57 protein-coding genes, 1 tRNA gene and 2 pseudogenes (2 of these 60 cut by a window edge) are annotated in these 56873 nt (G+C 51.1%); 45 read left to right on the top strand and 15 right to left on the bottom strand.

The features are described 5' to 3' along the window. Positions 1 to 519 carry the 3' portion of a transcriptional regulator LldR gene (gene lldR, locus ACMV8I_RS15475; RefSeq protein WP_498866103.1) on the top strand. 258 nt of this gene lie to the left of the window's left edge, so only the last 519 of its 777 coding nucleotides appear in the window; the start codon falls outside the window, past its left edge; it ends in the stop codon at positions 517 to 519. Next, entirely contained in the window at positions 516 to 1661 is a 1146-nt protein-coding gene (gene lldD / locus ACMV8I_RS15470; RefSeq protein ID WP_498866102.1) for an FMN-dependent L-lactate dehydrogenase LldD, read from the top strand. Before lldR ends, lldD begins: the two co-directional genes overlap by 4 nt. A gap of 159 nt (positions 1662 to 1820) precedes the next feature. Here lldD and ACMV8I_RS15465 read toward each other — a convergent pair whose 3' ends face one another. The 3 genes from ACMV8I_RS15465 to ACMV8I_RS15455 are packed head-to-tail and all read right to left on the bottom strand — an operon-like array spanning position 1821 to position 3096. After that, positions 1821 to 2168 (bottom strand): DUF1493 family protein, encoded by a 348-nt coding sequence (locus ACMV8I_RS15465; protein WP_498866101.1) that lies wholly within the window; start codon positions 2166 to 2168, stop codon positions 1821 to 1823. Then, entirely contained in the window at positions 2153 to 2602 is a 450-nt protein-coding gene (locus ACMV8I_RS15460; protein ID WP_498866100.1) for an STM2901 family protein, read from the bottom strand. The genes ACMV8I_RS15465 and ACMV8I_RS15460 overlap by 16 nt, the downstream gene beginning before the upstream one ends. 11 nt (positions 2603 to 2613) lie before the next feature. Beyond that, positions 2614 to 3096 carry an Hcp family type VI secretion system effector gene (locus ACMV8I_RS15455; protein ID WP_498866099.1) on the bottom strand — a complete coding sequence of 161 codons (483 nt, stop codon included), beginning with the start codon at positions 3094 to 3096 and terminating at the stop codon, positions 2614 to 2616. A gap of 202 nt (positions 3097 to 3298) precedes the next feature. Here ACMV8I_RS15455 and ACMV8I_RS15450 point away from each other — a divergent pair. Then, positions 3299 to 3497 (top strand): annotated as a pseudogene (locus ACMV8I_RS15450) (IS5/IS1182 family transposase); the annotation flags it as partial. Between the two features lie 200 nt (positions 3498 to 3697). Here the strand turns inward: ACMV8I_RS15450 and ACMV8I_RS15445 are convergent. Genes ACMV8I_RS15445 through ACMV8I_RS15435 form a run of 3 tightly spaced genes read right to left on the bottom strand, consistent with a single transcriptional unit; the run spans position 3698 to position 6513 of the window. Continuing rightward, positions 3698 to 4726, bottom strand: coding sequence for an RES domain-containing protein (locus tag ACMV8I_RS15445; protein ID WP_498866098.1), 1029 nt, complete (start codon positions 4724 to 4726; stop codon positions 3698 to 3700). Positions 4727 to 4729: 3 nt separating this feature from the next. Beyond that, on the bottom strand, positions 4730 to 5644 hold the full coding sequence (locus ACMV8I_RS15440) for a sce7725 family protein (protein ID WP_498866097.1): 915 nt from the start codon (positions 5642 to 5644) through the stop codon (positions 4730 to 4732). Then, positions 5626 to 6513 (bottom strand): sce7726 family protein, encoded by an 888-nt coding sequence (locus tag ACMV8I_RS15435; protein ID WP_498866096.1) that lies wholly within the window; start codon positions 6511 to 6513, stop codon positions 5626 to 5628. The genes ACMV8I_RS15440 and ACMV8I_RS15435 overlap by 19 nt, the downstream gene beginning before the upstream one ends. Before the next feature lie 761 nt (positions 6514 to 7274). Between ACMV8I_RS15435 and ACMV8I_RS15430 the strand changes: the two genes are divergently transcribed. From ACMV8I_RS15430 to ACMV8I_RS15420, 3 genes are read left to right on the top strand one after another with little or no spacing between them, the layout of a single operon-like run. After that, positions 7275 to 7790 carry a DUF2778 domain-containing protein gene (locus ACMV8I_RS15430; protein WP_498866095.1) on the top strand — a complete coding sequence of 172 codons (516 nt, stop codon included), beginning with the start codon at positions 7275 to 7277 and terminating at the stop codon, positions 7788 to 7790. After that, positions 7771 to 8292 carry a hypothetical protein gene (locus ACMV8I_RS15425; protein ID WP_498866094.1) on the top strand — a complete coding sequence of 174 codons (522 nt, stop codon included), beginning with the start codon at positions 7771 to 7773 and terminating at the stop codon, positions 8290 to 8292. The genes ACMV8I_RS15430 and ACMV8I_RS15425 overlap by 20 nt, the downstream gene beginning before the upstream one ends. Position 8293: 1 nt before the next feature. Beyond that, complete coding sequence (locus ACMV8I_RS15420; protein ID WP_498866093.1) at positions 8294 to 8779, top strand: Hcp family type VI secretion system effector; 486 nt, start codon at positions 8294 to 8296, stop codon at positions 8777 to 8779. A 234-nt stretch (positions 8780 to 9013) separates the two neighbouring features. Here the strand turns inward: ACMV8I_RS15420 and ACMV8I_RS15415 are convergent. The 3 genes and pseudogenes from ACMV8I_RS15415 to ACMV8I_RS15405 form a co-directional block, all read right to left on the bottom strand. Continuing rightward, positions 9014 to 9214: pseudogene (locus ACMV8I_RS15415) on the bottom strand (IS5/IS1182 family transposase); the annotation flags it as partial. 89 nt (positions 9215 to 9303) lie between these two features. Further along, a tRNA-Arg gene (locus ACMV8I_RS15410) sits at positions 9304 to 9378 on the bottom strand. A gap of 90 nt (positions 9379 to 9468) precedes the next feature. Then, complete coding sequence (locus ACMV8I_RS15405; protein WP_498866092.1) at positions 9469 to 10389, bottom strand: formate/nitrite transporter family protein; 921 nt, start codon at positions 10387 to 10389, stop codon at positions 9469 to 9471. Positions 10390 to 10583: 194 nt separating this feature from the next. On the opposite strand from ACMV8I_RS15405, the gene ccmA reads away from it, so the two are divergent. The 10 genes from ccmA to mlaA all read left to right on the top strand — a co-directional run bounded on the left by ccmA (position 10584) and on the right by mlaA (position 18602). After that, a complete protein-coding gene (ccmA, locus tag ACMV8I_RS15400) occupies positions 10584 to 11213 on the top strand; it encodes a cytochrome c biogenesis heme-transporting ATPase CcmA (RefSeq protein WP_498866091.1) in 630 nt (209 codons plus the stop codon). Next, complete coding sequence (gene ccmB, locus ACMV8I_RS15395; protein WP_498866090.1) at positions 11203 to 11862, top strand: heme exporter protein CcmB; 660 nt, start codon at positions 11203 to 11205, stop codon at positions 11860 to 11862. Before ccmA ends, ccmB begins: the two co-directional genes overlap by 11 nt. 184 nt (positions 11863 to 12046) lie before the next feature. After that, positions 12047 to 12781 (top strand): heme ABC transporter permease, encoded by a 735-nt coding sequence (locus ACMV8I_RS15390; protein ID WP_498866089.1) that lies wholly within the window; start codon positions 12047 to 12049, stop codon positions 12779 to 12781. After that, positions 12781 to 13059, top strand: coding sequence for a heme exporter protein CcmD (ccmD, locus tag ACMV8I_RS15385; protein WP_498866088.1), 279 nt, complete (start codon positions 12781 to 12783; stop codon positions 13057 to 13059). Before ACMV8I_RS15390 ends, ccmD begins: the two co-directional genes overlap by 1 nt. Further along, positions 13056 to 13550 carry a cytochrome c maturation protein CcmE gene (ccmE, locus tag ACMV8I_RS15380; protein WP_498866087.1) on the top strand — a complete coding sequence of 165 codons (495 nt, stop codon included), beginning with the start codon at positions 13056 to 13058 and terminating at the stop codon, positions 13548 to 13550. The genes ccmD and ccmE overlap by 4 nt, the downstream gene beginning before the upstream one ends. Continuing rightward, positions 13547 to 15520, top strand: a complete 1974-nt coding sequence (locus tag ACMV8I_RS15375; RefSeq protein WP_498866086.1) for a heme lyase CcmF/NrfE family subunit — start codon at positions 13547 to 13549, stop codon at positions 15518 to 15520. Before ccmE ends, ACMV8I_RS15375 begins: the two co-directional genes overlap by 4 nt. Continuing rightward, complete coding sequence (locus tag ACMV8I_RS15370) at positions 15517 to 16068, top strand: DsbE family thiol:disulfide interchange protein (protein ID WP_498866085.1); 552 nt, start codon at positions 15517 to 15519, stop codon at positions 16066 to 16068. The genes ACMV8I_RS15375 and ACMV8I_RS15370 overlap by 4 nt, the downstream gene beginning before the upstream one ends. 2 nt (positions 16069 to 16070) lie before the next feature. Further along, positions 16071 to 16601 carry a cytochrome c-type biogenesis protein gene (locus ACMV8I_RS15365; protein WP_498866084.1) on the top strand — a complete coding sequence of 177 codons (531 nt, stop codon included), beginning with the start codon at positions 16071 to 16073 and terminating at the stop codon, positions 16599 to 16601. Then, entirely contained in the window at positions 16598 to 17809 is a 1212-nt protein-coding gene (ccmI, locus tag ACMV8I_RS15360; RefSeq protein ID WP_498866083.1) for a c-type cytochrome biogenesis protein CcmI, read from the top strand. The genes ACMV8I_RS15365 and ccmI overlap by 4 nt, the downstream gene beginning before the upstream one ends. A 31-nt stretch (positions 17810 to 17840) precedes the next feature. Next, entirely contained in the window at positions 17841 to 18602 is a 762-nt protein-coding gene (mlaA, locus tag ACMV8I_RS15355; protein WP_498866082.1) for a phospholipid-binding lipoprotein MlaA, read from the top strand. Positions 18603 to 18696: 94 nt separating this feature from the next. On the opposite strand, the gene fadL is transcribed toward mlaA, so the two are convergent. Then, positions 18697 to 19974, bottom strand: coding sequence for a long-chain fatty acid transporter FadL (gene fadL / locus ACMV8I_RS15350; RefSeq protein WP_498866081.1), 1278 nt, complete (start codon positions 19972 to 19974; stop codon positions 18697 to 18699). Positions 19975 to 20390: 416 nt separating this feature from the next. Here fadL and ACMV8I_RS15345 point away from each other — a divergent pair, with 416 nt between their 5' ends. The 4 genes from ACMV8I_RS15345 (at position 20391) to sixA (ending at position 25243) form a co-directional block, all read left to right on the top strand. Beyond that, complete coding sequence (locus ACMV8I_RS15345; protein ID WP_498866080.1) at positions 20391 to 20723, top strand: YfcZ/YiiS family protein; 333 nt, start codon at positions 20391 to 20393, stop codon at positions 20721 to 20723. 160 nt (positions 20724 to 20883) lie between these two features. Then, positions 20884 to 22197, top strand: a complete 1314-nt coding sequence (gene fadI, locus ACMV8I_RS15340) for an acetyl-CoA C-acyltransferase FadI (protein ID WP_498866079.1) — start codon at positions 20884 to 20886, stop codon at positions 22195 to 22197. Continuing rightward, complete coding sequence (fadJ, locus tag ACMV8I_RS15335) at positions 22194 to 24359, top strand: fatty acid oxidation complex subunit alpha FadJ (protein ID WP_498866078.1); 2166 nt, start codon at positions 22194 to 22196, stop codon at positions 24357 to 24359. The genes fadI and fadJ overlap by 4 nt, the downstream gene beginning before the upstream one ends. 401 nt (positions 24360 to 24760) lie before the next feature. Then, the gene (gene sixA, locus ACMV8I_RS15330) at positions 24761 to 25243 is read left to right on the top strand and encodes a phosphohistidine phosphatase SixA (RefSeq protein WP_498866077.1); all 483 of its coding nucleotides are present in this window, start codon (positions 24761 to 24763) and stop codon (positions 25241 to 25243) included. Positions 25244 to 25368: 125 nt separating this feature from the next. Here the strand turns inward: sixA and smrB are convergent, their stop codons facing one another. After that, on the bottom strand, positions 25369 to 25908 hold the full coding sequence (gene smrB, locus ACMV8I_RS15325; RefSeq protein ID WP_498866076.1) for an endonuclease SmrB: 540 nt from the start codon (positions 25906 to 25908) through the stop codon (positions 25369 to 25371). Positions 25909 to 26154: 246 nt separating this feature from the next. Between smrB and prmB the strand changes: the two genes are divergently transcribed. From prmB to ACMV8I_RS15295, 6 genes are all read left to right on the top strand, one after another. After that, a complete protein-coding gene (gene prmB / locus ACMV8I_RS15320) occupies positions 26155 to 27087 on the top strand; it encodes a 50S ribosomal protein L3 N(5)-glutamine methyltransferase (protein ID WP_498866075.1) in 933 nt (310 codons plus the stop codon). A gap of 163 nt (positions 27088 to 27250) precedes the next feature. Continuing rightward, entirely contained in the window at positions 27251 to 28336 is a 1086-nt protein-coding gene (gene aroC, locus ACMV8I_RS15315; protein WP_498866074.1) for a chorismate synthase, read from the top strand. 7 nt (positions 28337 to 28343) lie between these two features. Continuing rightward, positions 28344 to 29198 carry a penicillin-insensitive murein endopeptidase gene (mepA, locus tag ACMV8I_RS15310; RefSeq protein WP_498866073.1) on the top strand — a complete coding sequence of 285 codons (855 nt, stop codon included), beginning with the start codon at positions 28344 to 28346 and terminating at the stop codon, positions 29196 to 29198. A 36-nt stretch (positions 29199 to 29234) separates the two neighbouring features. Beyond that, on the top strand, positions 29235 to 30035 hold the full coding sequence (locus tag ACMV8I_RS15305) for a sulfite exporter TauE/SafE family protein (protein ID WP_498866072.1): 801 nt from the start codon (positions 29235 to 29237) through the stop codon (positions 30033 to 30035). Positions 30036 to 30185: 150 nt separating this feature from the next. Next, the gene (locus ACMV8I_RS15300) at positions 30186 to 30743 is read left to right on the top strand and encodes an elongation factor P hydroxylase (RefSeq protein WP_498866071.1); all 558 of its coding nucleotides are present in this window, start codon (positions 30186 to 30188) and stop codon (positions 30741 to 30743) included. Positions 30744 to 30775: 32 nt separating this feature from the next. Next, the gene (locus ACMV8I_RS15295; protein ID WP_498866070.1) at positions 30776 to 31060 is read left to right on the top strand and encodes a YfcL family protein; all 285 of its coding nucleotides are present in this window, start codon (positions 30776 to 30778) and stop codon (positions 31058 to 31060) included. 70 nt (positions 31061 to 31130) lie between these two features. Here the strand turns inward: ACMV8I_RS15295 and mnmC are convergent, their stop codons facing one another. Next, the gene (gene mnmC, locus ACMV8I_RS15290; RefSeq protein ID WP_498866069.1) at positions 31131 to 33167 is read right to left on the bottom strand and encodes a bifunctional tRNA (5-methylaminomethyl-2-thiouridine)(34)-methyltransferase MnmC2/FAD-dependent 5-carboxymethylaminomethyl-2-thiouridine(34) oxidoreductase MnmC1; all 2037 of its coding nucleotides are present in this window, start codon (positions 33165 to 33167) and stop codon (positions 31131 to 31133) included. Between the two features lie 174 nt (positions 33168 to 33341). Between mnmC and fabB the strand changes: the two genes are divergently transcribed. From fabB to ACMV8I_RS15270, 4 genes are all read left to right on the top strand, one after another. Then, the gene (gene fabB, locus ACMV8I_RS15285) at positions 33342 to 34562 is read left to right on the top strand and encodes a beta-ketoacyl-ACP synthase I (RefSeq protein WP_498866068.1); all 1221 of its coding nucleotides are present in this window, start codon (positions 33342 to 33344) and stop codon (positions 34560 to 34562) included. 130 nt (positions 34563 to 34692) lie between these two features. Beyond that, positions 34693 to 35166: a DUF2946 domain-containing protein gene (locus ACMV8I_RS15280; RefSeq protein ID WP_498866067.1), complete on the top strand. Its 474-nt coding sequence runs from the start codon at positions 34693 to 34695 to the stop codon at positions 35164 to 35166. A gap of 91 nt (positions 35167 to 35257) precedes the next feature. Continuing rightward, positions 35258 to 36730, top strand: a complete 1473-nt coding sequence (locus ACMV8I_RS15275) for a PepSY-associated TM helix domain-containing protein (protein ID WP_498866066.1) — start codon at positions 35258 to 35260, stop codon at positions 36728 to 36730. Between the two features lie 229 nt (positions 36731 to 36959). Further along, a complete protein-coding gene (locus ACMV8I_RS15270; RefSeq protein WP_498866065.1) occupies positions 36960 to 38075 on the top strand; it encodes an SLC13 family permease in 1116 nt (371 codons plus the stop codon). Between the two features lie 5 nt (positions 38076 to 38080). On the opposite strand, the gene flk is transcribed toward ACMV8I_RS15270, so the two are convergent. Further along, positions 38081 to 39130, bottom strand: coding sequence for a flagella biosynthesis regulator Flk (gene flk, locus ACMV8I_RS15265; RefSeq protein WP_498866064.1), 1050 nt, complete (start codon positions 39128 to 39130; stop codon positions 38081 to 38083). A gap of 225 nt (positions 39131 to 39355) precedes the next feature. After that, on the bottom strand, positions 39356 to 40249 hold the full coding sequence (locus tag ACMV8I_RS15260) for a DMT family transporter (protein ID WP_498866063.1): 894 nt from the start codon (positions 40247 to 40249) through the stop codon (positions 39356 to 39358). A 292-nt stretch (positions 40250 to 40541) separates the two neighbouring features. Here ACMV8I_RS15260 and pdxB point away from each other — a divergent pair, with 292 nt between their 5' ends. The 14 genes from pdxB (at position 40542) to hisP (ending at position 54329) form a co-directional block, all read left to right on the top strand. Then, positions 40542 to 41669, top strand: a complete 1128-nt coding sequence (gene pdxB, locus ACMV8I_RS15255) for a 4-phosphoerythronate dehydrogenase PdxB (RefSeq protein WP_498866062.1) — start codon at positions 40542 to 40544, stop codon at positions 41667 to 41669. 115 nt (positions 41670 to 41784) lie between these two features. Beyond that, positions 41785 to 42795: an aspartate-semialdehyde dehydrogenase gene (locus ACMV8I_RS15250; protein WP_498866061.1), complete on the top strand. Its 1011-nt coding sequence runs from the start codon at positions 41785 to 41787 to the stop codon at positions 42793 to 42795. Continuing rightward, positions 42795 to 43625: a tRNA pseudouridine(38-40) synthase TruA gene (truA, locus tag ACMV8I_RS15245; RefSeq protein WP_498866060.1), complete on the top strand. Its 831-nt coding sequence runs from the start codon at positions 42795 to 42797 to the stop codon at positions 43623 to 43625. Before ACMV8I_RS15250 ends, truA begins: the two co-directional genes overlap by 1 nt. Positions 43626 to 43686: 61 nt before the next feature. Continuing rightward, entirely contained in the window at positions 43687 to 44355 is a 669-nt protein-coding gene (locus tag ACMV8I_RS15240) for a DedA family protein (RefSeq protein ID WP_498866059.1), read from the top strand. Between the two features lie 275 nt (positions 44356 to 44630). After that, positions 44631 to 45548, top strand: a complete 918-nt coding sequence (gene accD, locus ACMV8I_RS15235) for an acetyl-CoA carboxylase, carboxyltransferase subunit beta (RefSeq protein WP_498866058.1) — start codon at positions 44631 to 44633, stop codon at positions 45546 to 45548. A 173-nt stretch (positions 45549 to 45721) separates the two neighbouring features. Next, the gene (folC, locus tag ACMV8I_RS15230) at positions 45722 to 46993 is read left to right on the top strand and encodes a bifunctional tetrahydrofolate synthase/dihydrofolate synthase (protein WP_498866057.1); all 1272 of its coding nucleotides are present in this window, start codon (positions 45722 to 45724) and stop codon (positions 46991 to 46993) included. Then, entirely contained in the window at positions 46986 to 47774 is a 789-nt protein-coding gene (dedD, locus tag ACMV8I_RS15225) for a cell division protein DedD (RefSeq protein WP_498866056.1), read from the top strand. Before folC ends, dedD begins: the two co-directional genes overlap by 8 nt. A 245-nt stretch (positions 47775 to 48019) precedes the next feature. Beyond that, positions 48020 to 48511: a colicin V production protein gene (gene cvpA, locus ACMV8I_RS15220; RefSeq protein WP_188474489.1), complete on the top strand. Its 492-nt coding sequence runs from the start codon at positions 48020 to 48022 to the stop codon at positions 48509 to 48511. 31 nt (positions 48512 to 48542) lie between these two features. After that, positions 48543 to 50060 carry an amidophosphoribosyltransferase gene (gene purF / locus ACMV8I_RS15215; RefSeq protein ID WP_498866055.1) on the top strand — a complete coding sequence of 506 codons (1518 nt, stop codon included), beginning with the start codon at positions 48543 to 48545 and terminating at the stop codon, positions 50058 to 50060. Positions 50061 to 50257: 197 nt separating this feature from the next. Beyond that, a complete protein-coding gene (locus tag ACMV8I_RS15210; protein ID WP_498866054.1) occupies positions 50258 to 50830 on the top strand; it encodes a UbiX family flavin prenyltransferase in 573 nt (190 codons plus the stop codon). Positions 50831 to 51168: 338 nt separating this feature from the next. Continuing rightward, a complete protein-coding gene (gene argT, locus ACMV8I_RS15205) occupies positions 51169 to 51951 on the top strand; it encodes a lysine/arginine/ornithine ABC transporter substrate-binding protein ArgT (RefSeq protein WP_498866053.1) in 783 nt (260 codons plus the stop codon). Positions 51952 to 52087: 136 nt separating this feature from the next. Beyond that, on the top strand, positions 52088 to 52774 hold the full coding sequence (locus ACMV8I_RS15200; RefSeq protein ID WP_498866052.1) for a histidine ABC transporter permease HisQ: 687 nt from the start codon (positions 52088 to 52090) through the stop codon (positions 52772 to 52774). Beyond that, on the top strand, positions 52771 to 53484 hold the full coding sequence (locus tag ACMV8I_RS15195) for an ABC transporter permease (protein ID WP_498866051.1): 714 nt from the start codon (positions 52771 to 52773) through the stop codon (positions 53482 to 53484). The genes ACMV8I_RS15200 and ACMV8I_RS15195 overlap by 4 nt, the downstream gene beginning before the upstream one ends. A gap of 71 nt (positions 53485 to 53555) precedes the next feature. Further along, positions 53556 to 54329 (top strand): histidine ABC transporter ATP-binding protein HisP, encoded by a 774-nt coding sequence (hisP, locus tag ACMV8I_RS15190; RefSeq protein WP_498866050.1) that lies wholly within the window; start codon positions 53556 to 53558, stop codon positions 54327 to 54329. 84 nt (positions 54330 to 54413) lie between these two features. Here the strand turns inward: hisP and pepT are convergent, their stop codons facing one another. After that, a complete protein-coding gene (gene pepT / locus ACMV8I_RS15185; protein ID WP_498866049.1) occupies positions 54414 to 55649 on the bottom strand; it encodes a peptidase T in 1236 nt (411 codons plus the stop codon). A 149-nt stretch (positions 55650 to 55798) separates the two neighbouring features. On the opposite strand from pepT, the gene ACMV8I_RS15180 reads away from it, so the two are divergent. Further along, a protein-coding gene (locus ACMV8I_RS15180; RefSeq protein ID WP_498866048.1) for an ABC transporter substrate-binding protein crosses the window boundary here: on the top strand, positions 55799 to 56873 show its 5' portion. Its footprint extends 521 nt past the window's final position; 1075 of the gene's 1596 nt are visible here — the first part of the coding sequence; it begins with the start codon at positions 55799 to 55801; the stop codon falls past the right edge of the window.

Here is a 56873-nt window from a genome sequence, read left to right as displayed (position 1 = left end):
GTCGCCGCAGATCCAGACTACCGCGATGACATTCTTGAAGCACGACATGCTATCGAGGCCAGCACCGCATGGTTCGCTGCATTGCGGGCTACCGCATCTGATAAAGAAAAGTTGCAAATCTGCTTCGACGCGACCCTGCAATATAAAGAGAGCGATTCGCCGAATCTGGCGGCGCAGGCGGACGTGCGCTTTCATCTCGCGATTGCGGAAGCCTCACACAATGTGGTGCTGCTGCAAACCATGCGTGGTTTTTTCGACCTGCTGCAATCCTCGGTGATGCACAGCCGTCAACGCATGTACACCGCGCCTATAATTTTTGCTCATTTGACTGAACAACATGAGGAGCTGTTACAGGCGATCCTCGCGGGTGACCCTGAGCGTGCCAGTCGGGCGGCCAGAATCCATCTCGGCTTTGTTCATACCACACTCAAAACCATGCATGAAGATGAAGCCCGGCACCAGCGCAGTACGCGCCTGCCTAACGACATTAGCGATGCAACACAGGAAGAGAATCAATGATTATCTCAGCTGGAACCGACTACCGCGCTGCAGCAAAACGCAGACTTCCACCGTTCTTGTTTCATTATATTGACGGTGGCGCTTATGCCGAACACACACTGCGGAGCAACGTTGACGATCTGTCTACGATCTCATTAAAACAGCGTGTGCTGAACAATATGTCCGAGCTCAGCCTGCAAACTACGCTATTTAACGAAACATTGGCGATGCCCGTGGTGCTGGCACCTGTTGGGTTGTGCGGTATGTATGCACGCCGTGGTGAAGTGCAGGCGGCAAAAGCTGCAGCGGAAAAAGGTATCCCGTTTACCCTGTCTACAGTCTCTGTATGCGCAATCGAAGAGGTCGCCCCGGCGATCAATCGCCCGATGTGGTTCCAGCTTTACGTGCTGAAAGATCGCGGCTTTATGCGTAACGCACTGGAGCGGGCCAAAGCGGCGGGTTGTACAACCCTGGTGTTTACCGTTGATATGCCCACGCCGGGTGCACGCTATCGTGATGCCCATTCCGGCATGAGTGGCCCGAACGCAGCAATGCGCCGCTACTGGCAGTCCTTCACTCATCCCCAGTGGGCGTGGGATGTTGGTCTAAACGGCAAGCCGCACGACCTCGGCAATATCTCGACCTACCTCGGCAAACCGACCGGCCTGGAGGATTACATTGGCTGGTTGGCTAATAATTTCGATCCGTCGATCTCCTGGAGCGATCTGGAGTGGATCCGGGAGTTCTGGGATGGGCCGATGATCATCAAAGGCATCCTCGACGCTGAAGATGCGCGTGATGCGGTACGCTTCGGCGCGGACGGTATTGTGGTCTCCAATCACGGCGGTCGCCAATTGGACGGCGTGTTATCTTCTGCTCGCGCATTGCCAGGCATTGCCGATGCGGTGAAAGGTGACATTGCGATTCTGGCCGATAGCGGTATTCGTAACGGCCTGGACGTGGTTCGTATGATTGCGCTGGGAGCGGATAGTGTGCTGCTCGGCCGTGCCTATATCTATGCATTGGCCGCCGCAGGTCAGGCGGGCGTTGAGAATTTGCTGACGCTGATTGAAAAAGAGATGCGGGTAGCAATGACCCTCACCGGCTGTAAAACCATTGCTGATATTACACGCGACTCGCTGGTGAATAACGGATTGGCATAATACTTATCTGAATCTGTGTAAGGGCGGGAGTAAGTACACCCGCTTTTATACCCAATAAAAAATGGGTCGTAGTGATTTTTTGGCTTTGTTGAATAAATCGGATTTAGATAAAAGATCTCCCCCTCTCATTTCATTATTATTTTCATTTGTCATTTATGCTTAATCATAAAGCCATTTTCCCACTTTGGCTGATTCGGCAAACATTTTCACAGTTAATGGTTTGCGTGTTTTCTCTATATCTTCTCGTTTTGCTTTGAACCATCGTGTTATTAGCGGTGTGTTTTCCCACGGAAAATAACACGACCATTTCACATTAGATAAATCAACGTTAAATATTTTCTCAAATTTATCCAAGACCTCATGCAGATCGTCGCCTGGTGCATCAAATAAGTCATAATCAAGCTCCAAAGGGATTTCTTTCCAGTGCTTATCCAAATATCCAGGGATCTCTTCCCTAAATAGTGCCAGCACTTGGTCTTGAACTGTATCCATCAAAAATATGTCCACTGTATTCTGTCTTTCGGACAGGCTATCAGATTATATTTATTCTGTGTTTTTCTTGATACTTGGTAAATTGAGTTCACCAGAGCAATCCAGCCCAACCAGGGAACATAACGAGCGATGACTACGGCAAGTTTGTTAGTCTTTTGCATCTTAAAGCCCACTGGTGTAGGAACTCTGATACCAAACGGAGTTCGTGCATCTCTCAGAAGCATTCTTCCGTATTTGGAAACAACGCTTGTGCCTTTTATAGCTGTTCCTGGTTTTTGTCGTGTCTTCAGCCATGGTTGACCGGATAAAATAGCTGCACCAGATTCGATGCCAATACCTAACTCATCACAAAATTGTTCAAGGAAAATCACATCGAAAAGTTCACCCGGAGATAGATTGCTTTCTCCGTGGTAGAAGTACGTTCCATTTAACTCTTCGGTAGTATCCATTTCATCACCTATTATGCGGTCTGTCGGTCATTCCATGCGTCAGTGTAGATTATGTTTCCGTCACAGTGCTTCCAAGTGATCTTTTCATAACGCAACTCAACGGATTCAAGGTGGTTGTTATTTTTGTCTTCTGGCGATGCCATTGTTGGGGATATTGAGACAATCCGAACACCTTCGAGCAGCATATTGAAATATTCGACTTCCTGACCAGCATCGTTGATTTTATACCACTTTATCTCAGTGGATTTCAGATTCTGACCGGTAGCAACGGCTTTGTATAGGTATGGACTGGAATAGTGGAACTCTTTAACAATGAGCATCGGTGAGTGTTGGCGGGTTCCTGTGGGTTTACCTGTGGCGTTATCCGTGGGGATAGAAAGATTATGGTGAAATCCTTTAAATTCAATGCTGAATTCTCTTCCCGCTACGTCACAGCCACCTTTAATGAGTGCACCACCGTCATCGTAAATCCACATATTGCCAGGAATTGCCATGTTCTTTTTTCCTTATGTCGTTGTAAATCCCTGTAAATAGTGTACCTATTGAGCGGAGGCGAGTAAATAACCAAAGTGTGGTTGCTTTAGCTTCATTTTCGTTGTGGTTCTCTATCCCTTCCAGACTGATCTCAAAGTTCCAATTTTCCAAAAATGTATTCCATCAGTAAATTAGACCGTGGCAAAGCAAAAGTTCAAATACTGGAAATGGCACACGGTTTAAAACCGACGCTCGGTGGCAAAAACGGCAATGTACCGTGTAAAACAGCTGTTTGATGGGCATCTTACGCTGCGGGATCACGATGTGCTGGTCAGCGAGGTTATTGCCAATACGTGCGTTGGATAAAATTACACGTGCAGGCATGCCAGAACGTGTACGAATTGTCTGGGAAAATGACTGATAGGGGGAGCTGTTATCTAAATCCGATTGATTCAAAAAAACCAGTGATAATGGTGTCCTACAGGAATCGAATTTAAATTCAAATCATTGAATTCAAAGTAATTAATTTTAATGTGTTCTTTTTGTACCCCTAATTGTACCCGGAGATATTAATTTGACAGGTTAGTAGGGGCATTGATGTCGACTGTTTGATATGCACTGCTATTTAGGGTCAAAATCATGGACAATACTGATGATAGTATGCGGTATTGGCTCTCCAATCCTAAATCCAGTATCACTGAAGAACACAAAATTCTTACCTAAACCAAACGAACTTTCAAAAGCAATACCATCACAATTACTAAAACTCTTAAGGAATTCGCAAATAAACTGTGTAGGTATATAATCTATACTTGAGCTTTCTGGTTTAACTGGTTTTGATAGTTCATTAGATAAGGTTTCTAATAACTTGATTATTCCTATAATAGTTATGAAACGACCTTCATCAAAAGCACAAACTGATAATTTTTTTCTTGGTTGAGTCAGGTCAATAATCGATAACTTTCTATTCGAAGTGAAGTCAGATATGTATATTGTACTTGTATTATTAGGTCTGACTTCTGCAACACATGTGTTTTTTTGATTGGCTAGATACAGGTAGGATATTCCTATAGGATTTGCCCTACCGGCTGTTGCCTTTTCTTTTGGTGGCATCCCCATTTCTTGTTGAGATAATGGGGTTTCATGTATTCTGGCACGAAAAAAATCCTCTCCTTCATCATATTCAACTTTCAACTGTTCAATTATTTGGAATAAATCACTCTCTGTGCTGCTAATCGTAGGGTCAAATAAAGACGAGTAAAGTGTATTTTTGGGGAAAAATCTATTTTGGTGTTTAAGTTCTTCTTTGAAACTTTCCCATCCACTGATGTGTTCCTGAAAATCCTGTTTCAAGGCATACCTTTTATCGCCGTAATCCTCGCCTAAAATTTCTGATATCAGACGTTGAGCAGACCTTACATCATTATTAAAAATATAAAATAGCTCATTTAATATTTCACTTAAGGGGCGACCATCAGCTGATTCCGTGACTAGTCCCAAAAAAGGTTCAAAAAAATGTGACAACTCCGTAGGAATAATTATAAAAGCACTATCTTTACGACAGTGACCACATCTCCCACTATGATGTGCCTTACCAATAAATTCGAAAATTTCTCTATCGTGAAAGCATTCAGAACAACAGAATGACATATGCTATCTCGCTTTGTTTAAATAATTGCAAATAGTCTCAATATGATGTTGAACCGAGATTTTTTTGACTAAACCTAAGCCAGGGAAATGCGCCGTAGCATGTAATCTTCTTAATTCATCAATCCCGAAAGTTTCATCAAATACATTAGGATTTTCATTAATATATCTTATAGCCCGTTCTAATGCCTCTTCAAATTTCCCTCCGGGGTTCGCAGGGCTATTACTAGGATATGACGAGAAGTGCCGTACAAACATTTGTTCATTTTCTTTATCTATGTACGACAGATGAATTGTTACAACATATGCTGGGCCACCAGCTTCTGTATATTCAGAGCCTACAATATTATAATCACTGAAACCTATAGTGTTTGGCCTATTTTTAAAGTTTTTATGCAACAATGAAAATTTGGATCTATCTTTATAATCGGCATTCCTACTTTTTTTCTGGAATGGGTCGTCGAGTAAAATTACATTATGTAGTCCTACCAATTCACTATCTAGTGTATCAACAGGCACTATATCGAATTCTGAGTTTTCGAATATAGATTGGTTGACGTCTTCGAGAATATCTGGAACGAAAATAGCTAAACCACGTGGTAAATCTTTTAGAATTGGAGAGTAATCTGCTGCGCTTTCTACTATTTGAACACAAGGAATAAAATTTAGTGAGGAGTCTAAAGATAAAATCTTAGAATAAAGATTCACATTCTTTGACTTAAAATCCCCTAAAGAGGGATTAATAATTATAATCGGTTGAACATTAAATTCATTTATAGATTTGATGGTTTTAATTAAAGGTAAAAGATTTTCTCTTACTGGTTCAATTATGGGTTTATAAAGATCATTAGGTAATTTAGGTGCTAGTTCTCTAATTGCAACTAGCTCAAATTGCTTGCCTCTTATAAATGGAAAGTACATTTTATATCCTTATGAATATGCTGTGTTAAGATCTCTCCAAAAGCTATTTTTTTTGACTTTGAGAGCTTAAAACTAAAAGCTGTATTAGTAAGTGAGGGCGGTAACCTATCTACAAAACTAAAATCTGCCCCTCTGTTCTTCTTAATGGCATATTTAAATAATTGTCTGAGTTCATTAGAACTTGCTTTGTTAAAAATATCAAGACACTCAGAGTATGTATTCATGTTAGACGAAGTAATAGGATTGTTTGTCAGTTCCTCTGCAATGCAAACATACTCAGGTTTTCTTAACGAGCTGATCAACATGTCACGATCTATTTCATGGCTGTTAACTAGTGCTTTTTTAATTTTTTTTAAGGCCCCTCTTTGAGTTAATTCAATAACTCCAACCCCATCAGGAATACAAGATAGTACATTGTTAATGTGAACAGCATCGCAAACAACATACACCTTATCAAATATTTTCATATAGCTGGTAAGTTGATCTTGCAATCTTTTTAGGCTATCAAATTTAGTTTTTATTTCGTAGCATGTCGAATGACCATTAACAATAACACAATCAGCTTTATTATTTCCTACTCTAAATTCAGAAAGCATAGTTGCTTCTCGGCCAGAGTGGCGACCTAAATAAAGTTTATTAGCTATTGCATTTTTAAAAAAATACTCTGTTTTGTAATCAATCAATAGTTTGTTGAATGCTAGTTCAAAGACCTGAGCAACGAGAAGGTTGGGAGTTTGAGGCGTTAAAAAATCGTTCAAGACCCGATAGAGAAACGAAAGGTCACCATCGGCTATTTTATTTATAGCCTGGCTAGTGAATAGTTGCGCCAAAACGCGGCTATCAACTCGTTTTTTCTCTAATGAAAACATAACAGTACCATAATGTCGAATGTACCCAGACATAATAGTAGCTCATTTATTTCTTGCACCTCAACAACTGATTCCTCACATGCAAGAGAAACATAAGCCTCTATTTTCACTTGAGAATTGAAAAAACCTCCAAATTCAGAGGGATAAAATAAAGTAGTTAATATTTCTCTAGCGCGCAATGCTATCCCCGCCACGCCTGCCCGCTTTATATGTCGCTTTTAATGCACCTGCCTGAGGCGTCTCAGGCCGCGCCAGCACGGGCAGGGCGACAGGTGAAAAATAGGTGTTATCAAATGCAAAACCATGCACGTGCATGCATGATTAATATTACGTATTCTTTGTATTTATACACGTTTTGACAATGATTTTTGTGACGTGGGAGACAGCTAAATAAATGGGGGAGAACAGAGAGGATTTAGAAAATAAAAGCGTATCTCAGTGACCGGTTCACGCTGAGATACGCCGAGGTTATCACTCTAACCGCACGGTATAGGCGGGCGTTTTGGGTTGCACTACCTCTTCCGCCGGTTCCTCCACAGGCGCAGGCAAGCATCCGGGGTCGATAGTTTTAGTGATAAAACGCTCGAAAACCTCAAAGGTGGTAAATACCCCTGTATAAGAAAGTGGTTAACCGGTTTTCTGTTGGTATGCCTAACACTACGCATTAGGGTTCTATCAAATAAAATCAGGTAGTTAATCTGGAACATCTATTAAACAAGGGATATCATAACCACAAAATATAAAAGGATATTAGGTGGTTTATGGCTCTACATGGAAGGTTTGTCATCAACGATGCACATTACTCCCCTTTATCATTTCCCGGAGTTGGCACATTTTTAGCGTTCTCTGGTGATGGTGCATACCGTAACCGAGGGGCATGTGGAATGATCCCTAAGATGGGACCCGTGCCAGCGGGTAAATACTGGATTGTCGACCGTCCAGAAGGTGGACTCAAATCGCAGGTGAATGCGGGTGTCAGAGATATCTACAATCACTTTGCCAGCGGCGCTACATTCAAACATTCGGAATGGTTTGCACTATGGCGCGATGATTGGGGAATTGACGATTACATATGGATAGAGGGAGTTAAGCGCGGAAACTTCCGTTTGCACCCCGGCGTTCTCTCGGAAGGTTGTATCACACTCCCGCACGATTCAGATTTTGCCATGCTACGTAATGCTCTACTACGGACTCAGAAAATGGATGTTCCTTGTATGAGGAAACTGAAGGCATACGGCACGATTGAGGTGATCGCCAATGGCAAAACATGTCCTTAGTTTATTCATCAATATAGCACTGTTCGCTGTGGTTATGCTGATCGTTGCTAAGGTCATTCCCTATGATGGTTTAGTTGGCTCGCTCACAGGGTTATTCGATTTCCAGAGTGCCAGTAAAGTGACTCGTTTCATATTGGGTGAGTCTGATTTAGAAGTGTGGGAATTGCTTCGTGATTACTTTGGTATCTTGATCAACACCCTTATCAGCGTTCCGATCCTCAGTGCGATTATTATCGCTTACAACACAATTACGCGCAAAGTTAATCAGTCAGGGCTTCCGAAAGAGTGGGCTGTATCCACTTTAAGACGGTTTGCGAAAATATTCGGTTTTACTTTCCTGTTCTGGATGTTATTCCGCTTTCTGCCATATCAATCTGTCTTTCCCTACGGGGAAACATATTCGACTTTCATTACAGCGGCAATTATGGGCTTTAACCTGTTACTAACGATTGCTTGCTACTGGTTCATCACGAAGAAAATCACAATTAAAAGGAGTTTGTAGAATGCCTATTCCCGCTTATATGTGGCTTAAAGACGATGGTGGTGCAGCTATCAAAGGATCGGTAGACGTTCAGGATCGTGAAGGTAGTATTGAGATTGTAGGGTTTAGCCATGGTTTGAATATTCCAGTAGACAGTGCCAACGGTAAGATCACTGGTAAGCGTTCCCACTCTCCGATGATGATTGAAAAGGAGTTTGATAGTTCCAGCCCGTATCTTTACAAAGCTGTTGCTACTGGTCAGACGTTGAAAAGCGCGGAAATTCGCTGGTATCGCATAAACCATGCAGGGCAAGAGGAATGTTATTTTATCATGACTATTGAGGGCGTGAAAATCACAGGCATCAACCCAGGAATGCCAAACACTAAAATGTCGGGTAATTCGCAGATCAATCACATGGAATCAGTTTCCTTGATGTACGATAAAATCACTTGGCGTTATGTTGATGGCAACGTGCAGTATACAGACGATTGGAACGTAAGAGCCTAACTGATATAAGCAATTACAATCGTCAGAAAAAAGCCAGCGGACTGCTGGCTTTGCTCATGTATCGGATTAAATACTCTCTTCATATTGCCATTAATATTATAATTTTCTGACCATTCCCTATTGTTCTAGAAAGCATTTTTAGGAATTCGAGAAGTATTTAATGTTTTATAAGCAATTACGGCTTTGTTGAAGAAATCGGATTTAGATAAAAGCTTCCCCCTGTCAATCACTTCCTCAGGCAATCCGTATACTTTCGGGCATACCTGCACGCGTCATTTTGTTTAAGGCATGGATCATCGCCATAGCCTCTACAACCTGTGCATCGTAATGCCACAGTGTCAAATGACCACCGAACAGTTGCTTGACTCGGTACATTGCCGTTTCCGCCACCAAGCGCCGGTTGTAAGCCGTGCGGCATTTCCAGTAGGTGTTAGTTGGTAGAGTCTGGCAGACGCAGAGGTTTAGTTAACTTAATGAATTTACTGATTAAAATTGATTTTAGTAGACGTTCGTAGACAAGGTGATGGTGTCCCCTACAGGAATCGAACCTGTAACTAGCCCTTAGGAGGGGCTTGTTATATCCGTTTAACTAAGGAGACACGGACGGTCTTGAAAACCGCCCGCGTAGTATACCCGTTTTTATCACAATAATAAGATGTTAGCGGATCGTTTGGTTGTTTCGTCGCCAGTTACCGGCTCTTGTCGCCGTTTTGTTGTGACTTATTGGTGTTCTGTTTGTTCCTGGCATTGTTCTGATGGCTCATATCGTTGCGGATCTGTGCGTGGCTGATCAACGCGAAGATAAAAGTACCGCCGAAGATATTCCCGGCCAGCGTCGGCAGGGCGAAGGGCCAGATGAATTCGTACCAGGGGATCGCGCCGGTGAAGACCAGATACAGAATTTCTACCGAACCGACCACGATATGGGTCAGATCGGCGATAGCAACCAGATAGGTCATCAGCATGATCACCCAAATTTTCGCCGTACCCGCCGTCGGTAGCATCCACACCATTGTTGCTATCAACCAGCCGGAAATAATACCGCTGACAAACATGGCGGTTGGCGTTTTCTCCATTATGTCCATGCCGATAGTGTGAAAGGCTGCGTCGGTGTCAGCATCAAAAAACGGTGCCAGATGAAACGCCAGCGCCGCGCAGGCGCAGCCGATCAGGTTGCCCGCCAGCACCACGCTCCACAGGCGCAGCAAAATAGCGCCGTTTTTCAGCGTGGGTTTATGCATCACCGGCAGGACGGCGGTGACGGTATTCTCGGTAAACAGCTGTTGGCGAGCCATGATCACAATAATGAAGCCCACGGTATAACCGATGTTCTCAATAAAGAAGCGCTCGGGAGAGTCGGGCAGGCGGGCGTGCAAAATGCCTTTGACCATTAACGACGCGCTGATAGAAAGCCCGGCAGCAATCGCCGACCACAGCAGCGCCATGCCATCGCGTTCCAGCTCTTTCTCCCCCTCCATGCGAATCTGTTCATGAACGGCCGCAGCGGGTGAGGGCAGATTCTCCTCATTAGTTTCGATTTCAGTGCCTTGCGAATTTTCATGGCTGTCGACGTCAACGTCGGATGTTGTCTGTTTATTTTCCTGACTCATAGGACGTTCTCTCTGTGGTGTCGCCAACGGTATTGTAAAAGATGTCGTTTAAGCATAGATGAGGCAAGTCAGTCGTGCAGCGGGAACTGTCTGCATCTCGTCAATAAGTAACAAGAATTTTGCTTTGGTACTCTCTGCGACGCGCAGGATGCATATGATATGATGCGCGCTTGTGACATTGATGGGACGCGCCCATGTTTGAAGCCCTTAACCTCCGTTGTATTCGCGATGAGCGGACCCTGTTTAGTGGCTTAAGTTTCACCCTCGAACCCGGTGAAATGGTGCAAGTTGCAGGTCAGAACGGTGCCGGTAAAACCAGCCTGCTGCGGATCCTGGCCGGGCTGTCGTCACCGGATGCCGGTGAGGTTCGCTGGCAGGGCGAAAATACTCGCCGCCAGCGCGATGTTTTTCATCAGCAATTATTGTTTCTGGGCCATCAGCCGGGGATTAAAAACGTGCTGACCGCTTATGAAAACTTGGCCTTTTATCAGTCCGTTGACGGCAAAGTTGACGCCGATGCCATTTATCAGGCGCTGGAACACGTCGGCTTACCGGGCTATGAAGATGTGACCGTGGCGCAGATGTCCGCCGGGCAGCAGCGTCGGGTGGCACTGGCTCGGCTGTGGTTGACCCGTGCGCCCCTGTGGATCCTCGATGAACCTCTGACCGCCATTGATAAGCAGGGCGTCGCAACGCTGATTGATTTGTTTGAACAGCACAGCAGCCGTGGCGGCATGCTGTTACTGACCACGCATCAGGATTTACGGGGCGTTAACCGTGACGTGCGCAAAATCCGTCTGACCAGAGCGTCTTATGTTGATTAACATCCTGCGGCGCGAGCTGAAAATCGCCTTCCGTAATAGCGCCGAGATTATTAACCCACTGTGGTTTTTTATCATCGTGATCACCTTGTTTCCGCTGGGGCTTGGGCCTGAACCGCAGTTGCTGGCGCGCATTGCGCCCGGCATTGTGTGGGTCGCCGCGCTGCTGGCTTCGCTGCTTTCACTGGAAAGACTGTTTCGTGATGACTATCTGGACGGTACGCTGGAGCAGCTTCTGTTACTGCCAGCGCCGCTGCCACTCACGGTGCTGGGGAAAGTATGTGCTCACTGGGTCGTGACCGGTTTGCCGCTATTGCTGCTCTCGCCGGTGATCGCTTTACTGCTCTCGCTGGATTTTGCCAGCTGGAAAGCGGTAGCGCTGACATTATTACTCGGCACCCCGACCCTGAGTTTTATTGGCGCGATTGGCGCGGGGCTGACCGTCGGCCTGCGCAAAGGCGGCGTGTTACTTAGCCTGCTGGTGCTGCCGTTATATATTCCGGTGCTGATTTTTGCCACCGGCGCAATAGACGCCGCCTCGATGAATATGCCGATTGACGGCTATCTGGCATTCCTTGGCGCGATGCTGGCGGGTAGCGCGACCTTAACGCCTTTTGCGACCGCGGCGGCCCTGAGAGTCAGCATTCACTGAAATATTTACCTGTCGTTACAAAGTGACGGAAAAAACGCAACCTTTGACTAACATCACGCTTCCCTATAGTGAACAATAGAGCGATGCCGATAAGTGCGGATGAAGTGACGTCAGACCGCGCAAGAGCCCACTGAGGGTTCACGGTATATAACACAGTGTAATTTTAGAGTGAGCAACGATAACAATGTGGAAATGGTTACATCAACTCGCGCGGCCCGAACGGTTTTACCATGTCTGTGGGCGCTTTATTCCGTGGCTCGCTATTCTGGGGGTTGCCTGTCTGCTGATCGGTTGGGTCTGGGGCTTTGGCTATGCGCCACCGGATTACCAACAGGGTAACAGCTACCGCATCATGTACATTCACGTCCCGGCAGCCATCTGGTCGATGGGAATTTACAGCGCAATGGCGGTTGCCGCCTTTATCGGCCTGGTCTGGCAGATGAAAACGTCAGATCTGGTGCTGGCCGCGATGGCACCGGTGGGCGCCGTATTCACTTTTATTGCGTTGGTGACCGGTTCCGCCTGGGGTAAACCGATGTGGGGTACCTGGTGGGTGTGGGACGCGCGGCTGACCTCCGAACTGGTGTTGCTGTTTTTATATCTTGGCGCGATTGCGCTCTATAATTCGTTTGAAGACCGCCGTCTGGCGGGGCGTGCGGCGGGCATTCTGGTGCTGGTCGGCGTGGTTAATATTCCCATCATTCACTATTCGGTTGAGTGGTGGAATACCCTGCACCAGGGTTCTACCAACATGCAGCAGTCAATCGACCCAAGTATGCGCTATCCGCTGCGCTGGGCTATCTTCGGCTATCTGTTCTTCTTTATTACCCTGACGCTGATGCGTTTGCGCAACCTGATCCTGTATCAGGAGCGGCTGCGTCCGTGGGTAGCTTCACTGGTCAATAAGGAGCGCCGCTGATGAATGCAGCATTTCCCAGCTGGCAGGCTTTCTTCGACATGGGCGGTTACGCTTTCTATGTCTGGCTTTCGGTTGCCGCTACCTTGATTTCGCTGATAGTGCTGGTTGCCCATACTTTCTTACAGCGCAGGACTATTCTGGCCGACGTTCGCCGGCGTCAGGCGCGTGAAAAACGCATTGTGCAGTCCAATATCGCGGCTAAAAAGCGCCAGGGTGCGGCGGGCCAGAAAAGCCCTGCACCAGTGAAACCGACCCCGTCCGGAGAGAACTTGCTGTGAATCCGCGTCGTAAAAAACGTCTCTCACTGGCGCTGGTGGTGCTGGTCGGGCTGGGGTTGAGTCTCTCTCTGGTGATGTATGCGCTGCGCTCGAACATCGATCTGTTCTATACACCCAGTGAGATTTTGCAGGGCAAAGGGGAAAGCCACGAGCTGCCATTCGTCGGTCAGCGCCTGCGCATTGGCGGCATGGTCATGCCCGGTTCGGTAAAGCGCGACCCGAAGAATTTGCAGGTCAGTTTCAAAATTTATGATGCCCGTGGGGCGATTGCGGTCACCTACAACGGTATTTTGCCGGATCTGTTCCGTGAAGGGCAGGGCGTGGTGGCGCAGGGCGTGATGGAAGCCAACAACGTGGTGAATGCCAAACAGGTTCTGGCCAAGCACGATGAGAAATACGTTCCGCCGGAAGTGGAAGAGGCAATGAAAGATAATCGCAAAGAGCCTGCGTCGAATGACGTTGGCAATCCCAAAGGAAGTGATCGCCCATGATGCCGGAACTGGGAACCTTTTCGCTCTGCCTGGCTTTAGGTCTGGCAATCCTGCTGAGCATTTATCCGCAGTGGGGCGCGGCGCGGCAGGATAACCGCATGATGGCGATGGCGCGGCCGCTCTCTTACGGCATGTTTGCCACCATCATGCTGTCCTTTATTATTCTGGTTCACGCGTTTGTCGTGAATGATTTCACGGTGGCTTACGTCGCCAACAACTCCAATACGCGTCTGCCGGTGTATTACCGCATGGCCGCCACCTGGGGCGCGCATGAAGGTTCGCTACTGTTGTGGGTGCTGCTGTTAAGTTGCTGGACGTTGGCCGTCGCGCTGTTTAGCCGGCGGATGCCGCAGGATGCCGTGGCCCGCGTGTTGGCCGTAATGGGCATGATCACCGCCGGATTCCTGGTGTTTATCCTGCTGACTTCCAATCCGTTTATCCGCACATTGCCGGGTTTTCCGGTTGACGGCAGTGACCTGAATCCGGTGTTGCAGGATATCGGGCTGATTTTCCACCCGCCCCTGCTCTATATGGGCTACGTTGGATTCTCGGTAGCCTTCTCCTTCGCGATTGCCTCACTGATGGCCGGACGGCTCGATACCGCATGGGCTCGCTGGTCGCGCCCGTGGACGCAGGCGGCGTGGGTTTTCCTCACCATCGGCATCGTGTTGGGGTCTGCATGGGCTTATTACGAACTCGGCTGGGGTGGCTGGTGGTTCTGGGATCCGGTGGAAAACGCCTCGTTTATGCCGTGGCTGGCCGGTACGGCGCTGATCCACTCGCTGGCGGTTACCGAAAAACGCGGAACCTTCAAAGCCTGGACGGTCCTGCTGGCCATCACCTGCTTTTCGCTGTGCCTGCTGGGGACGTTCCTGGTGCGCTCCGGCGTGCTGGTGTCGGTGCACTCCTTCGCCTCTGACCCGGCGCGCGGCATGTTTATTCTCGCTTATCTGGTGATTGTGATCGGTGGATCGCTACTGCTGTATGCCATCAAAGGCAACTCGGTGCGTGCGCCAGGCCGGCATGAGCTGCATTCGCGGGAAAGCTATCTGCTTGGCAATAACGTGTTGCTGATTGCCGCCATGCTGGTGGTACTGCTGGGTACGCTGTTGCCGCTGATTCATAAGCAGCTCGGCATGGGCAGTATCTCGATTGGTGAACCTTTCTTTAATACCATGTTTACCTGGCTAATGGCTCCGCTGGCGCTGCTGCTTGGCATCGGCCCGCTGGTGCGCTGGCGTCGCGATGAGCCAAGCAAACTGTGGCGTCGGTTAGGCGTGGCATTGGTGGTGACACTGCTGCTGTCGATTCTGCTGCCGTGGTTGTTGCAGGACAATATCATCGGCATGACCGTGGTCGGCCTGCTGATGTCGGTGTGGGTGATTGTGCTGACGCTGATGGAATTACACGAACGGGCCACCCATCGCCATACTTTCTGGCGCGGGTTGACACATCTTTCGCGCAGCCATTGGGGCATGGTGCTGGGTCATCTTGGTGTAGCGGTGACGGTGATTGGTATCGCCTTCAGCCAAAATTACAGCGTTGAGCGTGATGTCCGCATGAAGGCCGGTGACAGTGTGGATATCCACGATTACCACTTTGTATTCCGCGACATGCGTGACATTCATGGCTCAAACTACATCGGCGGTGAAGCCAATATCGACGTCAGCCGCAAGGGTAAACTGGTGACCACGCTGCATGCTGAAAAACGTTATTACAGCGTGGCGCACACCATGATGACCGAAGCGGCCATCGATGGAAATCTGGCGCGCGATTTATATGCCGCGCTGGGTGAAGAGATGGACGACGGATCATGGGCGGTGCGGCTGTACTACAAACCCTTCGTACGCTGGATCTGGCTCGGCGGCCTCTTTATGGCAGCCGGCGGGATCCTCTGTATTCTCGACCCGCGTTACCGCATGAGCAAAAAACTTAAGCGGCAGGGGAAAACCGAGGCAGAAGAAGCATGAATCGTAAACTCCTCTTCATTCCGTTAATTCTGTTTCTGGCGCTGGCCGCCGCGTTTCTGGTGCAGCTAACCCGCAACGCGAATGGCGACGATCCAACGCTGCTCGAGTCAGCCTTGATCGGTAAGCCGGTGCCGGTGTTTAAGCTGGAATCGTTGTCGCAGCCGGGAAAAACCTATGACCAGTCGGTGCTGCGCGACGGCAAGCCCATTCTGCTCAACGTCTGGGCCACCTGGTGCCCGACCTGCCGCGCCGAGCATGAGTATCTGAATACGCTGGCGGCCAAAGGTATCCGCGTCGTTGGCCTGAACTATAAAGACGATCGCCAGAAAGCGGTCAGCTGGCTGAATACGCTGGGTAATCCTTACGCGCTGAGTCTGTATGACGGCGACGGGATGCTGGGCCTGGATCTCGGCGTTTATGGTGCGCCTGAGACTTTCCTGATCGACGGGCAGGGCATTATCCGCTACCGCCATGCCGGTGATATGAATGCTAAAGTGTGGCAGCTGGACGTGATGCCGCTGTACAAAAAATATGGCGGTGATACGTGAAAATGGGGTCATCACTCACCGCAATGCTGCTCGGTCTTTGTTTGAGCTTTGGTGCGTTCGCGGCTATCGATACGTATCAATTCAAGTCAGAGGCGCAGGAACAGCAATACCGGCAGATAACCGAACAACTTCGCTGCCCTAAATGCCAGAACACCAGCATTGCCGCATCGGACTCTATTATTGCCGCAGATATGCGCACCAAGGTTTATCAACTGCTTAACGAAGGTCAGAATCGTCAGCAAATTGTTCAGTATATGGTGGCGCGCTACGGCAACTTCGTGACTTACCAACCGCCGGTTACACCAGCGACCCTTATTCTTTGGCTGGGGCCACTGCTGTTTGTGATGATTGGTGCGACGGTTATCGTGATGCGTGCGCGGCGGCTGAGTCGGCCGACCAGCCAGAAAAGCAGGGGGAATGTTGTCGCCGAAGCGGCATTACCTCATGCCGAACTTTCATTAACAGAACAACAGCGCCTGGCTCACTTACTGAATGATATAAAGATGAAAGACAGCGACGGGAAAGCATCATGAGTATTTTTTGGCCGATCATCGTGGTGATGCTGATTATCGCAGTGGCACTGTTTGTGGTGCCGGTACTGCGTGGCGATCGGGCTGAGCACACCTCGCGCGATGCGCTAAACAAAGCTTTCTATCATCATCGCCTGAGTGAACTTGAGCAGGACGAAGATCAGGGCGTCGTCGATGAGCGTCCGCAGCATATCCGTGAATTGCAGGAGAACCTGCTGAGTGATATTCCTGAACAAACCTCTCAGGCCGGACAGCCAATTGGCCGTTGGACACTGTTGCCGGGTGCACTGCTGTTGGTGCTGGTGACGCTGGGTTTCTATTTATATACTGGCAGCTTCAGTCAGGTGAGCGCATGGCATCAGGTGATGGAACGGATGCCGGATCTGCGTCACCGCGTGGCTGATGAACGTTCGCAACCGCTGACGATGATGGATGTGCAGGATTTAGGCTTAGGGCTGCGCACTGATTTGCAAAAAGATCCGTCGAATGCCAAAGACTGGATGATGCTGGGGCGGGTCGGTATGGCGTTGAATAATGCCAGCACGGCGACCCAAGCATTCGCACATGCCTATCAACTTTCACCGAATGATATGGATATCAAGCTCGGCTATGGCGAGGTGTTGACGCGCTCTGCGGATCCGCAAGATAACATTAGCGGCGGGAAACTGTTACGCAGTATGCTGGAGCAGCATCAGGGTAATTTACGCGTGTTGAGCCTGTTGGCCTACAATGAATTTGAGCAGGGCCATTATGCGCAGGCGATAGGCGCATGGCAGTTGATGCTGAAAATTTTACCCGCCGGTGATAAGCGCGGCGATATGGTCCGCGCCAGTATTGAGCAGGCTAAAGCGAAGTCAGGCCAGGATAACGTAAAATTGGCCGTCAATGTTGACTTGTCTGCTGAGGCGAAAAAGAACCTTCCCCAAGAGGGCGCGGTATTTATTTCGGTCACCGATGGCATCAGTCCGGTACCGGTGGCTGTGAAAAAATTGCCGCTGAGCCGCTTCCCGTTGGCGATGACCATGGATGACAGCAGTGCCATGATGCCTGAAAGATTGCTTTCTTCGCTGCATCAGTTAAAAGTACGCGTTCGAATTTCACAAAACGGTTTAGCCACGCCAGCTAAAGGCGACTGGTACGGTGACAGCCCGCTGACTGATTTTTCCGGCAATGGACAGGTCAGTATTGAGATTAATCAGCAGGTTCCCTGAAAGCGAACCGAAGAAAAATAGGGAGAAAACCATGAACTTACGCCTGACTGGGCTGGCGTTTGCGACCACATTACTTGTGGGGTGTGCCGGAACATCATCGGACAGCGCGCCGCAGGGCCGTTCCGATCCGCTCGAAGGTTTTAACCGCACGATGTTCGATTTCAACTACAACATCGTGGACCCGTATGTGCTGCGTCCGGTGGCCGTGGCATGGCGTGATTACGTGCCGCAGCCGGCGCGTAACGGTACCAGTAACTTCCTCAGTAACCTGGATGAACCGGCCAGTATGGTTAACTCCTTACTGAAAGGGGATCCTTACCGTGCGGGGATCCACTTCAACCGTTTCTTCCTGAATACCTTATTGGGGATGGGCGGCCTGATTGACGTGGCCTCCATGGCAAACCCGAAACTGGCGCGCGAAGAAGCACAAGGTTTTGGCAGTACGCTGGGACATTATGGCGTCGGTTACGGCCCGTATGTTCAGTTACCGGGCTACGGCAGCTTCACCGTTCGTGATGAGGGGGGCGATTTTGTCGATACCCTTTATCCGATGCTGAGCTACCTGACCATCTGGATGTCAGCCGGTAAGTGGGCCTTACAAGGCATCGAAACCCGTGCCGAGCTGTTAGATTCCGATGGAATACTGCGTAACTCTTCAGACCCTTATCTGATGGTGCGCGAAGCCTACTTCCAGCGTCACGATTTCCTGGCGAAAGGCGGTCAGCTGACACCACAAGTGAACCCGAACGCCGCAGCGATTCAGGGCGATTTAGACAGCATCGATTCTGAGTAATTTCGGACCGTCAGGATTAAGCCTCTATCGGTAGAGAGCCAAAAAAAAAGCGCCTCGCGGCGCTTTTTTCGTCTCTGACTCCCAACCGGAACGATTAGAAGCTGTAGTTAAAGTTCGCGCCATACAACATGGCGGTACCTTTTGCCTGGAACTCATAGTTCGGCGCACCATCAGCCACTTTCTCGCTAATATTCACGGTCTGGCCATGCATGTAAGAAACACCTAAATCGACTGATGCATCTTTATTGAATGCATAAGTGGTACCGGCGCTTATCCAGAAACGGTCCTGATCGGGAATAGAGATAGTACGGTTATCTTGCGGAACCGGGCTGTCATCAAAGGCGATACCGGTGCGGAAGGTCCAGTTATCATCATAGTAATACGTGGTACCCAACGCAATACGGTAAGCATCGTGGTAGTTTTCCTCTTTCTGGAACAGAGTCTGTCCATTGGAACCGGTGGCTTTCAGCTCCTTGAATTCACTCCAGCTGGTGTAGGCCATGCTGTAGTGAATCGCCCATTTTGGCGCCACTTTGTTATACCCTGAAATTTCCCACATTTCTGGCAGGTTCAGAGTCAGGTCGCCGGGAATAGTTTGTCCACCCAGACCACCTAGTTGCCGAGGTATCGAGTTTTTGTAATCGCCGCTAAAATCGATGTCGATTTTAGAACGATAGGTGAAGCCATAACGGTTGTTGTCGTCAACTTCATACAAGATACCGGCGTTCCAGCCGTAGCCCCACTCATCACCTTTCAGATTAGCCGCCTCTGTATCAGCAGGGACCTGACCGCGGGTTTTAAGCGCGGTTAATTCACCGGCAGTACGGCTGATTTTTGCTTTGGCATACACTGCATCAAAACCCAAACCGAAGCTGAAGTTCTGGTTTAAACGATAGGCCGCGCTGATATTGTTGTTGATGGTCATCAGGTCGGTTTTACCGCCAATCGGGCCGGCCGCGTAATCATCACTAAACTCAGTCGCCAGACCATAGTTGGACGTGGCTGACGCGCCAATCGCCCACTGATCGTTCAACGGCATAATGAAATGGACATTCGGCACCCACTGATTTGGGGCGATGTTATCAGCGCTGGTACTGTTGCCTGTCACCGGCGATTTGCCGCTGATACTAACGTCAGGGTCAATATAAACAGCGCCGATGGAGAAAGCGGGACGTGAGAACATGGTCATGGTTGCTGGGTTGCGGCTGCCGGACGCTGCGGAGTCTGCAATGGCACCTTCACCTGAAAACGAACGCCCAAGACCAGCTGCTGTGTATTCATTTAACTGAAAACCGGCCGCATACACATTTGATGAAACAATGGCCACTGCAGCCGCCAGGACAGATTTTTTAAACAGGTTTTTCTGGTTCATGACCAAAACCTCGATTTTATGTTTTTTATCAAACAATGTTACATCAAGTAACAATGAGCGCAGAATTGTAGGGTTCGTTCTCAGCCTGACAAATCAGACCAGTGACCGAAGTATAGGTCCGACCTGTACACATGTTGCAATCATGTTTCTCAAATATTTCCAATTTGATGTTAAAAATTAGACCCGCTTAACAAAAAACGTACAGTTTGGGATGAACTAAATAACCTTTTAGAGGGTTAATTGAGTTCGGTTTAACCGAACGTTATTATTTATGTGATATTGATCACGTAAAAGTCACACAAAAAGTAAGTGCTAGGCGGGGAAGGCTGACAGGCGTAAAATGAAGTCAGAAAATATCCTTTTAATGACTAACAGGGCCAGTCCGCGAACGTTGTGGTCAGTGCCGGGAGAACATTATGTCTGACGTAACTCTGTCTTCGAAATCCACCAAGCCTCTGCATTCGATTAACAAATGTGGCGCGGAAGAAACGGCAGCGTGCTGTTGTGTTGATGTCGGCACCATCATGGATAATACCGATTGTACCGCCAGCTATAGCCGCGTATTTGAAAACGAAGCAGAGGCTAAGAAAATGCTGCACAGCCTGACCGAAAAAGCCCGCAGCGTAGAATCTGAGCCTTGCGTGATTGAAAGCCGCCTGGAAAAAGTCGCCGGTGGCGTGGCGCTGAATATTGACTTCGCTTTCTCTTGCCAGGCCGAGACCATGATCTTCCAGCTCGGACTGCGCTGATTCATCCTTTGTACTTAACGCACTTTTTCCAAAACCGTAACCTTTGCTGGTCGCGGTTTTTTTTTGCTGCCGCTCCCACTTCATCACGTTAGACTTTGCCAAATGTAAACATATGGTTAAAACTAAACTATCAGGTCTGACCTCTTAATCTGGAGCCACTATGAACAAGGTTATCCCGCTGGTGACGCGCGAAGGCGATCGTATTGCGATCGTCGACGGTTTGCGTACGCCTTTCGCCAAACAAGCTACGGCCTTTCATGGCATTCCGGCGGTCGATTTAGGCAAAATGGTGGTGAGTGAGCTGTTGGCAAAAAGCGGTATCGACCCGAAAATCATCGATCAGCTGGTATTTGGTCAGGTGGTGCAGATGCCCGAAGCCCCTAATATTGCGCGCGAAATCGTACTGGGAACGGGCATGAGTGTTTCTACGGATGCTTACAGCGTGTCACGGGCCTGCGCCACCAGTTTTCAGGCGGTGGCAAACGTGGCCGAAAGTATTCTCAGTGGGACTATCGGTGTGGGCATTGCCGGCGGCGCAGACTCCTCATCGGTGCTACCGATTGGCGTGAGTAAGCGTCTGGCCCGCACGCTGGTGGACGTCAGTAAAGCCCGTACGTTGTCACAGCGCCTGGCATTGTTCAGTAAACTGAAGTTCCGTGACCTGCTGCCGGTACCGCCAGCGGTTGCCGAATATTCAACCGGGCTGCGGATGGGGGATACCGCCGAGCAAATGGCGAAATCTCACGGCATCACCCGTCAGCAGCAGGACGAACTGGCACACCGTTCGCATTCACTGGCGGCACTGGCCTGGGAAAATGGTTATCTCAATGCGCAGGTGATGACCGCGCAGGTTCCGCCGTACCGCGAGGTACTGCAAAAAGACAACAATATTCGCATGGATTCCGAACTGGCCCAGTATGCCAGGCTGCGTCCGGCTTTCGACCGTCGCCACGGCACAGTCACGGCAGCGACCAGCACGCCTTTGACGGACGGTGCCGCTGCCGTGCTGATGATGAGCGAATCACGGGCGCGTGAACTGGGCCTGCGACCGCTGGGTTACCTGAAAAGTTTTGCTTTTGCTGCCATCGACGTTTGGGAAGATATGTTGCTCGGCCCTGCGTATGCCACACCGCTGGCCCTTGACCGCGCGGGGCTGACACTTGCCGATATGGACTTAATTGACATGCACGAAGCTTTTGCCGCACAAACGCTGGCAAACATTAAAATGTTTGCCAGCGAGTCATTTGCCCGGGAAAAACTAGGTCGTCCGCAGGCCATCGGTGAAATCGATTGGGATAAGTTCAACGTTCTTGGGGGTTCACTGGCCTACGGACATCCCTTTGCCGCTACGGGCGCACGAATGATAACGCAGACGTTGCATGAACTTCGCCGTCGTGGCGGGCGTTTCGGGTTGACCACGGCCTGTGCGGCAGGCGGGTTGGGCGCAGCCATGATCCTGGAGGCAGCAGAATGAGTGACGAGATTATTACTGTTGAAACAGCCAAGGCTTCAGCCTTTACGCTGGCATTTACCGACCAGCATGTGGGGATAATCACTATTGATGTTCCCGGTGAAAAGGTAAACACCTTAAAAGCTGAATTTGTTGAGCAAATCTGCGCTATTTTGCAAAAAGCTCAGCAATACCCGCAGCTGAAAGGGTTAGTGCTTATTTCTGGCAAAGTTGACTCTTTTATTGCTGGCGCTGATATCAGCATGATTGGCGGTTGCAAAACAGCGGCAGAGGCCAGCAGTCTGGCGCAAAAAGGCCAGTCGGTCATGTCCCATATTTCGGCGTTTTCAGTGCCGGTGGTGGCCGCTATTCATGGTGCCTGTCTGGGGGGCGGGCTGGAACTGGCATTGGCCTGCCACGCTCGCATCTGTTCACTGGATGACAAAACCCAGCTTGGGCTGCCGGAAGTGCAGCTTGGCTTGCTGCCGGGGTCGGGTGGAACACAACGGCTTCCCCGGTTGATTGGTGCGCCCAAAGCGCTGGATATGATGCTGACGGGTCGCAGTATTCGTGCGAAGCAGGCACAGAAAATGGGCCTGGTGGACGATGCTGTTCCGCAGGCGATATTGCTACAAACTGCGCTGGAACGTGTGGCTCTTGGGCGCCAACCCCGCGCTCCGCTGCCGTGGCAGGCACGTCTGGTGGGCGGCCCTCTGGGCAAAGCCCTGCTGTTCCACTTCGTCCGTAAACAGACCCGGGCCAAAACGCAGGGTAACTACCCGGCGACGGAAAAAATTATCGACGTGGTGAGTAACGGGCTGGATCACGGCCGCGCCAGTGGATATCAGGCCGAGGCAACGGCGTTTGGCGAACTGGTGATGACACCACAATCGGCAGCACTTCGCGGTCTGTTCTTTGCCTCCACTGCATTGAAAAAAGAGCGCGGTGCCGATGCAGAACCGTTGCCATTGAAGCGCATTGGTATTCTCGGCGGAGGCCTGATGGGCGGGGGGATCGCCAATGTAACCGCCACGCGTGCAGGCTTGCCGGTGCGTATAAAAGACATTAACCAGGAAGGGATCCGTCATGCACTGAAATACAGCTGGGATCTGCTGGAGAAACGGGTACGTCGCGGGCGGCTGAAACGTAGCGAACAGCAACGGCAGATGATGCTTATCTCGGGTACTACTGACTTCAGTGGGTTTGAGCGGGTTGATCTGGTGATTGAGGCGGTATTTGAAGATCTGTCGCTGAAACAACAGATGGTTGCAGAGAGTGAGCATTATGCGTCCCGGCACACTATTTTCGCTTCGAACACCTCTTCTTTGCCGATACATGCGATTGCAGCCAACGCAGCCAGACCTGAACAGGTCATTGGTCTGCACTTTTTCAGCCCGGTTGATAAAATGCCGCTGGTTGAGGTGATCCCTCATGCCGGAACCAGTGAACAGACTATTTCCACCACGGTGGCATTGGCGAAAAAACAGGGAAAAACCGCCATTGTGGTCGGTGATAGCGCCGGGTTCTACGTTAATCGTATTCTTGCTCCTTACATTAACGAAGCGACGCGCTGTTTACTCGAAGGCGAGCCTGTTGAACATATCGACAGCGCGTTGATGAACTTTGGCTTCCCGGTGGGACCGTTACAGCTGTTGGATGAAGTTGGGATCGACGTCGGCACTAAAATCATCCCCATTCTGGTTGAATCCCTGGGGCCGCGTTTTGCTGCGCCACCCGCGCTAGATGCGGTGCTTAAAGATGACCGCAAGGGCCGTAAAAACGGCAAAGGGTTCTATCTTTACGCGCCAAAAGGTCGACAGAAGAGAAAACAAGCCGATCCGGCCATCTATCGCTTGTTGAATGTGACGCCTAAGCAGCAGCAAGGCGCCGAACAGATTGCCCGTCGTTGCGTGATGATTATGCTCAATGAAGCCGTGCGCTGTCTGGATGAGCATGTGTTGCGCAGTGCGCGTGATGGTGATATTGGCGCAGTCTTCGGGATTGGTTTCCCGCCATTCCTTGGTGGTCCGTTCCGTTACATCGACCAGTTGGGCGCTGCCTCAGTAGTGCAAACTTTGCAAGGTTTGCAACAGCACTATGGCGAGCATTTTGCGCCTTGTGCCGGATTGATCAGCCGTGCACAGGAAGGTCGTTCTTTCTACGATCAGTCATTGCCAGCAGAATAAAAGCGCATCATTCTGTGACGTGTATCACGGTGTTAAGGGCTTTTTCGCGGGAATGTGGAACATATAGTGCTTTCGAGCATAATACATCAATACGGAATTCATTTTTGCTAACGGCAAAGTCGCTTGCCACCAAATCGGCAAGCGTTTGAAAAATCGCCACTCTGTTTAATAAATAAGCCAAGTGATTTACAAGCGGTATCAGTTGATGTAAAAAACAGCGTTTTCTTTATGTGAATTTTTCAGGCAGAATGCCCGCCCGCCATTAAAGAGACGGCGCGTCAGGTAGCTGTGGTACATGCAGTTGTCCTGCAAGCTTTCCCCGGAAAGCATTGGGCAGAGGGTGATACAGCACGCGAGGCGTTTCTGTATAGCGCTATTTTTGTTAACAAAAGCGGTGCAATATGCAAGTTGTAATTATGCGTCACGGTGATGCAGCTCTTGAAGCGGCCAGCGATTCGGCCAGACCACTGACCGATTGTGGATGTGACGAAACAGTACATATGGCGGCGTGGCTGAAAGCCCGTTCGGTCAATATTCAGCGTGTTTTGGTCAGCCCGTATTTACGTGCCCAGCAGACGCTGGAGAAAATGCGTCACACGTTGGTGTTACCTGCGGAGAGTGACGTTCTGAAAGAGTTGACGCCGGGTGGCGATCCTGCCGCAGTGGCGCAGGAACTGCTGGCACTGGCGGCTGAAGGTATCGCTTCTGTGCTGGTGGTATCGCACTTGCCTTTGGTGGGTTATCTGGTGGCAGAATTATGCCCGGGTATCAGTCCGCCTATGTTTGCAACCTCAGCCATGGCAAGCGTAGAGCTTGATGCTAAAACCGGCAAAGGGACGTTTGACTGGCAGTTCAGCCCTTGCCAGGTGATGGCTAAGGTCTGAGGTAGTTCAGGTATCTGACTTGCTTGAATGAGCAGTTGTTTTAATGAATAACTGGCCGGATACCCGATGAAGAGAAAGGCGCAGCTTGCTGTGCCTTTTTGCTTTCTGGCTTTCGGCTTGCAGCGTTATTGCAACTTATCATCCAGCTCGATTAACACCAGCAGCGCGGCGGTTCCGCCCAGCTCTTTCGGTGCCTGATGAAATGCCTGCACATCCGGGTGTTGCGCCAGCCACAACGGTGTCTGTTGCTTGAGAACATGCTTACCGTGCCCATGCATCACGCAGGCACAGTGCACATGCTCACGACGACAGGCAGCAATCAGCGCCCCCAGTTCTAGCTTTGCTTCGCGCTGGGTCAGACCGTGTAAATCGAGAAACAGTTCAGGCGAATAATCCCCACGACGCAGCTTCTTCAGCTCAAAATGGCTGACATCGGGCCGCGTATGCCGCACCGGCCCCTCTTCTTGTAGCATTGGCTGAAACTCATCGGAGAAGTAATAGCTGGCGTCCACCTGCTCCTGAAGCAATTTTTTGGGGGATATTACCGTCACCTTTTTACGCAATGGCCGATGGGTGATGGTGTCATTTTGCAGGCGCTTGGTGCCTGGCACGGCTTCGCGAAAGAGGGCCTTCTCCCCGGGGCTCAGCGCATGTTTTTTCTTCATAGATTCGTCATCATTCTTAGGTCATTTCAACAGTGTACCTGCGCATGTCACTTCATATAAAGGAAACTCCGACTTATATTCTCCAGCACATCGGGTAAGAACGCGCTATAGCTGCTGATTTGTGGCGGGCTTCATGGCAAACTATGTGCCAAACGATGCACTGTAAACCCATGCACTGTAAACCCATGCACTGTAAATCCATAGTTAAGCACTTGTTAAATGACTGCGTGCCGTCAGGAGAGAAAATTGGACAAAATATTCGTCGATGAAGCAGTCAGTGAGCTTCACACTATCCAGGATATGATTCGGTGGACCGTCAGTCGCCTGAACGCTGCAAATGTGTACTATGGTCATGGTACAGATAATCCCTGGGACGAGGCAGTTCAGCTGGTATTACCCAGCGTGTATTTGCCGCTAGATATTCCTGAGGACATGCACTCTGCCCGCCTGACCTCCAGCGAGCGCCATCGTATTATTGAGCGGGTGATCCGCCGCGTAAACGAACGCGTACCGGTTGCCTATCTGACCAATAAAGCCTGGTTCTGTGGCATGGAGTTCTACGTTGATGAGCGCGTGCTGGTCCCGCGTTCGCCAATTGGGGAGCTTATCAACAACCGCTTTTCCGGCATTTTGCACGACAAACCACAACACATTCTTGATATGTGCACCGGCAGCGGATGTATTGCTATCGCCTGCGCTTACGCTTATCCGGAAACGGAGGTCGATGCAGTCGATATCTCTTCTGATGCACTGGCGGTCGCCGAGCAAAACATTGAGGCGCACGGTATTGAGCACTGGGTTACGCCTATTCGCTCCGATTTGTTCCGTGATTTGCCTGCGCTACAGTACGACCTGATTGTGACTAACCCGCCGTATGTGGATGAAGATGACATGTCAGACTTGCCACAGGAGTATCGCCATGAACCTGAACTTGGTTTGGCCTCTGGCAGCGACGGTCTGAAGCTGACGCGCCGTATTCTCTCCTGCGCACCAGACTACCTGACCGATGACGGCGTGCTGATTTGTGAAGTGGGTAACAGCATGGTACACCTGATAGATCAGTATCCTGATATTCCGTTTACCTGGCTGGAGTTCGAGAACGGCGGTGACGGCGTGTTCATGCTCACTAAACGGCAACTGCTTGATTGTGCAACACACTTTAAAATGTTCCGCGACTGAACCGGAACTCACTGATTACCCAAAAATAACTGGAGTTGCATCAAGGCGGCAAATCTCGATGAGCTTGGCCCACCAAGTGATTTGGGTGAGTAAGCGCAGCTAACGCCGATGCCGCTTCAAGTATGAAGGGTAAAACCATTAACTCAACATGTAAGGAGCCGTGATGGCAGGGAACAGTATTGGGCAGTTTTTCCGCGTCACCACCTTTGGTGAATCCCACGGCGTAGCGCTGGGTTGTATCATTGACGGCGTACCTCCGGGGATCCCGTTGACCGAAGCCGATCTGCAGCACGATCTCGACAGACGCCGTCCGGGCACCTCGCGCTATACCACCCAGCGCCGTGAAGCCGACGAAGTTAAAATTCTCTCCGGCGTATTCGAGGGGATTACCACCGGCACCAGCATCGGTCTAACCATTCAGAATACTGACCAGCGTTCGCAAGACTACAGCGCCATCAAAGACGTATTCCGTCCGGGTCATGCCGATTACACCTATGAGCAGAAATATGGCGTGCGCGACTATCGCGGCGGCGGTCGTTCTTCTGCGCGTGAAACGGCGATGCGCGTGGCAGCCGGTGCCGTTGCCAAGAAGTATCTGGCACAGAAATTTGGTGTGAAAGTGCGCGGCTATCTGGCGCAGATTGGTGATGTCACCTGCGAGCTAAAAGACTGGGATCTGGTGGAAACCAACCCGTTCTTCTGCCCGGATGAATCCAAGCTGGAAGCGCTTGATGAACTGATGCGTGAGCTAAAAAAAGCCGGCGACTCAGTGGGTGCCAAAATCACAGTCATCGCTGAAAATGTCCCGACGGGTTTGGGTGAACCGGTATTTGACCGTCTGGATGCGGATATCGCCCATGCGCTGATGAGCATCAATGCGGTGAAAGGTGTGGAGATTGGCGATGGTTTTGCCGTAGTCAATAAACGTGGCAGTGAAAATCGCGATGAAATCACCCCGCAGGGTTTCGAGAGTAACCACGCAGGGGGGATTCTTGGCGGCATCAGCAGCGGCCAGCCGGTGATTGCACACCTTGCGCTGAAACCCACGTCGAGCATTACCGTGCCTGGACGAACTATCAATCGTGAAGGCGAGCAGGTAGAGATGATCACTAAAGGTCGTCATGATCCTTGCGTGGGTATCCGCGCCGTACCGATTGCTGAAGCGATGATGGCGATTGTGCTGATGGATCATCTGCTGCGCCAGCGTGCGCAAAATGGTGATGTTCATTCAGATGTTCCACGCTGGTAAACCTGAGATGAAATCTGCACTGATGTCATTCAACCTGTTCAAAAATGCCAGCACAGGTCTGCTGGCACTGGCGCTTTGCGCGCCGGCCATCGCGGTAACGCCCTGGCAAAAAATCACCCAACCGATCCCCGGCTCACCGCAGGCCATTGGCGGCTTCGCCAACGGCTGCCAGATTGGCGCACACCCGTTACCGCTTAACTCACCGGACTATCAGGTGATGCGCACCGATCAGCGGCGCTATTTCGGTCAGCCCGATCTGCTGGCTTTTATCAAACGTCTGGGGATTCAGGCCAATGATAAAGGTCTCGGTACGGTGCTAATTGGTGATATGGCGATGCCGGCCGGTGGGCGTTTCAGCAGTGGTCACGCCAGCCATCAATCCGGTCTGGATGTGGATATTTGGCTGCAACTGCCGCGCCAGCGCTGGAGCGAGCAGATGCTGCTCAAACCTCAGCCTATCGATCTGGTGAATGCAGATGGGAAAACGGTGAATCAGCGTCAATGGCAACCGCGCATTGAAACGTTGATCAAACTTGCCGCGCAGGACAGCGATGTGACGCGTATTTTCGTCAATCCGGCCATCAAGCAACAGCTCTGTGCTGATGCGGGCAGTGACCGTGAATGGTTGCATAAAGTCCGTCCTTGGTTTGGCCATCGTGCGCATATGCATGTGCGTCTGAGCTGCCCGGCTGGCAGTCTTGAATGTCTGGATCAGGCCCCGCCGCCGCCAGGAGATGGTTGTGGCGCTGAGTTGCAAAGCTGGTTCCTGCCGCCGAAACCAGGTAGCGGAACGCCAGTGAAAAAAGAGCCGCCACCGTTACCGCCGTTATGCCAGGCTCTGCTGGATAAGCACGTTCTTTAATGTTTTTCCGCCACGGACAGAGAGATTGAGAGAGAAATGGATTGGTTGATTGTTGCCCCATGGGCAGTAGGCGTTCTGTTTTTAGTGGCTGTAGTGGCGGGATTTATTGATTCTATTGCGGGTGGCGGTGGACTTATCAGTTTGCCTGCGCTGCTGGCTGCAGGGATCTCCCCGGCCCAGGCGATTGCCACCAACAAGCTTTCAGCCGTTGGTGGTTCCTTCTCAGCCAGCCTGTATTTTGTTCGCCGCGGGGTGGTGGATCTTAACGAGCAGAAGCTGAATATTGCTTGTACGTTCGTGGGTGCCGTGCTGGGTGCGATTTTGATCCAGCGTTTGCAGGCCGACATGCTGCGACAGATCTTGCCGCTGTTGATCATCTGTATCGGGCTGTACTTCCTGCTCACGCCAAGATTGGGTGAAAATGACCGTCAGCGGCGTCTGTCAGCTTTACCCTATGCGCTGGTTGGCGGCGGTTGTGTGGGCTTTTACGATGGTTTTTTCGGTCCCGGTGCCGGTTCTTTCTACGCGTTGGGCTTTGTGACGCTGTGTGGTTTCAATCTGGCGAAAGCCACGGCCCATGCCAAAGTGCTGAATTTTACCTCCAACGTTGGCGGTCTGCTGTTCTTCATCCTCGGCGGAAAAGTAATGTGGGGTGTGGGTTTCGTGATGATGGCGGGGCAGTTTCTCGGCGCACGAATAGGAGCCCGTATGGTGCTCAGCAAAGGGCAGAGGATGATTCGCCCGATGGTGGTGATAGTTTCAGTCGTGATGAGCTGCAAGTTGATTTATGACAGCCACGGCGCTGAAATTCACCAGTGGCTTACCCTGCATATTTGACGCTGCAGCCGCGTGGGTTGCAACTCCAACTATTTTGGGTAAGTTATCACTGATTTTTTCCGTATATGACTTGCCCAAGGTCATAAAATATAACGGTTAAACAGGGTTATATTGTCGCCCCAGATTTACTTACAGAGTTTCACCGCAATCATGTCTGATTCGACCGCAACACATAACTATCATCAATTGATCGAAATTTTTGATTCCTGTTTCTTTGAGGAATTCAACGTGCGCCTGGTGAAAGGCGACGACGAACCTATCTATTTACCGGCCGATGAGCAGGAAAAATTTAACCGTATCGTGTTTGCTCACGGCTATTACGCCAGCGGAATGCATGAGATTTCCCACTGGTGCGTTGCGGGCGCTGAACGCCACAAACTGGTGGATTTTGGTTACTGGTATTGCCCTGACGGACGTGACGCACAGACGCAAAGTGAATTCGAAAAAGTCGAGATTAAGCCTCAGTCCTATGAGTGGCTGTTTTGCGCCGCTGCCGGGTTCAGCTTTAACGTTAGTTGTGACAATTTGAGCGGCGATTGTGAGCCAGACCGGGTGGGTTTCCAGAATAAAGTGCGCAAAGAAGTGTTAAGAATGTTGCGCGAAGGTATCCCTGCTCGTCCGGCACGCTTTATAAAAGCGTTACAATTGTTTTACAATACCGCTCCACTGACGGCTGAGGATTTCCCTGCACTGCAGCCGCTTGAATGAATTTAAGAATATCGAAGAATTGAGGATGATTGATGATCGCAGAATTTGAAGCGCGGATTATGACGCTGATTGACGACATGGTTGAAAGCGCCAGTGATGACGAGCTGTTCGCCAGTGGTTATCTGCGAGGCCATCTGACCGTGGCGGTAGCCGATGCGGAAGAGCAGGGTGAGTACAGCATTGAAGGCTTGAAAGCACTGGTCCAGCAGGGGTTGGACAAAGCCATTCAGGCGGGTGAGCTTTCACCGCGTGACCAGGTTCTGGTGCTCGGTATGTGGGAAACGCTTTATCAGGCATCGCTGCCTGAAGATAAATAACTGCGTAGCATTCTTTTTGAAAACAACACGCTATTCTTGAAAACAAAGGGCCCTGCGGCCCTTTGTCATTTCAGACTTTTTCCTGAACCACCGGTTTGCCTTTTATTAGTTTGCGGATCCACATGCGGTTCGGATTGAGCGCAGCCAGCGTTTCGCTGTCGAGCGGCATAGGCTCTCCGGCGATTTGTGCTGCCAGGACTTCAGCTGCGAGCGGTGCGGAGCTTAGCCCGCGTGACCCCAACGCGCCGAGCAGAAAAAGATTGTGATGGCAGGGAGCATCAGCCACCGGCTGACCGCGTTTTACCGCGATATCCAGCTTCTTATATTCGGCTAGCGTGGCATCATAATCTGCAATCACACCCACCATCGGCAGATGGTCACGGGTCGCACAGCGTACGCCGTTACGTGCTTCACCTGTACTGACATTAACCTCGTGGGGCCACGCCACTGATGGAAGACAGTCAATCAGACGCTGGCGGTTCTGCTGTTGGTCGTCGTCACGATAATCGGTACATTTATCTGCGCGGTGATAACTCGCGCCGATACAGTGATGCTGATTAAGCGGATTCACCGGCGTCATATAACCGTCGTAGCACAATACCTGCTTGAGTTTTTGCAGCGTGGGTGTGGTAGGAATATGCGAAACCTGGCCGCTGACGGCGTAAACCGGCAGCATGGCACTTTGCGTGAAATCGGTGATATTAGCGCCGTTCGCCAGAACGACGCAGTCATGATGGGCCGCTGGCCCGTCGATGAAATCCATCTGCCAGCGCCGATCTTCGCCTAAGTGCAGTCCGCTGACCTGCTGATTGAGGTGTACGGTTAAACCCTGCCTTTCAGCCAAAGTAATCAGTTCTGTGGTCAGTTGCGCCGGGCACAGCCAGCCACCGAGTGGATAGCTGATACCGCCGTAACCGCACTCTAGCCCGCAAGCGTCAGTCAACGCCTGCTGCGACAATCCGGTTGCCAGATCTGACGGCCAACTGCCTGCAAGAATTTTGTCGATTTTCCCCTGACTTTTTGCATCAAACCCGAGCTGGCTGACACCGCACCATTGGTGGTCAAACGGCACACCCTGAGCGGCAATCGCCTGATACTGACGGCGGGCGAAGGTAAAAGCATGGGCAAAGAAACGTTCGAGGACGTCGTTTCTGCCATTGAGCAGCGGATAGAGCGCCCCCTGACGATTGCCTGATGCGCCTTTGGCCGGTTGTAGATCGGCACAATACAGTGTGACGGCATAATTACGCCGTAACAGTGCCAGCGCTAATACCGCACTGGCGACACCGCCACCAATAATGCCGATATTCGTGGTTTTTTCAGCGGCGGGGCGGCGATACCAGGGCGCAGTATGCGGCAAATCCAGCGGATTATTCATCACGCCGCTAAGTACGTGTTTTTTCTCACCGAACCCTTTCACTTTCCTGACGTCAAAACCTGCGTCTTGTAAACCGCGACGCACAAAACCGGCCACCGTAAAGGTCGCCAGCGTGCCCTGCGCGCGCGACAGGCGTGCCATGTTGATAAATACGTCGGCAGTCCACATATCTGGGTTTTTCGAGGGAGCAAAGCCGTCTAAAAACCAGGCGTCGATTTGCTGATTCATGCTGCTGTCACATGCCGGAAGCAGGCTGGCAACATCGCCAAACCACAGGTCAAGTGTCACCCGACCGCCATCAAACAGCAGACGGTGGCAACCGGAAAATGGCAGTGGCCACTGTTCGGTAAGCTTTGCGGCATATGCCGCAAGTTCTGGCCAGCGTGCCAGGGCGGCCATCAGGTCGGAGGCCGACAGCGGAAATTTTTCAAAGCTGATGAAATGCAGGCGTTTTAAGGTCGCATCGGGCGTTTGCTGACGGAAGGTATCAAAGGCTTGCCACAGTGTAAGAAAGTTTAAACCGGTGCCAAATCCTGTCTCGGCTATCACGCATGCCGGGCGCGGGTGAGAGGTAAAACGTTCGGGAAAACCGTTGCCATTAAGGAAGACATGGCGTGTTTCCAGCAAGCCATCCTGGTTGGAAAAGTAGACGTCATCAAAATGTCGGGAAACAGGTGTACCCTGTTCATTCCAACTCAACTCGGCAGGCTGGATAGGGGAATGACTCACGTGAAACTCTCTCAGTTCAAGGCGATGCCGAAGTTTAACGGCGTGTTTGCCCTCGCGCAAATTTACTGCGATTTACACAAGGAATTGCTGATCGGACTTGTTCGGCGTACAACTGTACGCTAGAGTGCGTGACGAAATCCTGAATAGTTAGTTAAATAGTACAAGAGGTATTAAATGAAACGTGCAGTCATTACTGGCCTGGGTATTATCTCGAGCATTGGTAACAACAAGCAGGAAGTTCTGGCCTCTCTGAAGGAAGGGCGCTCTGGGATCACCTTCTCGCAAGAGTTGAAAGATGCCGGAATGCGTAGTCACGTCTGGGGTGGAGTGAAGTTAGACACTGCAGGGCTTATCGACCGCAAGATTGTGCGTTTCATGAGCGATGCTTCCATCTACGCTTACCTCTCCATGCAGCAGGCGATTGAAGACTCCGGTCTGACGCCAGAGATGGTTTCCAACGACCGTACTGGTCTTATCGTCGGTTCTGGCGGCGGCTCTCCGCGTAACCAGGTTGCCGGTTCTGATGGCATGCGTGCCAAAGGCCTCAAAGGCGTTGGCCCGTACATGGTGACCAAAGCGATGGCATCCGGTGTTTCTGCCTGTCTGGCAACCCCGTTCAAAATCCGTGGTGTTAACTATTCCATCAGCTCTGCCTGCTCGACCTCTGCCCACTGTATTGGTAACGCGGTAGAGATGATCCAACTGGGCAAGCAGGATGTCGTATTTGCTGGCGGCGGCGAAGAGCTGTGCTGGGAAATGGCTTGTGAATTCGATGCAATGGGCGCACTTTCTACCCGTTACAACGACACGCCTGAAAAAGCGTCCCGCACTTACGATCAGAATCGCGACGGTTTCGTCATTGCTGGCGGTGGCGGTATTATGGTGGTTGAAGAACTGGAACATGCTCTGGCACGTGGCGCGCATATCTACGCTGAAATCGTGGGCTACGGCGCAACGTCTGACGGTGCTGACATGGTGGCTCCATCCGGTGAAGGTGCAGTGCGTTGCATGAGAATGGCAATGAAGGGCGTGGATACTCCAATCGATTACATTAACGTCCACGGTACTTCTACACCGGTTGGGGATGTGAAAGAACTGGGTGCTATCCGTGAAGTATTTGGCGAAAAAACGCCTGCGATCTCTTCAACCAAAGCCATGACCGGTCACTCTCTGGGTGCCGCTGGTGTGCACGAGGCGATTTACACCGTGCTGATGGCTGAATACGGCTTTATCGCGCCAAGCATCAACATCGAAAACCTCGATGAAGCAGCAGAAGGCATGGACATCGTGACAAAGCCAACTCAGCGTGAACTGACAACGGTAATGACCAATAGCTTCGGCTTCGGTGGTACCAATGCCACGCTGGTGATGCGTAAGATGAAAAACGACCAGTAATTCCTGTCGTTAAGTTTGAAAAAAGCCTGCTTGCGAGCGGGCTTTTTTACGTCTGTGCTTTTTACCTTCGGTTAAATCTCAACAATTCAGGTACAATTCCGCCGCTTCTTATTTTCACTTTGATGACATCATGCTTTCACTCCGACAAATCAATCATCGCTATCTGCACTTTCCCGCATGGCTTGGGATAGCGGCGATCCTGATGCTGTTTATCGCTCCGGTGGTGTCTACATCACTGGTGTCGGCGGGTGTAATGCATCAGATGATGCCCGGGATGTCGGGGATGGATATGTCTTCGATGGACATGTCTGAAGATGAGATGCTTCCGGCACAGAAAATGGAACATGGCGACCACGCTGACGGTCATCGTGCCATATCATCCGGTGATAATGGGCAGGGGATGATGTCCGGTGATATGAGTGATGCAGCCTGCGGTTATTGTGTACTGTTGGCGCATTTGCCTTTATTGCAGGTGCTGGCTATTTCCCTGCTGTGGTCTGCCGAAGTATTAGGTCAGGCACCGCCTTCTCCGCTGGCTACCCATTTTAGTTCTCCCGCTTTTTATCAACACGTCCAACCCCGCGCCCCGCCTGATTTTCAATAGCTTGCTGTTTTCTCTCCAAACATACCCATAACGGTGGCGCTTCGGCGTAGTCGTTGTGCATTTGCTATCTGAAAATTCAGGAATATTACTGATGAGCAATCCTGCTGTTTCCAATAAATTGACGGCAAAAGCCGCAATCCTGGCATTACTCAAGCGGATCCATTTCTATATCGGCCTGTTCGTCGGCCCATTTATTTTTGTTGCGGCCCTTACCGGCACCTTATATGTTCTGACGCCGCAGCTTGAAAGCCACCTGTACGCCCATGAGCTTTACACGTCTTCGGTAGGTGATGTACAACCTTTATCCCGCCAAATTGAAGCCGCGCAGACTATTGTCGGTAGCAATGTAAAAATCTATGCTGTGCGCCCATCACCCGCACAGGGGCAAACTACCCGAGTCATGTTCTCAGAGCCGGCGCTTGGTGAGTCCAAAAGTCGCGCCGTGTTTGTAGACCCGGTAACACTCAAAACCCTGGGGGAACTGACGGTATATGGTACCAGCGGGATTTTACCCTTCAGAACCTGGCTGGATGAGTTGCACCGGGGATTATTACTGGGCAACCTGGGGCGTAATTACAGCGAGTTAGCGGCATCCTGGCTTTGGGTTGCGGCACTGGGCGGCGTTGTATTGTGGGCGACGGGGCGCAAGAAAGTACGCAGTAACCTTAAGCTCCGTGGTGTCGCGGCCAAACAGCACAATAGCCGCCGCTGGCACAGCTGGATGGGGCTGACATTGATTGCCGGGCTGCTGTTTTTATCGGTCACCGGCCTGACATGGTCACAGTGGGCAGGCGATAACATCAGCCTGCTACGGACCCAAATGGGCTGGATGACGCCATCACCCTCTACCAACCTGGTTGCAGATGCGCAGGCTTTGCCTGTGGATGAGCATGCCGGGCATCGCGCAGCCGATCACAGCAGCATGAATATGGCTGATATGCCCGAAATGAATATGGCAAAAAAACAGCCTGAGCATGCGGCCGCCGTCGCGACAGTATTACCGGTTACTTTTGATCAGGTCGTGAATGTCGCCCGCCATGCGGGAATCGATGCCGCAAAAATCGAGGTCAGGCCTGCTTATAGTGCTGAAAAAGCCTGGACTGTCACTGAAGTTGACCGCAGCTGGCCAACGCGTGTTGATGCAGTATCGGTTAATCCCAGGACATTGGTGATTATTGACCACACTCGTTTTGCCAATTTTCCACTGCTGGCTAAGCTGACCCGATGGGGAGTTGATGCCCATATGGGCATACTTTTTGGGCTCTGGAACCAGATTGTCCTCGTGGCTTTCGGTCTGGGTTTATGCACGATGATTGGCTGGGGATACCGGCTTTGGTGGCTGCGCCGTCCCCAAATGAACAGTGCCAGCAACCCTGGATTGACGCTGATGCACACCTGGCGACGGATGCCGTTCATCCTGCAATTTCCAATAACGCTGGTGGTCATTGGTTTATCGTTTTCATTACCACTTATGGGTATAAGTCTGGTGATTTTCCTGCTGATCGATATTGTGCGCTGGAAGAAGCAACAGAGCAGCTTGACGCCGGCCTCTTCGCTTAATTAAATCCTCCTTGTCAGCGGCACAAACTCTTTTATGCCGCTGACTGCGTCTTATGACGCTGTTTTACACAACTCAGCAGCACTCAATACGTTCTGAAATTTATAGTTTTCTATATGAATTTTTATTTGAAGGCGAGGTGTCGAGGGGGAAATCACTTTTACGCTGGCAGGGTGCAGGTGCTTCCGGTAAGGTTTGCACATCAGATAAGCGGCCCTTTACGGTAGAAATCATCATGCTCGCCACTGTTGCAAAAACACTGCTTAAACCTTTCTTACGCGACCGTTTTTTACACGTATTAATCCTGCTGGGCGTAGTGCTGAGCCTGTTTCAGCCAGAGAAAATTGTGCAGTTCCCACAGTTTGTTGATTGGTCAACCATCGTGACCCTAATCGGTCTGCTGATGCTGACCAAAGGCGTTGAGGTGAGTGGCTACTTTGATTTTGTCGGCCGCAAGATAATTAACACCATCAGCAACGAGCGTCATCTCGCTCTGTTTCTGGTCTGTGCGGCGGCATTGTTGTCGACATTTATGACTAACGATGTCGCGTTGTTTATCGTCATTCCTCTGACGATCACGCTAAAAAAACTCTCCACCTTGCCGGTAAGCCGGTTGATCATTTTCGAAGCGCTGGCTGTTAATGCCGGTTCTTTGTTGACGCCTATCGGTAACCCGCAAAATATTCTGCTATGGAATAAGTCCGGGCTATCCTTTGTGGCATTTATCACGCAAATGGCCCCGCTGGCGGGAGTCAGCCTATTGGCGTTGTTGGTAACAACATGGTTCAGTTTTCCGCCAGCCACGCTCAGGATGCTGGAGAATAACCAGGGCTATCCTTACAAAAAAACGCTGCTGTTTAGTTGCCTGGCGATGTATGTCATTTTTATTAGCTGTGTGGACGTCGGTCTGTCGGTCTATGGCCTGTTGGCCGTAATGCTCTGTTTTTTGCTGCTGTCCCGACAAGTGCTTTTACGTATCGACTGGCCGCTGATCGTCGTATTTATCGCCATGTTTATCAATGTAAGGCTGATCGTGGGATTGGGGCCAGTGCAGGGTGCTGTCGAGCAAATAGGGCAATTGTCCTCAATGGGGGTTTATGCTCTGGGGATTGGACTTTCTCAAGCGATCAGCAACGTTCCTGCCACTATTTTGATGATCAACTATGTTCCGGCCAACGCGCTGTTGGCTTATGGCGTCAATGCCGGGGGATTTGGTTTAGCGATAGGATCGCTTGCCAACCTGATAGCACTGCGCATGGCCAACGACCGCAAAATCTGGGTGAAATTCCATTATTACTCTTTTCCGTTTTTAATCGGCAGCGCTCTGGTGGGTTGGTGGTTAGTGGGATAACAAACTCAAAATAATAACCACAGCAATACCGCGACCACGACGAAAGCAATAAACAGCAGCGGCTTACCGCCCAGAGATTGCATGGATGCCGGCAACATGGCGACCAAAGGATTCATGATCGGCTGCGGTTCTGTGCGCGAAACGGTGGTGAAATCGGTATCAATTTTTTCAGGGCGCGGGGTGCGGTCGACACGCTGGCTGAACAGCACACCCACCAGATCGTTGAGCTGGGCGATATTGAGCGGCGTAACCGGCGTGGCATTGAAGCGGGATTCAACATACTCGCTGAGCTGATGAACTTCCTGCGCAGTGGCCGGTTGTTTGAGCACGCTGAGCAGGGTCGTCAGCGTTGGTGTGGCGGTAGGCTGGCTGAGCGCGGCTTTCACCTGCATAAACTGGCTTAACAGCTGAAAATGGCGTGCGGGAATAGGGTCGCCCACTTTTACGCCAACCAGGTTAAACAGCTCCTGCCACAGCTTTGCCGGTGCTTCGCCGGTTGCTGCGCTAAGTCTGGTCACCAACTGCTGCAAGCTACTGTGTTCGGCAGGGAGCAAAGCCCGGTCGGTGATCGGGGTTTGCTGTGGCTGCGGAATAGCCATTTCGCGGGTTTGGACCAGCAGGAACACCTGTTGCAGCTGTTCATGGCTCAGTTGGCTTAACACGGTATGACCAAAATTCTGGCGAATGAAGTCGCTGACGGCTTGACGATTATTGCCCAGCGGCAGCAGCTCGGTCAGTTGTTGCAGCAGTTGGCGAGTAGAATGGCTATCCTGCGCCTGGCTCAGCTTGCCCTGCAAAACGGTTTCGGCGCGGGAGAAGATCCCGGCGGTCAGTTCTGCATCGTGTGGCAATGCCAACTCATGGCGGAGCCCAGCCCAAATCTCGGCGGACTTCATGGGCGTCAGCGCCATTAATTTGATGATAAGCTTTTCCAGAGTCGTACGCTGTGCGGGCGTTAACGGCTGATTTTCACCCGGGCCTGCGGGGACTGTCTGGCCATTCGGCTGTGTCCTGTTGTCGCCAATCGGCGTACCTGGACCACTCAAAGGTTGCATATCACCAGTCCTTCGCTGCTAGTTAAAACGGCGCAAAGCGCAGAAGCGCCACATCATACCTGCAAACTTACGCAATCGACACCGTGAATACTCCGCTGAACAACTATTATTACGCTTATTTCTTTGAGATTTTGTCAGGTGGCGCGTGAAAGCACTCAACGACGGAGAAGGATTATGTTGCCCACAGGGTTGCAGGCAGTGACAGAGTATTTAAGCGGCTGGATCTTATTTTGCCACGGCTGTTTTATTGCCAAACAGGGGTCGACGTAAACGTTGGGCAATAATGACACCGATCAGCGTTATTCCACCACCAATCAGGTGATAGCTATGCAACTGCTCATGCAGGAAAAGCACAGCGATGATGGCGGTAAAGATCGGTGATAGATTCATAAAAATAGACGCTTTATTTGCACCGAGACGAATAACGGCTTGGATCCACAGAAAAGGCGCAATAATGGACGCCGGGATCCCCGCGAACAGTACCAGCGGAAGATTGTGCGCATTCAGCTCAACGTTGGTTGCCAGCATGAAGCCCGGCAGCAGCAGCAAGACGCCAAAAATAATCTGTATATATAATGATTGCCAGTTCGGCAGAGCGATCGCCCAACGTTTGGTCAACACACCATAAAGGGCGTAAGACGCTGAGGCAGCAAACATCATCAGTTCGCCGTGGCCAATCCCATGATGTAACAGCTGTGCCGGGTCGCCCGAACTGACCAGCCAGATTAACCCGGCCAGAGACAACAGTCCGCCGAGAACAATACCCACCGTCGGCACTACGCTGAGCACCACCAGACTGATCAGTACCGTCAGCAGCGGGATCAGTGAATTGAGAATGCCCATAAACAGAGCGCTCACGCTGTGTGCTGCGTAGTACGCCAGGCTTTGATAAAGCACCATGCCGAGTAGCCCGAGGATCAGCAGCTTCCACCAGTATTGTTTAATCGTCTTGAGATTTCGCAGGACACCGGGCAAGACGAAAGGGGTCAGCGCCAGCAGTGCCAGCAGCCAGCGGTAGAAGGAGATTGCAGCCGGGTCGATGGCCGTGGCAGAGGCTTTACTAACGACCGCATTTAGCGACCAGATCAATACTGCCAGCAGGGGGAAGAGAGCATTCATATTTTTAAATCCATGACATAAATGATTAAATTGTTACGCGTAGTGTAAGGTTGACTCGTTTGTTATTGCTATGTTCCTGCAAATTTCCTGTACCAGGCTCTACTCTTTCCGTAATGAAAGATAAGCCTGATGCACCGGCATTGGGATCTGTCGCCATTCGTGGCAAAATCACACTTATCTTATTCTGTTGTATACCCAAAATCATTTGAGCTGCATGAAGGCATCTAACCTAACATACAGGAAGCTTAAAGGATGATGGGGATATCCATGGCACAGCCTGCCGGAGACACACGTGAAAATCCTGGTTGATGAAAATATGCCGTATGCCGTCGAGCTTTTCAGCCGACTAGGCACTGTTCAGGCCGTACCTGGCCGTCCGATCCCACAAGATGCGCTCCTTGATGCTGATGCGTTGATGGTGCGCTCCGTTACCAAAGTAAATGAAGGTTTACTGGCAGGAAAGCCGGTGAAATTTGTCGGTACCGCCACAGCGGGCACCGACCATGTTGATGACGCCTGGCTGCAACAGCAGGGGATAGGTTTCTCAGCGGCGCCGGGCTGTAATGCCATCGCCGTGGTGGAGTACGTGTTCTCGGCGCTGCTGATCCTTGCCCAACGCGATGGTTTCAAGTTGCGTGATAAAACCGTCGGTATTATCGGCGTTGGCAATGTGGGTTCACGACTCAACGACCGGCTGCGCGCGTTAGGCGTGCGTACGCTGCTTTGCGATCCACCGCGAGCAGATCGTGGCGATGAAGGCGTATTTTCCACGCTGGAACAACTGGTGGAAGAAGCGGATGTTCTGTCCTTCCACACGCCGCTGAATATGTCAGGGCCTTATACCACTCACCATCTGGTGGATGCCGGTCTGTTGGCACGTCTTCCAGCCGATCGCATTTTGATTAACGCCTGCCGTGGCGAAGTGGTTGATAACGCCGCATTGCTTGATGCCCTGAGCGGGCCGAAAAAACTGACTGCCGTGCTGGACGTATGGGAACCTGAACCCGACCTGTCGCTGGCGTTGTTAGATAAAGTGGCTATCGGTACTGCGCACATCGCCGGTTACAGTCTGGAAGGAAAAGCGCGTGGCACCACGCAGGTGTTCGAAGCATTCAGCCAGTTTATCGGTGATCCGCAGAAAGTGCCGCTTGAAGAGTTACTGCCTGCGCCAGAGTTCCCGGTGGTTACCTTCTCTGGGGAATTGAGTGAAGCCAGACTGCTGAGACTTATGCACTTGGTGTATGATGTGCGCCGCGATGATGCGCCGCTGCGTCATGTTGCGGGTCAGCCGGGCGAGTTTGACAAGCTGCGCAAGTTCTATGCAGAACGGCGCGAGTGGTCATCCCTGAGGGTCATTTGTGACAACGCGGCTACCGTCGAGTTACTCAATAAGCTCGGATTCACCGCAGTTCAGGGCTGATGCCTTAACGTAGACTTAAGCTTTTGTGCCTACAGTGGCGCATTGACGTTTAGTTTCAGGGCGGTCAATACCGCCCCTTTGTATTTTGTACGACTCATTTCTGGAGAATACCAACATGTCTGATGGCTGGAATATTGCGCTGCTCGGCGCCACGGGTGCAGTGGGTGATGCGTTACTGGAGTTACTGACTGAACGTCAGTTCCCGGTTGCAGAACTCTTCCCTTTGGCAAGTGAACGCAGCGCCGGTCAGACTATCCGTTACAACGGCAAGAGTCTGCGCGTGCAAAATGCTGCTGAATTTGACTGGTCTCAGGTGCAATTGGCATTTTTTGTCGCCGGTGTAGAGGCCTCAGCACAGTTTGCTGAAGAAGCGGCTAATCAGGGCTGTCTGGTTATCGACAGCAGCGGACTTTTTGCCATGGAACACGACATTCCTTTGGTGGTGCCGGGCGTAAACCCCGACTCCCTTGCGCATTACCGCAACCGCAATATCGTGGCCGTTGCCGACAGCCTGACCAGCCAATTATTGACGGCGATTAAACCGCTGACTGAGCAGGCCGGTTTAGCTCGTCTTCATGTTACCTCGTTGTTATCCGTTTCTGCTTTGGGTAAAGCGGCAGTGGACGACCTGGCCGGGCAAAGTGCCAAACTGCTCAGCGGTATTCCTGCTGAAGAGAGCCTGTTCAGCAAGCAGTTGGCCTTTAACCTATTGCCGTTGTTGAGCGATGAAGAGGGCAGCGTGCGTCAGGAGCGCCGTCTGGTTGATCAAGTGCGCAAAGTGCTGCAAAACGACGGCCTGCCTATCTCCGTCAGCTGCGTGCAGTCGCCCGTGTTTTACGGCCATGCGCAGGTCGTGCATATGGAAGGTCTGCGTCCGCTATCTGCTGATGAAGCGCGCACTGAGCTTGAACGCATTGACGATATTAACCTCAGCGAAGAGGATGATTTTCCTACCCAGGTAAGCGACGCCTCCGGCAATGCTAATCTGAGCATCGGCTGTCTGCGTAATGATTACGGTATTCCTGAAATATTGCAGTTCTGGTCGGTCGCGGATAACGTTCGCTTTGGCGGCGCACTGATGGCGGTTGAAACTGCTGAGAAACTGATTGGGGAGTATTGGTACTAATGTCTGAAGAGTTAACCCCTACACGGCAAACGCCACCGTCGGCGGCACGAATTGCGTTGGGGATTGAATACGATGGCAGCGCTTACTTCGGCTGGCAGCGTCAGCCTGATGCCATCAGCGTCCAGGCCTGCCTGGAAAAAGCGCTAAGTCGCGTGGCAGATGTCCCTATTACGGTATTATGCGCAGGACGCACTGATACCGGCGTCAGCGCTACCGGACAGGTGGTGCATTTTGATACACCGGTCCTGCGCAAAGATGCCGCCTGGACGATGGGGGTCAATACACATCTGCCGAAAAACATTTCGGTGCGTTGGATGAGTGAAGTGGCGGAGGATTTCCACGCGCGTTTCAGCGCCACGGCGCGCCGTTATCGTTATCTTATCTACAACAATCGCTTCCGTTCTGCCATTTTGCAAACCGGTATCACGCATGTGCACCTGCCGCTGGACGTCGAGAAGATGCAGCGTGCCGGTCAGGCTCTGCTGGGCGAGAACGACTTTACGTCATTTCGTGCTTCACAGTGCCAGTCACGCACGCCGTGGCGTTACATGCTGCATCTTAACGTCAGCCGTCATGGTAACTACGTGATGGTGGATGTTAAGGCCAACGCTTTTCTTCATCATATGGTGCGCAATATCGTCGGTAGCCTGATTGAGGTTGGCTGCGGCGCACAGCCTGAAAGCTGGATCGCTGAGTTGCTGGCAGCCAAAGACCGCAATCTGGCGGCGGCGACGGCGAAGGCCGAAGGGTTGTATCTGGTCTCGGTGGATTATCCAGACAAATTTGGATTGCCAAAACTGAACATGGGGCCGCTGTTTTTAGCGGACTGACTGTGTTCTGACATGTTACTTAACTCTGCGCATTTGGGCGTTTAAAAAGGTGATTAACTCGATGGACTTCATTCACTTTATCATTGATTTCGTGCTCCATATCGATGTGCATCTGGCTGAGTTGGTGGCCCAATACGGTGTTTGGGTTTATGCCATTCTGTTCTTGATTCTGTTTTGCGAAACCGGGTTAGTGGTGACACCGTTCCTGCCGGGTGACTCCCTGTTGTTTGTCGCCGGCGCACTCGCCGCACTGCCGGGTAATGATCTGAATGTGCATTTGATGGTGTGTCTGATGGCCGTTGCGGCTATTGTGGGTGACGCGCTGAACTACACCATCGGCCGCTTGTTTGGCGAACGTTTATTCAGAAATCCGAATTCCAGGATTTTTCGTCGCAGTTATTTGGATCAAACGCACAAATTTTACGAGAAACATGGCGGCAAAACGATTATTCTGGCGCGCTTCGTGCCGATAGTGCGTACGTTTGCGCCTTTCGTTGCCGGCATGGGGCATATGTCATACCGCCACTTTGCGGCCTATAACGTGATTGGTGCGCTGGTTTGGGTGCTGCTATTTACTTATGCTGGTTACCTTTTTGGTAACGTGCCGATTGTGCAGAACAATCTGAAATTGTTGATCGTGGCGATTATCGTCCTTTCTATTCTTCCACCTGTGGTTGAGATTTGGCGGCACAAGCGTGCAGCGGCGAAGGAAAAGCGTCAGCAGGGCTAGTGTGATGCCGGCAAAGAAGGACGTTTTATAGTGCATCAGCGCTACCATTAAAGGTATTAAACCAAGTACGTGGACCAGTTTTTTATCCACAGCGCCGTACTGTTATGGTTTAATGAGCGACATTTATGGTCTGTTCCTGCGAACAACCCTTCCGTGTCGCGTCTGTTATGCCTTTGTGTATCAGGGCGGGCGGACGTTTTGGGTAGGTTTCAGGGGACTTGTTACAGCATGAACAGCGGACTGGCTTCGGCCGGGTTCAAACAGAAAGGTCATCGATGAGCTGGATTGAACGAATTCTTAATAAGAGCAACGTCTCGCAAACCCGTAAGGCAAGCATTCCTGAGGGTGTCTGGACTAAATGTGACAGCTGCGGTCAGGTACTTTACCGTGCCGAACTGGAACGCAATCTCATGGTTTGCCCGAAGTGCGACCATCACATGCGCATGTCTGCACGGATGCGCCTCTTCACCTTTATGGATGAAGGCAGCGAGGTTGAATTAGGCAGCGAGCTTGAGCCTAAAGATATTCTGAAGTTTAGAGATTCCAAAAAATATAAAGATCGTCTGGTTGCAGCACAGAAAGAAACCGACGAAAAAGATGCCATGGTAGTCATGAAAGGCACGCTTTACGGCATGCCTATCGTGGTTGCAGCATTTGAATTTGCCTTTATGGGCGGTTCAATGGCGTCCGTCGTCGGGGCGCGTTTCGTCCGTGCCGTAGAACAGGCGATGGAAGATAACTGCCCGCTGGTCTGTTTCTCGGCCAGCGGCGGTGCCCGTATGCAGGAGGCGCTGATGTCGCTTATGCAAATGGCTAAAACCAGTGCGGCGTTGGCTAAATTACAAGAACGCGGCCTGCCGTACATTTCTGTGATGACTGACCCGACCATGGGCGGTGTTTCGGCCAGTTTGGCCATGCTGGGTGACATTAATGTCGCTGAGCCGAAAGCGCTGATCGGTTTTGCCGGTCCACGCGTTATCGAACAAACCGTTCGTGAAAAACTGCCGCCAGGCTTCCAGCGCAGTGAGTTCCTGATTCAAAAGGGCGCGATCGACATGATTGTCCGTCGTCCCGATTTACGTCCAAAACTGGGTAGCGTCCTGGCCAAGCTAACCGGTCAACCTGAACCTAAAGTGGCCGAAGTTCAGGCAGCCATCAGCAGCAACGCTGCTGATAATCATCAGGATGCCTGATTGACCAAGGTAAAAGCCGGTCAGTCATAACGGTGCGCGTGGGTATCCCATGCGCTCCCGTCAGCAGACCGTGCTTTTATCCTGTTTGTCGCATCTGACAAAGGGGCATTGCCTGCTGTCGGCGTTAGGTAATGTCGTGTCTGAGTGAACCTAATACAGGTTGGACGAGACTCATGCAGAATCAACTTATTCCCCAAGCCACGTCGCCTTTGGCCGCGTGGCTTTATTATCTCGAACACCTCCATTCTCAGGCGATAGAGCTCGGTCTCGATCGCGTCAAAGCCGTCGCCAGCAAACTGGATCTGTTGCAACCGGCACCTTTTGTTTTCACCGTCGCCGGTACTAATGGTAAAGGCACCACCTGCCGCACGCTGGAAGCGATTCTTATCGCCGCCGGGTTACGCGTCGGGGTTTACAGTTCGCCGCATCTGGTGCGTTACACCGAGCGCGTACGTATTCAGGGTGAAGAATTGCCGGAAGAAGCACATTGCCAATCTTTTGCTACGCTTGAAGCCGGACGCGGAGATATCTCTCTGACCTATTTTGAGTACAGTACATTATCGGCCCTGCGCTTATTTAAAGACGCCAAACTCGACGTGGTGATCCTCGAAGTCGGCCTCGGCGGGCGGCTTGATGCCACCAATATTGTCGATGCCAACGTTGCGGTGGTGACCAGTATTGCGCTCGACCATACCGACTGGCTTGGATCTGACCGTGAAAGCATCGGACGTGAAAAAGCCGGAGTATTTCGTGGCAATGCACCGGCGATTGTCGGTGAGCCGGATATGCCGCAGTCGATTGCCGACGTGGCCGCTGAAAAAGGCGCTGATTTGTACCGCGTGGGTGAAAGCTGGCGTTATGAGGTCATGAGTGACCGCTGGTGCTGGGAAGTAGCCGGCGGGGAGACGCTGGATGATTTACCGGTGCCTAATGTGCCATTGCCGAATGCCGCTACAGCACTGGCGGCTTTGCACTATTCCACGCTGGATATTTCCGGGGCAGCTATTCGCAGTGGTTTGCAACAGGCCCAATTGCCGGGACGTTTCCAGATCCTGAGTGAGTCGCCACGGCTGATCCTCGACGTTGCCCACAATCCACATGCCGCGACTTATTTGGCCGGGCGGCTGAGTGAGCTGCCGCGCAACGGGGGGAAAGTACGCGCCGTTGTGGGAATGCTGCATGATAAGGACATTGCCGGTACGCTGGCCTGTCTGGAACAACAAATTGATGAATGGTACTGCGCACCGCTGGAAGGTCCGCGCGGTGCCAGCGTAGAAGAACTGGCCGTGCATCTGAAGCAAGCGCATCAGTTCACGGACGTCGTTAGTGCCTGGCAACAGGCGATGCAGGATGCTGATAGTCAGGATATTGTGATTGTCTGCGGATCATTTCATACCGTAGCGCACGTGATGGCTGCTTTAGACGCGGGGAAAACCAGTGGCTAGTAAGTTTCAAAATCGTCTGGTCGGGACCATCATTCTGGTCGCGCTTGGCGTGATCATTTTGCCGGGTTTGCTTGACGGGAAGAAAAAGCACTATGAGGATGAGTTTGCATCGATTCCGTTAGTGCCGAAACCGGGGGACACGCAAGAGCAGGACGTGGTGCCGTCGGTATCGCAGTCGTTGCCTGCCCAGCCGCCGGAAGGGGCCGTGGAAGCGGTGCATGGTAAGGGAAATACGGTCACTCAACCGGCAAATTCGGGTCAGGAACTGCCAGATGACACCGATGCGCAGCCCCTAACGCCGGTATCCCCTGTTACTCAAAATACTGAGCCACCAAAACAGGTGCAGCCAGCGCGCCCGGCACCGACCAAACCGAAGGTCATTGAGCCCAAGCCAATGGTGGAAGCCAAGCCAGTAGAAAAACCGAAGCCGGTTCATCCTAAGCCGATTGAACAGCCCAAAGTGACTGAGCAACCGAAAGCCGTTGAGCCGCCAAAAGTTGAGAACAAACCGCAGGTGGAAGAGAAAGCGCCCGCCGGGCAGTCTTATGTAGTTCAGCTCGGTGCGCTGAATAATGCGTCGAAAGCTAATGAGATTGTCGCCAGTCTGCGTTTGTCCGGGTTCCGTGCCTACACGGTACCGAGTACGCCAGTGCAGGGGAAAATTACCCGCATCTTCGTCGGTCCTGATGCGTCGAAACAGAAGCTGGAATCGTCACTGCCGCAATTGAATAAGATCAGTGGACTGAGTGGGCAAGTGCGCAGTTACAACGCGGGTAAATAGCCGGACTGTAGTAGAATATGGTGGTTAAAACAGAGAAAAGGGCACGCGTTTTGTGCCCTTTTTCTATAAGATCGTTAATTGAGGATCTTCTAGGTTTCTGCGGTGATTGAGGTTTTTTTCATCGCGCTTATTAATTTGTTCGACCGGCAGATTTCCGCTACGCAAACGTTTTCTTTTTCTGTTAGAATTCGCCGCGAAATGGGTGCCAGAGGCGGACGTGGCTACATTACACACTGGAATAGTTAATGGTCTGGATTGATTACGTCATTATTGCGGTTATTGGGTTTTCTGCTTTAGTTAGCCTGGTCCGGGGTTTTGTTCGAGAGGCCTTATCACTGGTAACCTGGGCTTGCGCCTTCTTTGTTGCCAGTCATTACTACCCGTACCTTGCCATCTATTTCACACGTTTCGAAGATGAATTGGTTCGAAATGGGATCGCAATTGCCATCTTGTTCATCGCGACGTTGATCGTAGGTGCAATTGTCAACTATGTGATTAGCTCTCTGGTTGAGCGAACCGGGTTGTCCGGCACTGACAGAGTGTTGGGGGTGTGCTTCGGCGCACTACGCGGCGTATTGATTGTCTCCGCGATGTTGTTCTTCCTGGATACCTTTACCGGTTTTTCACAAAGTGAGGACTGGAAACAGTCTCAGTTGATCCCGCAGTTCAGTTATATCATCAGGTGGTTCTTTGACTACCTGCAGAGCACGTCGAGTTTCTTGCCAAAACATCTCTAGTTTTTGGCAGCGCTGATGAGGAAAAGACAACATGTGCGGTATTGTCGGTATCGCCGGTTTCACGCCGGTAAACCAGTCGATTTATGACGCGTTAACGGTGTTACAACACCGTGGGCAGGATGCCGCAGGCATCGTCACCATTGACGCCAATAATAATTTCCGTTTACGGAAAGCCAATGGCCTGGTGAGAGATGTGTTCGAAGCACGGCATATGCTACGCTTGCAGGGCAACATGGGCATTGGCCATGTTCGTTACCCAACGGCTGGCAGTTCCAGCGCTTCTGAAGCTCAACCTTTTTACGTCAACTCTCCGTTCGGCATTACCCTTGCCCATAACGGTAATCTGACCAACGCCCACGACTTGAGAAGTAACCTGTTCGAAGGCCAACGCCGCCACGTGAACACCACTTCTGACTCCGAAATTCTGCTTAACATTCTTGCCAGTGAGCTTGACCGTTTTCAGCACTATCCATTGGAAGCTGACAACGTGTTCGCCGCCGTGGCTGCCATGAACCTGAAAATCCGCGGCGCCTATGCCTGTGTGGCGATGATCATCGGTCATGGCATGTTGGCGTTCCGTGATCCGCACGGTATCCGCCCGCTGGTTATCGGTAAGCGTACGCTGGAAGATGGTCGTAACGAGTACATGGTGGCGTCAGAAAGCGTCGCACTGGACACGCTTGGCTTTGAGTTCCTGCGTGATGTTGCGCCGGGTGAAGCGGTGTATATCACCGAAAAAGGCCAGTTGTTTACTCGCTTGTGTGCTGAAAACCCTCAGTACAATCCGTGCCTGTTCGAGTATGTTTATTTCGCGCGTCCTGATTCTTTCATCGATAAAATTTCCGTCTACAGCGCCCGTGTGCGCATGGGGCAGAAATTGGGGGCTAAAATTGCCCGTGAATGGGAAGATCTGGACATCGACGTGGTAATTCCGATCCCGGAAACCTCCTGTGATATCGCACTGGAAATCGCCCGGATCCTCGACAAGCCTTATCGTCAGGGCTTTGTGAAGAACCGATACGTGGGCCGGACTTTTATCATGCCGGGTCAGGTGGAACGTCGTAAGTCGGTACGTCGCAAGCTGAACGCCAACCGTGCCGAGTTCCGTGATAAAAACGTCCTGCTGGTGGATGACTCTATCGTGCGTGGCACGACTTCTCAGCAAATCGTTGAGATGGCGCGTGAAGCCGGCGCAAAACGCGTTTATCTGGCGTCAGCGGCACCGGAAATTCGTTTCCCGAACGTTTATGGTATCGACATGCCAAGCGCCAACGAACTGATTGCTCATGGTCGCGAAGTCAGCGAAATCAGGCAGATGATTGGCGCTGATGCACTGATTTTCCAGGATCTCAGTGATCTGATCGCCGCAGTGAAAGAAGACAACACTGATATTGAGCATTTTGAGTGTTCAGTATTCGATGGCGTCTATGTCACCAAAGACGTTGACCAGAATTACCTCGAGTATCTTGAATCTCTGCGCAACGATGACGCTCAGGCGTTACGCGGCCAGCAGGAAGCCGAGAATCTGGAAATGCACAACGAAGGCTGATTTTTAAGCACGCTTTTCGCGGCGCGTGCCGTCCGGTGAACTCACCTGGCGGGCGCGCCTTTTTTGTGGGTGAAATTCCTTGTGAACCCTCTGCCGGGCGGACTTGCTTATCCCCGGACATTGCGGCAAAGTCATCAAAATAACTTTTTGGTTAGTCAGTGCACCGTTTCCGGTGCAATTCTTCAGAGGCAGTTTTCATGAAACGACTTATTGTCGGCATTTCCGGCGCGAGCGGCGCGATTTTTGGCGTCCGGTTACTCGAGGTTCTGCAAAGCGTTGCCGATGTCGAAACCCATTTAGTGATGAGCAACGCTGCCCGCCAGACATTGACGCTGGAAACCGACCTGTCGCTGCGTGATGTTCAGCAACTGGCCGACGTCGTGCATGATTCCCGCGATATCGCCGCCAGCATTTCCTCCGGCTCCTTTAAAACGACTGGGATGGTGGTTTTACCTTGCTCGATTAAAACTCTCTCCTGCATTGTGAACAGCTATACCGACGGTCTGCTGACCCGCGCCGCCGACGTGGTGCTCAAAGAGAGCCGACGTCTGGTGCTTTGCGTGCGTGAAACGCCGTTGCATCTGGGCCATTTGCGTCTTATGACGCAGGCTGCCGAGCTCGGTGCGGTGATCATGCCGCCGGTTCCTGCGTTTTATCATCGTCCAGTTAGCGTCGATGATATTATCAATCAGACCGTAAACCGGGTGATTGACCAGTTTGATATCGAGCTGCCGGAAGATCTATTTGTTCGATGGCAGGGCGGACGCTAGACGTATTTCCCCATTTAAGCCCACCTTTTGTACAAATTGATAACATTGCACCAAATTAAAACATTGCCTGTTTCATTTTGGTGCATTTCTGTAGCACTCTGTGGTTGTGCGCTATTCATCCTGTTGAATCCCGACGTTATCTTGCTGCAATTTTAATCGCATCGGCCTGATGGTGGCCAGTTAACCTGACTGGAGGATAATCGGCATGAAAACTGCATAGTCAAACAGAGGGGAACACAGTTCCCGTTAGCTGCACCGGCATGACCAATAATAAAAAGATGTTCTAACACAACAGAAATGACCAACCACAACAAACGATTAATGACTGAGGGTAATGTATGAAAAAGTTGTTCAAGGTTCTTCCGCTGGTATTGGCGTTAGCCAGCGTTAGCAGCGCCTTTGCTGCTGTCCCTAAAGACATTAAGATCGGCACCGATCCGACATACGCTCCTTTTGAGTCAAAAGACTCTAGCGGTAAACTGGTCGGTTTTGATATCGATTTAGCCAACGAAATGTGCAAACGTGCTGAGATTAAATGTACTTTCGTGGAAAGTGACTTTGATGCGCTTATTCCGTCGCTGAAAGCCAAGAAAATAGATGCCATCATCTCTTCCCTGTCCATCACCGAAAAACGTCAGCAGGAAATTGATTTCACTGACAAACTCTATGCGGCTAACGCGCGTCTGATCGCACCGAAAGGCACCAAGATTGTGCCAACGCTGGAGGCGCTGAAAGGTAAAAGCGTGGGTGTCCTGCAAGGCTCCACTCAGGAAGCCTATGCTAACGCCTTGTGGCAGCCAAAAGGTATTAACGTGGTGGCTTACCAGAACCAGGATCTGATTTATGCAGATTTGGCCTCCGGTCGTCTTGACGTGGCTTTCCAGGATGAAGTGGCAGGCAGCGAAGGCTTCCTGAAACAGGCTCCAGGTAAAGGCTATGTCTTTGCAGGTCCGGCAGTAAAAGACGATAAATTCTTTGGTGTGGGCACCGGTATGGGCTTGCGTAAAGACGATGGTGATTTGAAAGCTGCATTGAACAAGGCATTTGCCGAAATACGTAAAGACGGTACTTACGATAAGCTGGCGAAGAAGTACTTCAACTTTAACGTTTACGGCGACTGATCACCTCAGCAATAGCGCTCTACGGCCTGCTGTCTGGCAGGCCGTAACCAGCCAATTATTTGCACTATTTGTCGGTGTAACATTGTCTGCATAACAATAACCTGCGACAGATGTCGGTCAAAGACAGGAAAAAAGCATGCTATATGGGTATTCCGGCGTCATTATCCAGGGCACATTGGTCACACTGGAACTGGCCATCTCATCCGTTGTGCTGGCAGTCATTATTGGCTTAATCGGTGCGGGTGGAAAACTCTCCAAAAGCCGTCTTATCTCAGGATTTTTTGGTTGTTACACGACGCTAATTCGCGGTGTGCCAGATTTAGTTCTGATGTTGTTGATTTTCTACGGTCTGCAGATCTTCCTGAACAGCGTGACAGAATCATTAGGTATGGCGCAGATTGATATTGATCCGCTCGGTGCCGGTATCATTACGCTGGGTTTTATCTACGGTGCGTATTTCACCGAAACCTTCCGTGGCGCTTTTATGGCCGTTCCCCGCGGGCAAATCGAAGCTGCTACGGCATTTGGTTTCTCCAGCACACAAATCTTCCGGCGAATTTTATTCCCGGCCATGATGCGCTTTGCGCTACCTGGCATTGGCAACAATTGGCAGGTGATTCTCAAAGCCACCGCATTGGTGTCACTGCTTGGCCTGAATGATGTGGTGAAGGCCACGGTACTGGCCGGTAAAGGCACCTATCAGCCATTTTATTTCGCCATCGTGGCGGGCGTGATTTATCTGGTGTTTACGACGGTTTCCAACGGAGTACTGTTATGGCTCGAACGCCGTTATTCGCTGGGCGTGAAGAGGGCTGAGCTATGATTGAAATCCTGCAACAATACGGCAAGTCGCTACTCTACAGTGACGGTTACCGTTTTACCGGCCTGGCCGTCACGCTGTGGCTGTTAATCAGCTCTGTCGTCATCGGCGGTTTGCTGGCGATACCGATGGCTGTAGGCCGCGTGTCGTCGAACAAATTCATCCGCTTACCTATCTGGCTTTATACCTATGTGTTTCGCGGCACGCCGCTCTATGTGCAGCTACTGGTCTTCTACTCCGGCATGTACAGTCTGGAGATCGTGCGTGGCACCGATTTTCTCAATGCCTTTTTCCGCAGCGGCCTGAACTGTACCATTCTCGCGCTGACGCTAAATACCTGCGCCTACACCACTGAGATTTTCGCCGGCGCGATCCGCGCGGTGCCGCACGGTGAGATTGAAGCGGCGAATGCTTATGGTTTCTCGCGCTTCAAACTCTATACCTGCATTATTTTGCCTTCGGCATTGCGCACGGCGTTACCGGCTTACAGCAATGAGGTGATCCTGATGCTGCACTCCACGGCGCTGGCGTTCACCGCCACAGTGCCTGACGTGCTGAAAATCGCCCGCGACATCAATTCGGCCACCTATCAGCCGTTCTACGCTTTTGGTATCGCTGCGGTGATTTATCTGTGTATCTCATTTGTCTTAATTAGTCTGTTCCGCCTGGCGGAGAAACGCTGGCTGAGGCACGTTAAGCCTCAAGCCCACTGAATTAGCGTTATCCTTCCTGCTGCCTTGATGCAGCTTGAAGGATTTGAGTAATAACTTTTGGATAAAACATCATGGCAGAAAATAAATTAGCGGTTCTCGATCTGCACAAACGCTACGGAGATCATGAAGTCCTCAAGGGCGTGTCGCTCTCTGCCAATGCCGGTGATGTGATCAGTATCATTGGATCATCGGGATCGGGGAAAAGTACGTTTTTGCGCTGCATCAACTTCCTCGAAAAACCGAGTGAAGGCTCTATCAGCGTCAATAATCAGGACATCCGGATGGTGCGCGACACCGACGGCCAACTGAGAGTGTTCGACAAAAAGCAGCTGCAATTATTGCGTACCAAGCTGACCATGGTATTTCAGCATTTCAACCTGTGGAGCCACATGACGGTGCTGGAAAACGTGATGGAAGCACCGGTGCAGGTGCTGGGGCTGAGCAAGGCAGAAGCGCGTGAGCGTGCGGTGAAGTATTTGAATAAAGTGGGTATCGATGCGCGTGCACAGGGAAAATATCCGGTAAATCTTTCCGGTGGGCAGCAGCAGCGTGTCTCTATTGCCCGTGCGCTGGCGATGGAACCTGAGGTGTTGTTGTTTGACGAACCGACCTCTGCGCTGGACCCAGAACTGGTAGGCGAAGTCCTGCGTATTATGCAGAAGCTGGCAGAAGAGGGGAAAACGATGGTGGTGGTGACTCACGAAATGGAGTTCGCCCGCCATGTCTCAAATCATGTGATTTTCCTGCATAAAGGTCTGATCGAAGAGGAAGGGGATCCGGCGGAAGTCTTCAGCAATCCAAAAAGTACCCGCCTGCAGCAGTTCCTGTCGGGTGCTCTGAAATAATGAATAACTTCCACCCCTTCGCAGGGGAAGCGCTAAATCACCGTTCGACCAGCCCTTTCCCCTGCCAGGGGAAGGGGCTGGGAATCATTCGTCTTTGGCGGCCAGCAGACAGAGCTGAACGGTCAGTTCGTAGGATTTCACAAAAGAACTGACCGGCAGGAATTCATACTTCGAGTGGAAGTTATGAGCGCCGGTAAAGTAGTTCGGTGTCAGCAGGCCTTTGGCTGAGAGCGCTGCGCCGTCGGTGCCACCGCGCATCGGGATCACTTTTGGCTCAATGCCAATCTCTTTTAGCCCGGCAAAAATAAGCTCGATGGCGCGTTTATCTTCGCCAATAGCGCTGCTGATATTGCTGTAGGTGTCGCTTATCTCAACCGAGATTTTTGCCGTCGGATATTTGGCAGCGATCTGTTGGGCAACGTCTTCAATTTTCTGTTTGCGCGCAGCGAAGCTGGCGCTGTCAAAATCGCGGATGGAAGCATTCAGCTCCGCACCTTGTTGGTTGGCGTTCATGCCATTAAACCAGACGTAGCCTTCGCGACCCTCGGTGTTTTCCGGCGTTTCTGCGCGATCAAACTGGCTCATAAAGTCATGTGCCATCAGCATTGGATTGACTAACACGCCTTTGGCCGACATAGGGTGTGCGGTCACGCCGGTAAAGGTGATTGTCGCCGCTGCTGCGTTGAAGTTCTCATACACCACTTCGCCCAGCTCGCAGCAGTCGATGGTGTAGGCGAAATCGACGTCAAAACGTTTCAGATCCAGCGCTTTGGCGCCGCGAAGGCCAATCTCTTCATCTGGCACGAACGCCACCACGATGTCGCCGTACTGTTGGTCGGCGCGTAGGTTTTCCAACATCGTCATCACTACCGTCACGGCCGCTTTATTGTCAGCCCCGAGCACGCTGGTGCCGTCACTGAAAATAATGTCTTCACCCTTGTAAGGCAAAATTTCAGGGCGTTCAGACGGGCGCAGCCAGATGTCTTTCTCTTTGTTCAGGCAAACGTCGTCGCCAGTAAAGGTCAGCGTTTGTGGATGAATATCCGGGCTGAGGCCTACATCAACGGTATCAATATGGGTGATAAAACCAATGCGTGGGCCGCCCAGCTTGGTGCCCGGTTTCACTGCGGTCACGGTGGCGTGTTCATCAATCTGAATGTTTTGCAGACCCAGCGTTTTCAGCTCATCAGCCAGCAGTTTCGCCAGTGTGTGCTGGCCTGCTGTGCTTGGCAGCGTGGCGACGCTGGCATCACTTTGCGTGGTGACGGCAAGGTAGCGGAAGAAACGTTCGGAAAGTTGTTTTGCGAGTGTTGTCGACATCTTTACCTCTAAGTTTGCACACCTATAAGACTTTCATATATAACCGAGTATTACAAAACGTTGCATGAATGTTAATCTGTTTTTGCTTTTTGCACCAAAATCATTAGCAGGATCTTTAAGGCTTTTAATCACTTCTGATAGGGAAAACGATGAAACAGAAAATATTAAAAATAAGCACCGGATTGATGGCACTGGCAATGGTGGGCGGCGTTTCCGCCAAGACGCTGGTGTACTGTTCTGAAGGCTCGCCGGAACAATTCAACCCGCAGCTTTATACTTCTGGCACGTCTGTCGATGCAAGCGCCGCCCCAATTTATAACCGTCTGGTCGATTTCAAAACCGGTACCACCGAACTGGTGCCAAGCCTGGCTGAAAGCTGGGAGGTCAGCCCGGATGGTAAAACCTATACTTTCCATCTGCGTAAGGGGGTGAAATTCCAGAGCAGCAAACTGTTCACTCCCACCCGTGACTTCAACGCTGACGATGTCATTTTCTCCTTTATGCGTCAGAAAGATGAAAGTAATCCGTACCACAAGGTATCGGGCGGCACATATCTCAACTTTGACAGCCTGAAAATGGGCGATTTGATCGGCAGTATCGACAAAGTCGATGACAACACGGTGCGCTTTAATCTGACCCGTCCGGAAGCGCCGTTTGTTGCCGATCTGGCCTGGTATTTTGCCTCTATCCTCTCGGCAGAATATGCCGATCAGATGCTGAAAGCCGGTACACCAGAGAAAGTCGACATGAACCCGATCGGTACCGGACCGTTCGAACTGTTGCAGTACCAGAAAGACACGCGTCTGCTATTCAAAGCTTTCCCGCAATACTGGCAGGGTAAATCGAAAATAGACCGTCTGGTGTACACCATTACGCCGGATGCCTCGATGCGTCTTGCCAAACTTGAGAAGAATGAGTGTCAGGTTATGCCGTTCCCGAACCCGGCCGATCTCGACCGCATGCGCGCTAACAAAGACATTAACCTGATGAGCAAGGCTGGCCTGAATACCGGTTTCCTCTCCTTCAATACGCAAAAACCACCGCTGGATAACGTCAAAGTGCGTCAGGCGCTGAGTATGGCGATCAACAAACCGCAAATTATCGAAGCGGTATTCCGCGGTACCGGTACGGCGGCTAAAACGCTGTTGCCAACCGGGGTCTGGGGTTATAACGACAAGGTGAAGGATTACGACTATTCACCGGAAAAAGCCAAAGCCTTGCTGG

Origin of the sequence: Ewingella sp. S1.OA.A_B6 (assembly GCF_049889095.1) — a bacterium.
Lineage (GTDB): Bacteria > Pseudomonadota > Gammaproteobacteria > Enterobacterales > Enterobacteriaceae > Ewingella.
This window is presented reverse-complemented; position numbering and strand designations above follow the sequence as displayed.

Coding starts and splice junctions, on each gene's coding strand:
- lldD (WP_498866102.1), top strand. CDS start 516: ATGATTATCTCAGCTGGAACCGACTACCGCGCTGCAGCAAAACGCAGA.
- ACMV8I_RS15460 (WP_498866100.1), bottom strand. CDS start 2,602: ATGGATACTACCGAAGAGTTAAATGGAACGTACTTCTACCACGGAGAA.
- ACMV8I_RS15455 (WP_498866099.1), bottom strand. CDS start 3,096: ATGGCAATTCCTGGCAATATGTGGATTTACGATGACGGTGGTGCACTC.
- ACMV8I_RS15445 (WP_498866098.1), bottom strand. CDS start 4,726: ATGTCATTCTGTTGTTCTGAATGCTTTCACGATAGAGAAATTTTCGAA.
- ACMV8I_RS15440 (WP_498866097.1), bottom strand. CDS start 5,644: ATGTACTTTCCATTTATAAGAGGCAAGCAATTTGAGCTAGTTGCAATT.
- ACMV8I_RS15435 (WP_498866096.1), bottom strand. CDS start 6,513: ATGTTTTCATTAGAGAAAAAACGAGTTGATAGCCGCGTTTTGGCGCAA.
- ACMV8I_RS15430 (WP_498866095.1), top strand. CDS start 7,275: ATGGCTCTACATGGAAGGTTTGTCATCAACGATGCACATTACTCCCCT.
- ACMV8I_RS15425 (WP_498866094.1), top strand. CDS start 7,771: ATGGCAAAACATGTCCTTAGTTTATTCATCAATATAGCACTGTTCGCT.
- ACMV8I_RS15420 (WP_498866093.1), top strand. CDS start 8,294: ATGCCTATTCCCGCTTATATGTGGCTTAAAGACGATGGTGGTGCAGCT.
- ACMV8I_RS15405 (WP_498866092.1), bottom strand. CDS start 10,389: ATGAGTCAGGAAAATAAACAGACAACATCCGACGTTGACGTCGACAGC.
- ccmA (WP_498866091.1), top strand. CDS start 10,584: ATGTTTGAAGCCCTTAACCTCCGTTGTATTCGCGATGAGCGGACCCTG.
- ccmB (WP_498866090.1), top strand. CDS start 11,203: ATGTTGATTAACATCCTGCGGCGCGAGCTGAAAATCGCCTTCCGTAAT.
- ACMV8I_RS15390 (WP_498866089.1), top strand. CDS start 12,047: ATGTGGAAATGGTTACATCAACTCGCGCGGCCCGAACGGTTTTACCAT.
- ccmD (WP_498866088.1), top strand. CDS start 12,781: ATGAATGCAGCATTTCCCAGCTGGCAGGCTTTCTTCGACATGGGCGGT.
- ACMV8I_RS15375 (WP_498866086.1), top strand. CDS start 13,547: ATGATGCCGGAACTGGGAACCTTTTCGCTCTGCCTGGCTTTAGGTCTG.
- ACMV8I_RS15370 (WP_498866085.1), top strand. CDS start 15,517: ATGAATCGTAAACTCCTCTTCATTCCGTTAATTCTGTTTCTGGCGCTG.
- ACMV8I_RS15365 (WP_498866084.1), top strand. CDS start 16,071: ATGGGGTCATCACTCACCGCAATGCTGCTCGGTCTTTGTTTGAGCTTT.
- ccmI (WP_498866083.1), top strand. CDS start 16,598: ATGAGTATTTTTTGGCCGATCATCGTGGTGATGCTGATTATCGCAGTG.
- mlaA (WP_498866082.1), top strand. CDS start 17,841: ATGAACTTACGCCTGACTGGGCTGGCGTTTGCGACCACATTACTTGTG.
- fadL (WP_498866081.1), bottom strand. CDS start 19,974: ATGAACCAGAAAAACCTGTTTAAAAAATCTGTCCTGGCGGCTGCAGTG.
- ACMV8I_RS15345 (WP_498866080.1), top strand. CDS start 20,391: ATGTCTGACGTAACTCTGTCTTCGAAATCCACCAAGCCTCTGCATTCG.
- fadI (WP_498866079.1), top strand. CDS start 20,884: ATGAACAAGGTTATCCCGCTGGTGACGCGCGAAGGCGATCGTATTGCG.
- fadJ (WP_498866078.1), top strand. CDS start 22,194: ATGAGTGACGAGATTATTACTGTTGAAACAGCCAAGGCTTCAGCCTTT.
- sixA (WP_498866077.1), top strand. CDS start 24,761: ATGCAAGTTGTAATTATGCGTCACGGTGATGCAGCTCTTGAAGCGGCC.
- smrB (WP_498866076.1), bottom strand. CDS start 25,908: ATGAAGAAAAAACATGCGCTGAGCCCCGGGGAGAAGGCCCTCTTTCGC.
- aroC (WP_498866074.1), top strand. CDS start 27,251: ATGGCAGGGAACAGTATTGGGCAGTTTTTCCGCGTCACCACCTTTGGT.
- mepA (WP_498866073.1), top strand. CDS start 28,344: ATGAAATCTGCACTGATGTCATTCAACCTGTTCAAAAATGCCAGCACA.
- ACMV8I_RS15305 (WP_498866072.1), top strand. CDS start 29,235: ATGGATTGGTTGATTGTTGCCCCATGGGCAGTAGGCGTTCTGTTTTTA.
- ACMV8I_RS15300 (WP_498866071.1), top strand. CDS start 30,186: ATGTCTGATTCGACCGCAACACATAACTATCATCAATTGATCGAAATT.
- ACMV8I_RS15295 (WP_498866070.1), top strand. CDS start 30,776: ATGATCGCAGAATTTGAAGCGCGGATTATGACGCTGATTGACGACATG.
- fabB (WP_498866068.1), top strand. CDS start 33,342: ATGAAACGTGCAGTCATTACTGGCCTGGGTATTATCTCGAGCATTGGT.
- ACMV8I_RS15280 (WP_498866067.1), top strand. CDS start 34,693: ATGCTTTCACTCCGACAAATCAATCATCGCTATCTGCACTTTCCCGCA.
- ACMV8I_RS15275 (WP_498866066.1), top strand. CDS start 35,258: ATGAGCAATCCTGCTGTTTCCAATAAATTGACGGCAAAAGCCGCAATC.
- ACMV8I_RS15270 (WP_498866065.1), top strand. CDS start 36,960: ATGCTCGCCACTGTTGCAAAAACACTGCTTAAACCTTTCTTACGCGAC.
- flk (WP_498866064.1), bottom strand. CDS start 39,130: ATGCAACCTTTGAGTGGTCCAGGTACGCCGATTGGCGACAACAGGACA.
- ACMV8I_RS15260 (WP_498866063.1), bottom strand. CDS start 40,249: ATGAATGCTCTCTTCCCCCTGCTGGCAGTATTGATCTGGTCGCTAAAT.
- ACMV8I_RS15250 (WP_498866061.1), top strand. CDS start 41,785: ATGTCTGATGGCTGGAATATTGCGCTGCTCGGCGCCACGGGTGCAGTG.
- truA (WP_498866060.1), top strand. CDS start 42,795: ATGTCTGAAGAGTTAACCCCTACACGGCAAACGCCACCGTCGGCGGCA.
- ACMV8I_RS15240 (WP_498866059.1), top strand. CDS start 43,687: ATGGACTTCATTCACTTTATCATTGATTTCGTGCTCCATATCGATGTG.
- accD (WP_498866058.1), top strand. CDS start 44,631: ATGAGCTGGATTGAACGAATTCTTAATAAGAGCAACGTCTCGCAAACC.
- folC (WP_498866057.1), top strand. CDS start 45,722: ATGCAGAATCAACTTATTCCCCAAGCCACGTCGCCTTTGGCCGCGTGG.
- cvpA (WP_188474489.1), top strand. CDS start 48,020: ATGGTCTGGATTGATTACGTCATTATTGCGGTTATTGGGTTTTCTGCT.
- purF (WP_498866055.1), top strand. CDS start 48,543: ATGTGCGGTATTGTCGGTATCGCCGGTTTCACGCCGGTAAACCAGTCG.
- ACMV8I_RS15210 (WP_498866054.1), top strand. CDS start 50,258: ATGAAACGACTTATTGTCGGCATTTCCGGCGCGAGCGGCGCGATTTTT.
- argT (WP_498866053.1), top strand. CDS start 51,169: ATGAAAAAGTTGTTCAAGGTTCTTCCGCTGGTATTGGCGTTAGCCAGC.
- ACMV8I_RS15200 (WP_498866052.1), top strand. CDS start 52,088: ATGCTATATGGGTATTCCGGCGTCATTATCCAGGGCACATTGGTCACA.
- ACMV8I_RS15195 (WP_498866051.1), top strand. CDS start 52,771: ATGATTGAAATCCTGCAACAATACGGCAAGTCGCTACTCTACAGTGAC.
- hisP (WP_498866050.1), top strand. CDS start 53,556: ATGGCAGAAAATAAATTAGCGGTTCTCGATCTGCACAAACGCTACGGA.
- pepT (WP_498866049.1), bottom strand. CDS start 55,649: ATGTCGACAACACTCGCAAAACAACTTTCCGAACGTTTCTTCCGCTAC.